The organism is Acetomicrobium sp. S15 = DSM 107314 (assembly GCF_016125955.1).
In the GTDB taxonomy this organism is placed as follows: Bacteria; Synergistota; Synergistia; order Synergistales; family Thermosynergistaceae; genus Thermosynergistes; species Thermosynergistes pyruvativorans.
In genome coordinates, this window is sequence record NZ_JADEVE010000388.1 from 1 (window position 1) to 57671 (window position 57671).

A 57671-nucleotide genomic window follows, 5' to 3' on the forward strand; every position below is an offset into this window, starting at 1 on the left:
AACCAATTGTGGGTGGCAGACCTAACCTATGTCGATGTACGCAGTGGGTTTGTATATGCTGCATTCGTCATAGACATATTGCTGAGATTCATCGTAGGTTGGCGAATTCTTGAGGTCTTTAAAGACGGACCTCGTACTCGATGCCTTAGAACAGGCTCTATATGCCCGGAGGGATACGAAAGGGTTGGTTCACCTCAAGCGACCATGGTCTTTAATACCTTTCCATACGCTATACGCAAAGGCTGCGCTAAGCAGGGATAGAGCCATCCGTGGGCAGTGCAAGCGATCCTTACGACAATGCCTTGGCTTAAATCCGTAATCGGTCTTAGTAAGACCTGAGGTCATCGCGAGAGCGCAGGCCGTGGCATAACCTTGAGTGACGTCGAGTTTGCCACATTGGAGTGGGTGAATTGGTTTAATAACAGCAGGCTTCTTGGAGCTATAGGAAATATTCCGCACCTCAAGCTTCGAGGAAAAGTATTACAATCTCCAGGAGATCCCAGCCGTTGTGGCTGGACTCAAATAAACGGGCCTTTCGGAAAAGCCGGGGCGGTTCAGATCGTTTATAATTTGAATCTAAAGGTAACAATGGTATCGAGGGGTGAAGAAACGGCTATGTTGAAGAACAATGGTGCAGAAGAAATGGGTGTTTTAGCCAAACTTCCTGCCCTTGCGAAAACCTCACCGACCCAGCAAAAGCGCGTTTGTGATTTCATTTTAAGCAATTTTACTCAGGCGGCTTTTATGACAGTAGCACAAATAGCAGAGGCCTCGAAAGCAAGCCCTGCAACGGTGGTGCGCACAGCGTATCGCTTAGGCTATAAGGGCTTTCGCTCTCTTCAGGAAGATCTAAAGAAGTTAGTTCTCTCTACAACTTCTCCATCTTGGCGACAATTAGAGGAATCATGGACTAGGGATGGAGGCAAAGATGTGTTGTTCGATGTCGTTGCGGAGAATCGCAAGAGCATACAAGAGATCCTAACGCCTCGTTTTCGAGAGAGTTACGCTAAAGTCATCGCGATTTTAGACGAAGCCAGCAGGATATTCATCGCGGGCTTCAGGACCACAAAGGGAATCTCCCTTTTGTTTTATTCCCTTTTGCATCAATTCCATTCTTCGGTAACGTTGGTTGGAGCATCGGGTCCAGAGAGCATGTTCGAAGATCTTTTGGACATGCAGTATGGGGACGTCTTGTTTTCGATTCTCTTAGGGCCTCGATATGCCACTCACACGGTGGATGCCACCAGGTTTGTCTGGGAAAAGGGGCTCCCCACGATAGTCCTTACTAATCAGTTATCATGTCCAGCTGTCTCCTTTGCTACAGAGGTGCTAATAGCGCCGCCCTGCGGCTCTCACTACTCAGTAGCATCAACCATAACTATTTTAGAAGCTATTGTAGTAGAGCTGGGGCGTAAGGATTACCAGAAAGCGGTGGGAAAACTAAACTATTTAAGAGATTTGCTTGCTAAGTATAAGATTACTACAATATAGCAACTTTCTCCGATCCGACTTTGATACTTCATATGTTTTGATCTCTCAGCATATGGTTAGTTTCTAACCCTTTTCCCCATCAAGATTGTGCTCATTCGTTCAGGTCTCATAGCGACTAGTAAAAATTTTATCTTTAGAGATGGCGGTCATTCGAAGTAAATGCCAAGTTGGTTATTTTTGATCTCAAGGCTTGACATTTCTGGGCATTTATGTAACCTTAGCATATGGGTGAAAATAACTGTTCGCAAATATCGTGATAATGATAGGTTATGTTTCACTCTATGTTTTAGAGGTACCAAGTTGTTTCATTATCATAACAAACAGGAGGGGTTGAAAGTGAGGAGGAGTTTACGAATTGTCGGTGTAATGGCGATTAGTCTTGTTTTCGCGTTTAGCTCATTGACGCAGGCGGTTGAGCGCCTTTCGTTGGCTACTGGAGGGACAGCTGGCACTTACTACCCTATAGGTGCCGGGATAGCTTCAATCATTTCTAAATACGTGGAGGGGGTAGAGGTTACGGCGGAGGCCACGGGAGCCTCGGTGGCCAATCTTAGGATGGCCAAAGATAATAAAGTGGAATTGTTGATGGCTGCCTCTAACACTGCTTGGGGTGCTTTTAGTGGTCATGAGCCTTTTGATAAAGAGCCGGTGAAAAACATACGCGGAATTACAGCTCTTTATCCAGAGGTTTTTCAGTTCGTAGTCCTGAAGGGCTCAGGGCTTACTAAGATAGGCGAGCTTAAGGGCAAGAAAGTAGTAGTAGGAGCCCCTGGCAGCGGCACGGAGAGAACCGCATCTATGATCCTTGAGGCTCATGGATTGACTTACAAAGATATCGAGCCGAGGTTCCTGTCGTTTGGAGACGGCATTACTGCCCTTAAAGACAGGTTGGTAGATTGTGCCGTGATCGGTGCCGGTATTCCCACATCGGCAGTCGTCGATGCCTCTGTGAGTTTGGATATTAATCTTCTTGAAGTTGACAAAGAGCCCATGGAGAAATTTATGGAAAAAGTCAGCTATTTCCGTCTCTTCACTATACCTGCTGGTACTTACAAAGGTGTAGATAGGGATGTTTTAACGGGCGCAAGTCCTGCTCTCCTTATAGCGAGGGAAGATTTGGATGAGGAAGTGGTATATAAAATCACAAAAGCCATCTTTGAGCACCTTGAAGACCTCCGAGGCATACACGCACAAGCTGACAACATCTCACTCGAGGGAGCCTTACAGGCCATGTCTATCCCTTTGCATCCGGGTGCGGAAAAATACTACAAAGAAGTTGGGTTATTGAAATAAACATTTTTCTTAAAGGAGGCGCTATAGAGCGCCTCCTTTAAGAAAAGTTGAGGGATTTAAGGATGTATAAATATTTGTTTAGGAGAATTATTTTAGCCATTTTTGTCCTGGTTGGCCTAGTTGTGTTTCTTTTACCTGTCAGCGTGCTTATAATAAAGGAGTATTCTACAGGCGCGGTACTTTTTAGAGCTTGTGTACCTCACGGGTACTCTTTTGCTACAAAGATAAGACATTCAGTTCATTTGACGCCAGTATATGAATATTTTCGTGTTGGAGCTCATGGACAACTTATAATTACAGGAACAGCCTTTAAGGACTTGGGATGGGGGGTTCCCTCGACATTTCGTCAAAATATAAAGTTTGAAAATGGATTTATGGTCGTAAATAACATAAATAAACCCATAGATTTTATTCCTTTCAGGGTAAATCTCATTGCTAAACCTCATTTGATTTTAGGTAAATTAAGAGATGTAGATTTGTTGCGATATGTAATTGATGGAGGTCGTATTGATATATCGATACAGAGAGTGCCATATATCATTTTGTTAATTAGAGGTGAAATAGATGAATTTAAGATCTGATAAAATAGGTATATCTATAGATTACAAAAATAACTCTATTGAGGATAAAATTGAAAATACTCGAGAGCTTAAAGGGTTTATAGCTAAAATTTTTACTTCTGTTGCAGTTATAATGTCTTTATACCACCTCTATTCATCAGGGATAGAAATGTTGCCACAAATACAACACAAGGCTATTCATCTAAGCTTAGCTTTATTCTTAACTTATTTCCTTTATCCAGCTGCAAAAAAACAAAGAAACAAAGTCACTAAGGTGGATCTTTTATGTGCAGGACTTAGCTTGTTAATAGGTGCTTATATAACTTTCGATTACATAAATATTGTTTATCGCGCGGGTAGTCCAAACTTTACAGATCTGATCTTGGGCGGCATTATGATTATTCTCGCATTGGAGGCAGCACGAAGGACCATGGGGTGGACGCTGGTGTTGGTGGCGCTGTTTTTTCTGGGGTATGCCCTCTTCGGTCACTTGATACCGGGTCAGCTGGGGCATAGACAATACTCAGTCTCGCGAGTTATAGAGCATATGTTCTTGACCTCAGAAGGTATTTATGGCGTTGCTATTTATGTTACCGCCACATTCGTTTTTATGTTCATGCTTTTAGGAGCCTTTCTTAGTGAGACCGGTGGAGCACAGTCGTTCATTGACCTTGCTTTTTCTCTCGCTGGCCGCTATCGAGGAGGACCTGCCAAGGCTGCAGTTGTGGCAAGCGGCTTCATGGGCACTATTTCGGGGAGTTCTTTTGCTAATGTAGCTGGGACTGGCGTGTTTACGATTCCCCTTATGAAGAGCGTAGGGTATAAGCCGCATTTTGCTGGCGGCGTAGAGGCAGCATCTTCATCAGGTGGGCAAATCATGCCGCCTATCATGGGAGCTGCAGCCTTTATTATGGCAGAAATGACAGGGATACCTTACGGACGTTTAATAATATATGCAACAGTGCCAGCTTTGCTTTATTACATTTCTGTTTTTCTAATGGTGGATTTAGAGGCGGCAAGGCTAGGCCTTAAGGGAATGCCTAAAGAAAATGTCCCCGATTTTTGGAAAACGCTTAAGAAAGGCGGATTTCTGCTTCTGGCACCTGTAATTATTGTTTATATGCTCATCGTTGGTTATTCGCCTATTAAGGCTTCTTTTGCTGCAGTGATATTTGTGATTGTAGCCAGTATGTTAAGCAGAGAAACACGTTTAACTCCAGCCAAGTTCATGTTGGCTTTGGAAAAAGGGGCCAGGACTTCACTTTCTCTCATCTCTGCGTGTGCTGTAGCTGGGTTAATTGTAGGAACAGTAACCCTTACTGGTCTTGGAACAAAATTTGCCGATCTTGTAGTGAATTTGGCGAGTGGTCAGCTTTACCTTGCTCTGTTATTAACTATGATTGCCTCTATCATTATGGGTATGGGCATGCCCACGGCAGCCCTTTATATTATTTTGGGATCCATGGTAGCGCCAGCCTTAGTTAAATTGGGAGTTCCTGTCATTGCCGCCCACATGTTCATATTTTACTTCGGATGTTATGCTGCGGTTACTCCACCTGTGGCTCTTAGCTCCTACTTAGCAGCATCAATCGCAAAGGCTGATCCTGTAAAAACGGCTTTTGCAGGATTAAGATTAGCTTCTGCTGGGCTTATAATGCCTTTTATGTTTGTGCTTTCACCTAAATTGCTATTATGGGAAGTTGGATCTGCAATAGAGGCATTTAGCGTTATTTTTACTAGTTTAATAGGGATTTTTGCCTTTGCTTCAGCCGTGGAAGGTTATTTTATGGGTAAATTAGTGCTTTACAAGCGTACATTTCTATTTGCTGCGTCATTGTTTCTTATATATCCAGGTTTGTTTACTGATACTGCATGAATCATTATAGTGGGTTTGATATTGTTATTACAATATATAGCTTCGCGTAAGGCTAACGCATGAGCAAGGAGGAAGGGTGTAGATGTCTCTCAAGGTAGCTGTTCTCGGGGCTGGCAACGGAGGATTAGCAATGGGAGCCCATTTGGCCCTAATGGGTTGTAATGTGAAGATTTATGACAAGTTTCCCGAGGCTGTTAAACCTTTACAGAAAGAAGGTGGAGTGCATCTTAAGAGTGCTTTTGTGAATGGTTTTGGGCCTTTAGAGAGTGCTACTTCTTCTATAGAAGAGGCGATTGCTGGTTGTGATTTAATTATGGTAGTAACGCCAGCCTTTGCTCATAGGGAGATTGCCCAATCCTGCGTCCCTCTGTTAAGAGATGGACAAAAGATAATACTCCATCCTGGCAGAACTGGTGGAGCCATGGAGTTTTATCATATTCTATCAAAAAAAGCCCCTGGCCTCGATGTAATTGTAACTGAGACTCAAACGCTCGTATACGCTTGCAGACGCACTGGACCATCTGAGGTTACCATATATGGCGTAAAGGAACGAGTACCCTTAGCTGCTATTCCGGCTTTTAAGACGAAGGAAGTAATTGCTTTACTTAAAGATTTCTACCCTCAGTTTACTGAAGCTCAAAATGTTCTTGAAACTAGCTTACTCAACATGGGAGCGATTTTTCATCCGACCCCTACGATATTTAACCTTGGGCGCATAGAAGAAGGCCAAGAATTTGAATATTATCATCAAGGCATAACTCCTTTAGTGGGGCGTGTTTTGGACAAGATAGACCAAGAAAGGGTGGCAATTGCCGAAAGCTTGGGGTTGTCCAACTTAACCGCGCTGGAGTGGCTTCGAAGTGTCTATGGGATTGAGATAAACAAGGGAGACGATATTTGTAGCGCCATACACAAAACAAAAGTATACGCAGGCATTATGGCACCCAAGGATCCTTATACCCGCTATCTTACCGAGGATGTCCCTATGAGTCTGGTCCCGCTTTCTGAGTTAGCTAAAATTGCGAACATCAAAACGCCGATAGTTGATTTAATAATTGAAATCGCGTCCACCATACATGAAAAAGATTACAGAAGCTCGGGGCGGACATTGGGGCGAATGGGCGTACAAGGGCTTTCAAAATATGCTCTTTTAGAATATGTAAATTCTGGAATACGATAGAGAGGTGAGAAGTGTATGAATAAAGTTGAGTTCTTATATCTAAGTCAAAAAGACGTTATTGAGTGTGGGGCTTTAGATATGGGAATGGTCATTAGCGAGTTGGAGGTAGTCTTTAAATTGCACTATCAAGGAAAGACCATCATGCCTGATAAAATGGTCCTTAGATGGGGAGATATGGACTCTGAAGCCATAAACGGACGAATCAATGCCATGGCTGGCTATATAAGTGACCCCATTAATGTTGCTGGTATTAAATGGATAGCAAGCAAGCCTCAAAATCCGATGAAATATGGGATGCCTAGAGCCTCTGCGCTCATCATTTTAAATGACCCAGAGAAAGGGTTTCCCATAGCTGTTATGGATGGCACTGTGATAAGTGCTATGAGGACGGGAGGTGTTACTGGAGTAGCAGCTAAGCGGCTTGCCCGAAAAGATTCTCGCGTATTATGTCTTATTGGGGCTGGAACTCAGAACAGAACGCAGCTTATGGCCGTAAAAACTGCTTTGCCTTCTATAGATACAGTAAAGGTTTATGATTTAAACTATGATCGCGCCAAGAGGTTTGCTCAAGAGGCATCAGAAAAATTCAATATCGACCTTTTTGCTGTAACCTCGCCCGAAGAGGCAGTGCGAGATTCGGATGTTATTGTAACCGCTACAACTGCTACATCACCCATTGTAAAACTTGCTTGGGTTAAAGAAGGGGCTTTCATATCCAACGTCGGTAACTACGAAGTTGAAAGTGAAGTTCTTAAGAAAGCCAGCAAGATAATAGTCGATGACTGGGAAAAGGTTAAACATAGAGGCGTGCAGACAAGTGCTATTCTGTTCAAAGAAGGCAAATTGAGCGATGAAGATATATACGCCAATTTAGGGGCAATAGTGGCAGGAAGCGTGGCTGGGAGAGAAAACCAAGAAGAAATCATATTTTTTAATCCAGTTGGCATGGCCATCGAAGATCTGATAGTAGCCAATAAGATTTACAAGACTGCAAGGATCCGCAACCTAGGCGTTTCTTTGCTGCTTTGGGAGCAACCGTATTGGGTGTGAGTAAAATTACTGCGGAATAAAGCATGAGTTGAACAGGTCATTGCATCCTTTGCAATCTAGCAGGGTTGTGTTTTTGAGCTACAGCTTCCTTGTTTGTTGTGTCTAGTGCGACTATGTTTAAGGTTAAAAACATAAATTTGGAGAAAAAGGTTCGTGTGCCAGGTGCAATATGCACGAACCTTTTTCTGTTTGTTCTATACTTGTGGCTTGGTGTCAAACTTGCTGAGTTGCGTAGCAGCGTGGCCAAACTGAAAAGACAGTATAATGTATAGAAGGGTGAGGGCTAAAGCTGCAGGTTGCCCAGGTTCTTTTGGGCTTTCACTATGGCCGATATGGTCTGTGCCATGGAGTCGAATTTTTTCACCGCATCCCTCATGATCTTCGTGGAATCGCCCATCTCTTCGGAAGCCACTGAAACCCCCTGACTTGCCGACTCCATGATGCCAGTCAGATTTTCTAAGAATCCTTTGTTCATGTCCAGAAAGCTGAGGAAGGAACCCATAGTGTTACGAAGCACATGAAACATCTCGCCTACGCTTTTTATATTATCCATGGTGTCCTCGACGGCTTTAGATATCTCTCCAACCCTTTGCGATATGCGCTCCGATGCATTTCGCGATTCCACGGCTAACTTCTGGACCTCCGACGCCACTACGGCGAAACCCCTGCCATGTTCTCCGGCTCTTGCAGCTTCGATGGAGGCGTTCAAGGCAAGTAGGTTCGTCTGCTTGGCGATCTTTTGGATCTCCTTGGAGATTTTTTCTATCTCCAAAAATGAGTTGAGGGTAGAGTAAGTAGAGGCCACGGTGCGATCTACATCTGCGCTCATGTTCTCCAGGTTTGTGCCGGAGCTTTCGAGCTCTTTGGCAAGGTTCATGTTCAGTTCTTTGATCTGCCCTGCGTTTTTTTGGGCCTCTTGCCTACTTTGGTCAAAGTCTTTCACGATGCGCTCGAACTCTCCTTTTAGCTCAGCGAAGCGCTGTGATATCTCGGAGAGTTCGCTCTGGACCTCGAGAACACGATGGACGAGTACTTCATCTAACTGTTCCATGAAAGAGGTCATGAGCGTGAAACCGAAGTGAGATCTGGAGAGCTTGTGAATAGCTTCTGGATGGCTCATCTCTTTCACCTTACTTTCTGACGGCCAGGGTAGCCTTTGTGCCATACCATTCCTCGATTAAGTCGACGCCGCTTTTAAGTTGGCTCAGCCATTGAAAGAACTTTCTCACGTTGTCTTTGCCTTTTATCACAGCACCATGCTGCGGGGCGACGGCTTCGACATCCCTGCTCGAAACAATATTGGCCCAAAAGTTGGATGCCTCCTGCGAGGCCATGTAGCGGCGGTGGAAGCCCTCCATGTAGCGAACGTGTTCGTCGAAGCGCTCCACAACGGGATATCGCTTCCCCGGAGGAAAGATGGCGGCGCCGATGTCGCCGCTGAACAGTATCTTCGAGACGGGATCGTAAAGCGTGTGCTGACCCGTGGAGTGGAGGAAATGTGCGGGTATGATCTCAAGCCTTTGGCCGTTCTTTAAAGTTATGACACCTCCCCTGTCTGGGATGGGGGATATGCGGCTTTGATCGAAAATGCCGAAGTGCGGCAGAAAGCGCGTCCAAAGCCCTGATATATGTACAATCGCTCGCTCGGCCATAGAAAGCCATAGCGTTATGCCGGAACTCACATCCGGATCCTGATGGGAATAGAAGATATGGGTGATACTGTCGATATTGACCATCTCGGTGACGTTAGCCAGCACGCGCGGAAACACGTGGGCCCCGCCTGGGTCGAGGAGTACGACCTCGTCGCCGCTTTGAATCAAATACTGGTTCGTTTGGACGACGCCATCTTCTTCCTGCTCCTCCCACCCTAACAGCATAAAGCGCCTGGATGCGTCCTCGTAAAGCGTCAAACTGCCCGTCTTTGCCATCGCAGATTATCCCCCTTTTAGTTCCACTCTCTCCTCAAATACGAGCGGCATCTCCGCAAAGTATATTGCTGTCTCCCTGAGCCCTTCGGCGAGCGGTGTGACTTCGCCTAATCCCAACTCTGCTTTCATGTTTTTTACATCCGCCGCGCTGTATCTGATGTCGCCAGGGCGCGGAGGCTCAAAGACCGGAGTCTGAGTTACGCCTATTATCGAAGAGATGAGCGCATATAACTCGTTGATGGATACAGCTACGCCAGATGCGACGTTAAAAACCCTTCCTCCGAGCTTGTGCGATCTTTCGGCTGCGGCTATGAAGGCTCGGGCTACATCCCTCACGAATATGAAGTCGCGCATCTGGCGGCCGTCGCCGTAGATCTTGACTTCCTTGCCCGTAGTTAAGGCCTCAATGAAGCGCGGAATGACAGCTGCATATTCTCCATTCGGATTTTGCCTCGGGCCGTAGACGTTAAAGAGCCTCAAGCCTACCGCGCGCACCTTCCAGGCGCGGTGCGCCATGGATGCGTATATCTCGTCTATGAGTTTCGTTGCCCCATAAGGAGATTGCGGGGCAGGCGGATCGTCTTCTTTAAGGGGCTTTGTGCCACCCTCGCCATAGACGGCAGACGAGCTGGCATATACTATAGGAAAACCTTTTCTTCTAGCGATGTCGAGGAGCCGAAGCAACGGGGTGACGTTTTGTTCGTGGCACGATAGAGGGTGCTCCATCGACATGGGGACAGACACCATGGCGGCCAGATGAAAGAGCGCGTCTATGCCCTCTGTTAGCTCTTCGAGGATAGCGCTATCCGTCACGTCTCCCTCTACGAACGAGAAGCGCCTTCCCTTGAGGTGCGAAACATTATCGCGACACCCCGTAGAGAGATTGTCGAAGCAAGTGACACGCCAACCTCTTTCGACGAGAGCCTCGCACAAGTGCGACCCTATAAACCCAGCTCCGCCAGTGACCAGAGCGTGAGGCATCGTCACAAATCACCCGCCTCCGTGGTATTATACAAAAATATAGCGAATAATTGCGCTAAAATTATAACCCACGCAGATGTGCAGTGGCAAGGGGGAGGGGCTTTGAGGGTTTTGCTTTTGGGTTTTGGCAATGTTGGCCGACAGTTCTGCGAAATGTTATCTGTCAAAGCCAACTTCCTAAAGGCGAATTATGGTTTGGAAGTGTGTGTCGTAGGCGTGGCTACGCGCCACAGGGGCAGCGTTTGTGCCGCAAACGGCCTTCCCGTCGAGGGACTTTTGAAAACGGAAGAAGAGACAGGGCGCGTGGACGTCTGGGAACAACCGTATAGCGTAGGGCAGAGCGTGGACGAGCTTTTGGAAAGCTGTGACTACGACGTTTTAGTGGAGTGTACCTCACCGAACATAGAGACCGGCGAACCAGCGGCGGATTATATCCGCAAAGCCCTAAGGGGTAAACATCACGTAGCAACATCGAACAAAGGCCCCTTGCTCTTTCATTTTCATGAATTGACGGAGATCGCCGCCGTGAATGGCGTGTATTTCCTTTACGAGGGCACCGTTATGGCCGGCACGCCCCTCTTTTCCTTGGCGAGATGTGGCCTTGCCGGTAGCAGGATACGCCGTTTTGAGGGGATTATAAACAGCACGACCAATTACATGCTCACCCTCATCGCCGCCGGATCTTCGTTCGACGAGGCCGTGCGCGATGCCCAAAGGCGTGGCTATGCTGAGGTTGATCCGACGCTGGATGTAGATGGATGGGATGCGGCAGCCAAGGTTATCATTGTGGCTCAGGCGATTTTAGGGATGCCAGTTGTCGGTTTTCGCTCCGTCGCAGTAGAGGGGATACGCGGTATAACGCCGTATATGATGGATGATGCCCGCCGCAGAGGTGTGTGCATAAAGCTCGTCGCGAGGGCTTCGCTCGACGAGGAACCGTCCATTTCTGTCAAGCCCGAGGCTGTACCCTTTTCTCACCCGCTCGCGAGCGTCGAAGGAATAAACAACGGGGCTCTGCTGCTCTCTGATACAATTGGAGAAATTAGCATAATCGGTCCAGGCGCCGGAGCCAGGGAGACGGCGAGCGCCCTCTTGAGGGATTTAATAGCCATAGAGATGGGGGGGAAAGTGCTTGAAAGGTAGAGTGGCGATCATTGCCGATACCCATGGTAGCATCACGGCTTGGGAAGGGGCCTGCGCTGTCTGGGGAGCTGTTGATGCTATATTCCATGTGGGGGATGTGCTCTATCATGGCCCGAGGAATCCCATGCCCGATGGGTACGATCCGAAGGTGTTGGCGGAGGAAATCAATGCTTCCACCACCCCCGTATTCTTGGTTAGGGGCAATTGTGATGCCCCAATTGACGAAGTGCTGCTAAAATGGCCGGTGAGTGCCCCTCTGCTCGTTTCCTGGTGGAACGGGAGACTTCTGCTCTTCTCTCACGGCGAGGATCCGGAGGCGTTCAGGGAGAAGGCTATCCTCTGCGGTGCCACAGTGGCCGTATCGGGACACACGCATTTGGCCTCTATTAAGAGAGAGAGGAACGTCATATTCTTAAACCCGGGTTCTGCGAGCCTTCCCAAAGGAGAGCTTCCTCCGTCGGTGGCTCTCCTGGACGATGAAGGCATAGCTATATTCTCTCTCAGTGATGGAAGTAGACTATTATATGAGCCTTGGAGGTGAAAATCCTTGCCAAAGGACGACGAATACGGTCAAGAAATCGTTATATTGGTTTTCGATCTGCTCGGCGAACAATACGCGCTGGAAGTCGAAGATGTGCGCGAGATTGTGCGGATTTCCGAGCGGATAACGAGGGTCCCCAATGCGCCTCCTTATGTGCGAGGCGTGATCAACCTGCGCGGCACCGTGATACCCATCATGGATGTCTCTCTGAAGCTGGGGGGGGAGGCTTTGGAGTTGGGGACGAGGTCGCGGATCGTCGTGGTTGAGCACAGAGACGTTGCCTTCGGTGTCATCGTAGATGGAGTAAGAGAGGTGAGGGTGATAGAAAAAGGACAAGTAGAGCCGGCCGATTCGGTAGATTCGAGCATATCAAGGGAATACTTGAAGGGCGTGGCCAAGATCGACGACGGACGGCTGATAGTCCTTTTAGACATCGCCGGCCTCTTCGAAATCGAGTCCTTCTTGGGAGAGCAGGAGGTAGCGGAAGGGGGGGCATCGCGCTGAGGCTTTTATGATGCGCGTCGATCTTCACCTCCACAGCAATTGCTCTGATGGTACCCTCTCTCCGGGGGATCTCGTTCAGCTGGCGAAGGATCGCGGTGTAGTTGTGATAAGTCTCACGGATCACGACACCACTGAAGGGCTCGATGAGTTTATGCGAAGCTGCGAACGCGCTTCTGTGCATGGCATAGTAGGCGTAGAGCTGTCCGCCGACGCTCCTTACACAGTTCATATCTTGGGCTATCGTTTCCGCCGCGATGATGCTTTCTTGGAAAAGTATTTATCATCCCTCCGGGAATACAGAGACAAGCGCAATGCGGCGATCTGCAAGAAGCTCAATCAACTCGGCATAGAGATCTCGTTGAAAGAGGTGGAAGCTGAGGCTGGAGGTGAAGTGGTGGCACGACCCCATTTCGCCCGTGTGCTGGTCAGGAAAGGATACGCGCCGGACTTGCACAGCGCTTTCAGGCGCTTCTTGGCCAAAGGTGGGCTTGCTTATGTGCCGAGGGTCCGCTTTTCTCCCATCGAGTGCATCGACCTCATTTCGAAGAGCGGGGGCGTATCCGTGTTGGCTCATCCTGGCGAAATCGATGCCGGAGATGAAGAGTTTTTTCGTATCCTTAGGGAACTTAAGGCCGCTGGGTTATGGGGACTCGAATGCTACTCGGCTCACCACAAGGGAGAGGATGTGTTCCGCTTTCTGAGGTTGGCAGATGAATTGGGACTGCGTCCCACTGCCGGGAGCGACTTTCACGGAGAAAACCGCCCAGGCGTCGATATCGGTATTGCGATACCAGATGAAATCATTCCATGGGACGAATTGGGTATAAATTTAAGAAGAATTTAAATTTTGGGAGGCAAGGCGATGTATATAGATCTTAGAAGCGATACGGTCACAAAACCCACGCAGAAGATGAGGGAGGCCATGGCAAATGCCGAAGTGGGCGACGATGTATACGGCGAAGATCCGACGGTTCGCGAGCTCGAGGAATATGCCGCCGATCTTACCGGGCATGAGGCGGCCCTCTACGTCACGTCTGGGACTATGGGTAACATTGTTTCGCTCTTGACGCATTGCAAGAGAGGAGACGGCGTCATAGTTGGGCGGAGGAGTCATATCTATACCCATGAGGGGGGAGGTATGGCGACCTTGGGAGGCATCGTTCCACTCGTGGTGGGCGACAACGATGGCATTCCTATGCAGGATGAGATAAAAGCTGCATGCAGGCCGGAGAACGTCCATTTTGCCCCCGCCGTCCTTTTGTGTCTCGAAAACACGCACAACAACTGCGGTGGCGTCGCGATAAGCGTAGAAAGTTTTGCCAAGTCGGTGAGTGCGGCCAGAGAGAAAGGTTTAGCTGTGCACCTGGACGGAGCCAGGCTCTTCAACGCTGCCGCCGCTTGGGATGTGGAAATAAAGGCCTATTCTTCCGTCGTGGATTCGGTGCAGCTCTGTCTCTCAAAGGGGCTCGGCGCGCCGATGGGGTCGCTTATATGCGCCTCGAAGTCGTTTATACATGAGGCGAGAAAGTGGCGGAAGCGAGTGGGAGGAGGTCTGAGACAAGCCGGAGTGGTGGCGGCCGCCGGCATGATCGCCCTTCAAGAGATGCGCCTGCGCATCGGGGAAGACCACGAGAAGGCCTCACTTTTGGCGAAAACGCTGGAAGATGGCGGCCTCTACGTTGAACCAGTGAGCAGGAGGACGAATATGGTATTTTTGGGCCTTCCCGAAGACGGCCTATCTGCTGATGAGCTGTCTTGGCGCTGCAGGGCGAGGGGCGTTCTCTTTAACGCCTCTTCCGAGAAAAGAGCCCGCCTGGTGACCCATTACGATGTCTCCTTTGAAGATGTGGGCAAAGCGGCCCGTATAATACTTGAGGAGGCTTTTCACTGATGCTGCATGCCTCGCGCCGGGATGTAGAAGCTTTGGTCGCCTGGACCATCGACGAGGCCAAAAAACGCGGCGCCTTCGGTGCAGACGCGATATACCTCCGCGGTGGGAGCTCGCATTTGGTCATGCGAGACGGCAATATAGAGGATGACGTCACCGGCGGCGCAAACGCTTTGAGCCTGCGGACGCTCGATTCCGCTGGTCACCAGGGAATAGCATACGGCAATGCCTTCGATCGGGCAGACCTGCTAAGCTTGATAGAATGGAGCCTATCTAATTGTCGCAATGCCAAGGACGACCCATATGTGGCTCTCTTCTCTGGTGCATCCTGCGGATGCGAATGCGATAACGATGCCCTGCGGTTGGAAGACCCTGTCATCTTGAGCGGACTCCCTCGTGATCGGCGTTTGCGCATTTGCAGAGAGATGACGGAACTGGCCTCCTCTTCGGATAAGAGGCTCCTTTCGGTTCGAAGCGCGGCCTGGAGCGACGGATGGGAAGAGGCATTTTACGCCAATAGCGTCGGGGTAGCCGCTTGGCGAAGGGAGACTTTCGCTTCCTGCGGCGTGGCTGTACTGCTCCAAGAGGGAGACAGCGTGGAGATGGGAGGCTATGACGACGAGAGCCACTTCTTCTCCGCGCTGGATCATGCTTTTGTGGCGGAGCGCGCTGTTAAAAAAACCGCTTTAGTCTTGGGGGGAAAACCGGTGCCGACCGGGCGCTACACTCTACTTTTGGATCCTGAGGCGACATCGTCGCTGCTCGCTATAGCGGGGGAGCTCTTTTGCGCCTCTCGGATTCATAAGAACAGGTCCCTTTTGAAGGGAAAGCTTGGCCGACAGATCGCCTCTCCGTGCCTTTCACTCGTCGATGACGGCAGGTTGCCAGGCGGTATGGGAACAGCTTTCTTCGACGACGAGGGAGTGCCTACGAGGCGCACTTGCCTCATGGAGAGCGGAAAGGTCAAGGGGTTTCTGTATAATATAAGGCACGCCAACGAAGATGGAGCGACATCCACGGGCAATGCCTCCAGGGGGATGGCTTCGCCCCCCGATGTGGATATTACGAACCTCTACCCTATGCCTGGCGAGCGCTCTCAGGCAGAGCTTGCAGGCGAGATTGGGCGCGGGCTGTACGTAACGGAGATGATGGGCTTGCATACCGTGGATTCGGCGAGCGGCGATTTCTCTTTAGGGGTGAAAGGCGCACTGATAGCGGACGGCGAGATCGCATCCCCTGTCGCGGAGACTACTATAGCGGGGAACATCCTCGAGTTGCTAAAGCATGTCGTCGTTTTGGGAAACGACCTGAAGTTCTTCGGAAGCGTAGGCGGATGCTCTATGGTGGTGGAAGGAATTGCGGTGGCGGGCAAGTAGAATAGCTCTTGTGAGCTTGATATTCTTTGCGACTGCGTTACCTCTCTGGGGAGCTCAGGGCTGGAGGCTCTGGGAGGGAAACCAAATCGTGGGAGACATAGAGGTGCGGGAGCGCGGGAAGGAGACCCTGGCTCCCGTAGATGTAATGGGTGAGCTTTTGGGGTGTTCTGTGACTTTGGATGAGGATTCGCTCGTGCTCGAAAGCGGCGGCTCGTGCCTTGAGTTTGTAAAGAACGCCTCGGCGGCCAGACTTAACTCTCAGATCGTGCCTCTCCCCTCCGTAGTGCTCGTCGAAGAGGGACATTGGTGGGCGGAGGCGAAGTCTGCGGTTAGGGTCTTTTCCCGCTTCCTTGGCCGAGAATACAGATGGGCCGGCGTCGTGGAGATATCTTCTGATGGTAAAAGCAAAAGTGCCGTTACACCAGTGCAGGTCCAACCCAAAGAAGGACCTCAAGCGCCGCTGCCCGGCGCTTCTCCGAAATTGACCCTCTACGGCTTGCGCTGGGGCAAGCCCGGAGAGCAGATAAGGGCCGTAATAGATCTGTCCTCGCCGTTGTGGCCACAGGTGAGGGAATCGGAGGGAAAGATCGAGCTCGTCTTCGGCGATGCAGACCTGCAAGGGTTCGACAATCCTGACAATCCCTATACCTCCTCGATAAAGGTTTCTTCTGTTAAGTCCGGGAACAGGGCAGTGCTCTCCTTTCTCTACGAGGATGGGGTTGTCAAACATTTCCCTCTTCTCGACCCGCCGCGATATGTGGTGGATTTTTATTTAAGCGAAGCGGATAAGGCCAAGCCATTGACGCCTGCTGCACCGAGACCGGTTCAATCTGCGCCCGTTCGGGTTGCCCCGCAAGGCAGGCCTGTCGTGGTGTTGGATGCTGGTCACGGAGGCAAGGATCCGGGCGCTACGGCCAACGGCCTCAGGGAGAAGGAGATAAACCTATCCGTAGCGAAGAAGGTCGCCTCCATATTGAAGGACAAGGGATTCGAAGTTCGTTTGACGAGGTCCGATGACAGGTACCTTAAGCTGAACGAGCGGACTGAGATGGCCAACAGATACAACGCAAGCGTTTTTGTGAGCCTTCATTGCAATGCCCTTCCCGCTGGCAGACAGGCTAAGGGGTTTGAGATTTATTTAATGGCCCTTCCCACCGATAAAGACGCCTTGCAGCTCGCAATATTGGAGAACCGAGAATTGGAAGACGGGAGCCTATCAGTAGAGGCCGCCGACAAAAAGACGCGGATGCTTCTTCAAATATTGGGCGATATGGAGCAGAATGCGAAGATCGTGGAGAGTACGTCTTTTGCGGAAGTATTGCACAGATGCACTTCAAATAAAGGCATATCGGTGCGCAGGGTGGCTCAGGCTCCCTTCTTCGTTTTGAGGGGCGCGGCCATGCCCGCTGTTCTGCTCGAAATGGGATATATTACCAACTCGAGCGAGGCTAAGTTGTTGTCGAGTCCGTCTTATCAGCAGAAGCTGGCAAGTGCCATAGCTGATGGTATAGAATCATATCTGCGCTGAGCGGTAGACGGAAAGGAAGGTGGAGATGGTAGAAGAGATTGATCGCCCCGATGGAAAAAGTGAGTTGCCCAGGCGTAGTGCTGCGGCGGCAGAAAGGGAGCGTCCAAAAAAAGCGCCTTGGCCGATGAGGATCGCAGCATGGGCTGCTGTTATTTTGTTGTGCTTTTCGCTCGGTTATTTCGTTACCGATCTGGCTGTGCGTTTCTTCTTGGGAAGGGCAATTTTTGAGACGCCTCAAGGGGCTCAAACTGACGTTGGCGAGGGCGATGGATCCTTGGTGCAAGTCGAAGTAGCTTTATACGTGCCTAAAGACGGGGAGCTTGTGGAAAGCAGCTACTCTTTCCTGCCCAGCATAGCAGAAGAGGATATAGCCAAGACGATAGATCGCTTGTTGACTCTCTTGGCTCAAGAGAAGCTCGTGGGCAGAGAGTCTCGCGTGTTGCACGTTTTCAGGAGAGGCGAGATGCTTTACCTCGATCTCAACGCGGCGTTTTATGATTCCATCAAAAGCCTACAGGCGGATAGCGCGCTGCTCGTCGTTACGAGCATTGTGCGCACTGTGGTAGACAACTTCAGACCGCTACAGCAGGTGCGCTTCTTGGTCAACGGGAGGGAGGTTACCGAGCAGTTGCCCGTGGACATGTCTGTGCCATGGCAGCTCGCATCGCCTGAACGATGACATCGAGAGTTGACGGCAGGGCTTTAGACCAACTCAGACCTGTGCGGATTGAGAGGGGTTTCAACCGTTACGCTGAGGGTTCTGCCCTGGTGTCTTTTGGGGATACGAAGGTCATATGCACTGCGTCGATTGAGGAGAAGACCCCTCAGTTTCTCCGCGGCAGCGGCAAAGGATGGGTAACCGCGGAATATGCGATGTTGCCGCGCGCTACGGCTTCGCGCACTCCCCGAGACGTGATAAAAGGGCAGGTAACCGGGCGTAGCCAGGAGATCCAAAGGCTCATCGGGCGCAGCTTGCGGGCTGCGGTGGTTTTGCCCAAGTTGGGCGAGCGCACCATATGGATAGATTGCGATGTGATTCAAGCAGATGGAGGAACGCGAACGGCCGCCATAACCGGAGGGTTTGTGGCCCTCGTGGATGCCTTGCGCTGGCTTTGGCACGAAGGGAAGCTCATGTGCATACCCGTTGCTCACTTCGTCGCAGCAGTCAGCAGCGGTGTAGTAGATGGAAGATTGATGCTCGACCTCTGCTTCGAGGAAGATAGCAAAGCATCCGTCGATTTCAACGTCGTCATGAATGAGGTGCTTCAGTTCATTGAGATGCAGGGAACGGCAGAGGAGGGCGCCTTTGCGAGCGATGATTTGTATTCCATGCTGGATTTGGCTCGGCGCGGAATAGAGGAATTGATAAAAATTCAAGAAAAGTCGCTTCAGCTCTCGTCGGAGGAGTGGAAAGCCGTTGAAATTGCAGGTAGTCTTCGCCAGCAGCAATGAGCATAAATACGAAGAGATGAAAAGGTTGTTTGAATGGACGAACATCGAGCTGCTCTTCGGGTTGGAGGTCCTTCCGAAGGGTCTTGATGTCGAGGAGAGCGGGAAGAGTTACGCCGAAAACGCCTTGATTAAGGCGAGGGCCTGGAGCGAAGGCACAGGCATGCCTGCCATGTCCGATGACAGTGGGTTAGAGGTTGAAGCGCTCGACTGGAGGCCTGGCATCTTCTCTTCGAGGGTGGCCGAAAATGACGAAAGCCGCATTCGTCGACTGCTTGATGAGCTGGGTCGCAGGGAGAACAGAAGGGCCCGCTTTGTGGCAGCCCTGAGCTTGGTTTTGCCCCAAAGAGCTCAGGTGTGGATAACAGAAGGTTTTTGTTGGGGTAAAATAGCCTTCGAACTTTCCGGCAGTTTTGGTTTCGGCTATGACCCGGTCTTTGTGCCTATAGGCTACGAGGCGAGCTTTGCTGAGCTCGGTCCAAAGGCGAAGAGCCTCATCTCTCACAGGGCTGTGGCGGCCCGTGCTCTTTCTCAATTGCTTTCATCAGGCGGATTTTAGTTTGTTTTATCCGATAAAGGCATTATCGAAGGGAGGTTTTAACGATGAGGATTTTTCTTATGGTCATTCATGTGATATCCTGTACTGTTTTAATTGCTGTTATATTATTACAGCATAGAAAAGCAGGGGGATTTTCGGGCATCTTCGGCGGCGGCACCCAGGCTGATATGTCAGGGGGACAATGGCAGAGGTTATCGATGCTGAGCAAGGCGACCGTCATCTTGACGGGCGTGTTCATGGCGACATCTCTCTTGTTAGTGATCGTCGGATCCAGGTGAGGCCCATGGTCAAAAGGCTTGAAATACTGGAGGAAGTGCACGCCTTGCAAGTTTCTCCCGAGCGCCCCTTTGCGAGCGCCACTCATGAGGAGATCATGGCAGGCCACACGACCGATGTCTATTTTGTAAAGACGATCGATATATTGCGAGCCTGCGGCAAGCTCGAGGTGCCAGTGGTGGCGGAGATTTTCCCTCGGTACGACGGCATATTCGCAGGGCTCGACGAGGCACTAAACCTGTTAAAGGGGTCGAAAGTGGAAGTCTATGCCTTGCCTGAAGGGACGCCTTTCAAAGCGAAGGATGTGGTTTTTCGCATCCATGGGCCTTACAACGCCTTCGGCATATATGAAACGGCCATTTTGGGTATATTGGCCAGCTCGAGCAGCTGGGCAACAGCTGCTCGAGAGTGTGTAGAGGCAGCCGACGGCAGACCGGTCCTCTGTTTTGGTGCGCGGCATGTCCATCCAGCCGTGGCACCTGTAATGGAACGCGTCGCAGTGGCCATAGGCGGGTGTTCGTCCGCCAGCTGTATACTTGGAGCCAAACTGGCGGGGATAGAACCGCAAGGCACTATTCCTCATGCTGCTATTTTGATAGTGGGCGATACCGTCGAGCTGGCCCTCTTGTACGACAAATGCATCCCTGAAGAAGAAGCGCGCACCATATTGGTGGACACGTTTAAAGACGAAGCTGAAGAGTCACTTCGGGTTGCAAGGGCCTTGGGCGGCAAACTTGCCGGCGTAAGGCTCGATACGCCTGGGGAACGGGGAGGTGTAACACCGGAACTGGTGCGCGAAGTGCGATGGCGGCTCGACAAAGCTGGCTTTATCGATGTCAAGATTGTAGTCTCGGGTGGGCTTTCTCCCAATCGCATCAGAGAGCTGGCCCAGGCTGGAGCCGACTTCTTTGGGGTCGGAAGCTATATAGCCCATGCCAAGGCGATCGACATGACGATGGATATAAAGATGGTCGATGGAATGCCGAGAGCTAAAAGAGGGCGACTTCCCGGCATCGTCGAAAATCCGCTTTTGCACCGTGTTCTCTGATCTCAGGCGCCGTGCTGGTACAACCTTTAATGTGGAGTTGACAGAACGGGGCGCCCTTTATAGAATAGTCAAGCCTCGCTTTGTGCGAGTTTTTGCTTTTGATAGGAGTGAAGAATCGTGATAGGCAGCCGTACTTACGTAGCCAAAAGGGAAAACGTGGAGCGCAAGTGGTATGTGGTGGATGCTAAGGATGTCCCCCTGGGCCGCTTAGCCGTGTTTGTGGCTCATATACTTGCCGGGAAGCACAAACCGACTTATACTCCCCATGTGGATTGTGGCGATTTCGTGATCGTTGTCAATGCCGACAAAGTCAAGTTGACCGGCAAAAAGGCAGAGAGGTCCGTCATCTACAGCCACAGCGGTTATAAGGGCAGTCTAAAAGCCACATCTTTGGGGACGATGCTCTCAAAGCGGCCGGAACGCTTGGTGGAGCGCGCCGTCAGAGGAATGCTCCCGCGCAATCGTCTTAGGTACGATCGGAAGTTAAAAGTCTACCGTGGGCCAGAGCATCCTCATGCCGCTCAAAAGCCCGAGCAGCTTCGGCTCGAAGCTTAGAGAAAGGAGGTAGAGTGCGTGCCGCTATCTACGCCCTATTATTGGGGTACTGGCAGGAGAAAGACTGCCATAGCTCGTGTGCGATTGCGTCCTGGAGAGGGGCAGGTTCTGATAAATGGTAGGCCTGTGAAGGAGTATTTTCCCCGTGTCGCTTGGCAGCTTCAAGTATTAGCCCCTTTGAAGACGGCCGGAGTTGAGAACAGGGTGGATGTCTTGGCGCAGGCCAAAGGCGGAGGCCTTACCGGTCAAGCCGGGGCAGTACGTTTAGGAATAGCCAGAGCCCTCATCAAGCTCAACCCAGATTTGCGCCCGGCGCTCAAGAAATCTGGCATGCTCACGCGCGACCCGCGCATGGTTGAGCGCAAAAAATTCGGCCTTCGCAAGGCTCGTGCAATGTACCAGTACTCGAAGCGTTAATGAAGAGCGTTTAAAAAGAGGCGGGGGTGGTTGTATCCCGCCTCTTTTTCCTTGGCTTTGTGTGAATCTGCACCAGATTCCAACCTGCATTTGCGAGGAGATGGAAATGGTAAGCAGCGATGGTCCGAGTAGTTTAAGCGTGCTTTCTAACAGCGTAAGAAAAAGCTCGGACACCGGAACGGCCTAATCCCCCTTCCTCTATTGCCCGCCTCCGGTGTCACGCCTTGGGGTGCGGGCCCATTTTTTTAATCAACTGTAGGCCCACCCTTATGTCGATTTTGCTTAGATCAATCTTGTACTCCAAGTGGGGTGATGTTATGGAGGAGCGCTGGCAGGAACTTGTGCCTAAACTTCAAGAGCTCTTGGCCAGAGGGGATTATATGGCCATCAAGCGCCTGTTGTCGAGCATGGAACCTCCAGACCTCGCCGAAATGTTAGATACGACTCCCCCGAGGACGCGTGTCCTCCTCTTCAGGTTGCTGCCTAAGGATTTGGCTATAGAGGTATTCGAGCACTTAGAGGGTTCGGTTCGCGAGGAGCTCTTAGATCATTTTACTGACAACGAAATCGCAGAGATCATCGAGGAAATGTCCGATGACGATCGTACTGCGCTCTTTGACGAACTGCCGGCTAAGACGGTGAAGAAACTCCTCCTCAAGCTGTCACCTGCAGAAAGGGACATTGCCAACGAGCTCTTAAATTACCCCGAGAGCTCCGCAGGGCGGATAATGACACCCGAATTTGTGGACCTTAAGGAATATATGACGGCTGAGGAAGCTGTAAGGCGCATACGCCAGCAGGCGCGAAAGAAGGAGACAATATACACGTGCTTTGTGATAGATAGAGAGAGGCGGCTTTTAGGGGTCGTGAACTTGGAAGATCTCATCATGGCCGAGCCCCAAACTCCAGTGCGCGCCATAATGAATCCCGATCCAGTTTGTGTTCGCACCGATACGGACCAGGAGGAAGTAGCTCGAATCATGGCCAAATATGACCTTCATACTATACCGGTTGTGGACAAAGAAAACAGACTGGTCGGCATCATCACGTTTGATGATATAATGGACGTCCTTGAGGAGGAGACCACTGAAGATTTTGAGAGGATGGCCGGCATCCAGCCTATAGAAGAGGGATACTTGGATACGGGTATTTTTACGCTGACTCGTAAACGCCTCCCGTGGCTTGTGATATGTGCGTTAATGGAGACTGTAAACTCCTTCGTTTTGCAGAGGTATTCTATTGAGATCCAAAGTGTTGTAGCTTTGGCTTATTTTATACCATTGCTTATAGATACAGGCGGCAACGTCGGAGCTCAATCGGCTACGCTTATGATAAGAGGTATGGCGGTAGGCGAGATCGATTTGCGCGACCTCTGGAGAGTGTTTGTCCGTGAGGTGTTTATCGCTTTGCTCTTGGGCGGCGTTTTAGTTGTGTTAGTCATTGCCAGAGCTTTTATGCTCAGTACAGGTCCAGATATAGCCCTGGTTGTGGCTTTAGCGTTAGTCTTTGTGGTGTTGTTGGGTAATTTGGCCGGGATAGTGTTACCCATAATCGCCAAGTTTTTTCGAGTCGATCCGGCCGTTATGTCAGGCCCATTTATAACTACCATCGTAGATGTGTGTGGGCTTATCATATACTTTAGGATCGCAAGATTTGTGTTGGGTCCATCTTTATAAGGTCTAAAAGAGTTGCCAATTGTTTCCACCTATGATAATCTTTTGCTGTCCCACAAGGGAGGCTAACGGGGTGAAGAAGTTGATGGCCTTTATTCGTGAGGCTAGAGCCGAACTTAAAAAAGTCACATGGCCGAGCAGGCAACAGGTGTGGTATTCTACGCTCATAGTGATAGGCGTTACCCTCCTGGTGGCCGCTTATTTGGGCGTAATAGATGTTGTCTTGACCGCCTTCTTCTCAAAAGTTATGAAATTGGGATGATGACTGATAAAATGAGGCGCAATATGGAACTCGCCGAACAGGAGGTGAGGGAGTCAGAAGAGGCTCCCTTGTCGGCGATGAAAGAGAAGCCCGAGCGTCGATGGTATATAGTGCAAACCTACTCAGGTTATGAAAATAGGGTTAAGGCCAACCTCGAGCAGCGCATAGCTTCTATGGGAATGGGAGATAAAATTTTCAACGTCCTTGTGCCCGTAGAAGAGCGCATATATGTTAAAGGCGGCAAGGCAAAGCATCAGAGGAGAAAGGTCTTCCCAGGCTATGTTTTGGTCGAGATGATCCTCGATGATCAGTCGTGGTATGTCGTGAGACATACGCCCGGCGTTATGGGTTTTGTGGGCACGGGAACCAATGCCGTGCCGCTTTCTGAGAGGGAAGTCAAGGATATCTTGGGGAGATTAGACAAAGAGCAGATCAAACCGAGAGTTGAGATAGATCTGAAGCCGGGCGATGTCGTCCGAGTCAAGAGCGGTCCTTTTGAGGGTCAAGCGGGGCCTGTCGTGGAAGTTCTTCACGATAAAGGGAAGGTTAAATTTTCCGTATCGGTCTTCGGAAGGGAGACAGCGGTAGAGGCGGATTACAGCGAACTCGAGAAGGTATAGCTGAAGGACGATCTTTGGTTTAAGCGGTTATGGAGGGAAGTAAAAGATGGCTAAAAAAGTGGTAGCGCAAATTAAGCTCCAGTTGCCTGCTGGCAAGGCTACTCCGGCTCCTCCGGTTGGGCCGGCCCTCGGGCAGCACGGCCTCAACATCATGGAGTTCTGTAAGCAGTTCAACGCTAAGACGGCTGATCAGCCGGGCATGATTATACCTGTAGTGATCACCGTGTACGGCGACCGAACTTTCACGTTTGAGCTCAAAACCCCCCCGGCCAGCGTGCTCTTGAAGAAAGCATTGGGCATAGAAAAGGGATCGAGCGAGCCCAATAGGGTCAAGGTGGGCAAGGTGACGAGGGAGCAGATCAAGGAAATAGCCCAGACCAAAAAGGGAGATCTTAACGCGACCGACATTGAAGCCGCTATGAGGATGATCGAAGGGACAGCGCGCTCGATGGGAATTGAGATATCAGAGTAAGCAATTGTGGCAGGGTAAAAAACCCGTTACGACCACTGGGAGGTTGAAAATATGGCAAGGGTGAGTAAGCGTTATGCTTCTCTCTTGGAGAAGGTGGACAGAAACAAGTATTATAGCCTCAAGGAGGCTGCGCATCTCGTCAAAGAAACCGCTACGGCCAAGTTCGACGAGAGCGTGGAGATGCACATCCGTTTGGGCGTGGACCCTCGCCACGCCGAACAGCAAGTGCGAGGGAGCATAATTCTCCCCCACGGCACGGGCGCTACCAAGCGAGTTCTCGTCATAGCTTCTGGAGAAAAGATGAAGGAAGCTCAAGAGGCTGGAGCCGACTATGTGGGTGGCGAAGATGTGGTGCAGAAGATCGAAGGAGGATGGTTAGACTTCGATGCTGTCATCGCAACGCCCGACATGATGCGCGTCATGGGAAGGGTCGGACGCATCTTGGGCCCCAGAGGCCTCATGCCCAGCAGCAAGGCTGGCACTGTAACGCTCGACGTCGCCGATGCTGTGAGGGAGATTAAGGCTGGGAGAGTCGAGTTCAGAGTGGATAAATTTGGGATAATTCATAATGCCATCGGGAAAGCGAGCTTTTCCGAGGAGGCGCTCTTCGACAACGCAAAGGCATTGCTGCGGGCCGTTTTGAGAGCGCGCCCGTCGGCTGTAAAGGGACAATATGTGCGAAGCATTGCCTTGAGCACGACCATGGGTATTGGCATTCGCGTCGATCCTTTCACCGCTCAAAAGGAGTTAACAGAACAGTAAATTAAATATAGTTTTGGACTACAGACAGTGGGTGCCCGAAACGGGGCTTAAATATTTGCCCACCGAGGTCCGCAAGCTCTAACGGCACACCAATGTTTTTGGGATTTTGGTGTCTTTGGGCTCTTGGGCCTCATACAGGTTCAGGAGCTTTTTTAATTTTGCCGCCTTTGTACAATGGGGCTTTTGGTCTTTTGTGCGGCTTGGGACGCAATCTATGAGTAGGAGGTGAAAACATGCCATCGCAAACTAACGTGGAGCAGGTAGCGCGCCTGAAAGAGTTGCTCTCGGACGTCTCGGCGGTCTTTGTGAGCGAATATAGGAGTTTAACGGTCTCACAGATGACAGAAGTTCGTGCCAAGCTCCGTGAGGCTGGGGGTGAGATGAAGGTGGCCAAGAACACCCTCATGCGCATCGCCATGAAAGAAGCGGGTCTCCCCGTCGTCGAAGATATGACCGCAGGTCCTAACGTTTATACTGTGGCCCATGGAGATCCCGTAACGGTTGCAAAAGCTCTCCTGGAGTTTTCTAAACAAAAGGGGAATGAGGCCCTTTCTATCAAAGGAGGAGTCTTGGGGAAGAAAGTCTTGAGCGCAGCGGAGGTGGAAGCTCTCAGCGCTCTTCCGCCGCGAGAGGTGCTTTTGGGGCAACTCCTCGGAGCCATCGGCTCTCCGCTTTACGGGCTAGTCAACGTGCTTTCTGGCTCAGCGAGAATGTTGGTAACGTGTTTGAACCAAATTAAGGTGCAAAAAGAAAAGGCTGCTACGGCCTAAAAATTTCCAGTCAGGAGGGTAATTTGCGATGAACAAAGAAGAGATCATTAAGGCTATCGAAGAAATGACGGTTTTGGAGCTTTCGGAGCTCGTAAAGGAGCTTGAGGAGCGCTTTGGCGTGTCTGCTGCTGCTCCGGTAGCCGCCATGCCAATGGTCGGCACCCCGGGTGTGGCTGCTGGCACGGGAGCGCCAGCTGAGGAAGAAAAAACCGAGTTTGACGTGATCCTCAAAGCGGCAGGCTCTAACAAGATAGCGACCATAAAGGTCGTAAGGGAACTCACAAGCCTTGGGTTGAAAGAGGCCAAAGAGTTGGTAGACAACGCGCCCAAGCCTGTCAAAGAAGGCGTCTCGAAGGAAGAGGCCGAAGAGGCCAAGAAGAAGCTCGAAGAGGCTGGTGCTGAAGTAGAGATTAAGTAGGCTGATTTATCAGATCGCCCAAGGTTTGTTGGGCGATCTGATATTTAGACTTATGCGCGATATGAGACGTAAGAAGCGCAAAACAGTTCACTCTTACGTGTTTGTACTTATGTCTCGCGGTACTTCTCGGCACTCGCGTACCAGGGCAGGCGCGCAGTTTCGGAATCTTACCTGGAAGCCTCTGGCTTCATTCAGGGGGGTTCACGAGATGGTTTCTTACGAAGAAGCCGTTACATTGCAAAAAGAGCTGGCCAAAAAGATCCGCGTAGCGCAAAATCCAACTATAGGCTACGCAAGTCTGTTCGGCGGAGCGGACGTGGCCTATGTCCCCAGAAAAGGGAAGGCTGTAGCCGCCGTTGTAGTGTGGGACCTAAAGGAGCGCCAAATTGTAACTGCAGCTTCGGCCGTTTTGGATATTTCCTTCCCCTATATACCAGGCCTGCTCTCTTTTCGCGAGCTTCCGGTCCTGCTTGAAGCGTGGGGGAAGCTAAAAGATAGACCCGAGGTGTGGTTGGTAGACGGAGCGGGAATAGCTCACCCTCGGCGACTTGGCCTTGCCTCTCACTTTGCCCTTGCTACAAAAGAGAAGTGCGTCGTGGGCGTTGCCAAAAGTCGCCTCGTGGGTGCCCATCTTCCAGTGCCGCACACCAAGGGTTCCTGGGTGCCGTTAGTCTTCGAAGGCGAGGTGGTAGGAACGGTGCTCAGGACTTCAAATGGCGTCCGCCCGCTATATGTGAGCCCCGGCAACGAGCTTTCCATAATCCAGGCGGCTTCGGTCGTCCTCCGTGCCTGTACTCGCTACCGCTTGCCCGAACCGACGCGCCTGGCCCATGCGCTCGTCACGAAGTTGAGAGGAAACCTCTGACATACCTCATCAATATCCCTCAATATTCATCTTTATCGGAAAGCCATGAAAGCTCCTCGTCGCGATGGGCCTTGCTGGCCGTGGCGCGCGTGTCGAGGGCGTATTTCCCTTCGTAGGGAGGGGCAGGTTCGTTCAGGCGGTGAAATACCAGTTGAGCTACGCGCGTTCCGGGATAGAGTACGAGTGGGACTTCTCCCTCGTTTACGAGCTCCAGAGTGATGGAGCCTCGGAAGTTAGGGTCGACAAACGTGGCTGTCGCTATGACGAGACCAAGCCTTCCCCATGAAGAACGCCCTATGACGTAAGCCATCACGTCGGAGGGGAGCTTAAAGAATTCCAGCGTCGAACTCAAGGCGAACTGGCCGGGATGGAGTACGAATACGTCACCGTATTCGAGCCGCGCGCGATCGTAGTAATCGGCTATGGGGTGGCGCGATCTTCCGGCGTCGAGCGAAGGGACGTATCCGCGTCGAAACAGGACGAACTCGAGCCCCAATCTCACGTCGAGCGAAGCCCTCCCTAACTGTCTTTTGATATCCAAAAGCGGCGTAACTACGAGGTCGCCGCTCTCGAGCATTTCGACGATTTCTCTGGCACTACAAACGCCTTTCATGTTCGCTTTTCCTCCTGTTATATGTGGCTACGAATATGCTGGCATCGCAAGCGAAGGCTACGAGTTTTTCAATCTCTTCAAATCCTCCGGCGTGACCGCTGCTTGAAAGGTATGCGCAGACCATAAGCCCAGCAGCCAAGACGGAGGCTATTTCTACGGGACCTTCCCCTCTTTGGCATGGAGGGAGGCCCGATAAGAGCTGTGATGAGGCCCAGCAAATTTGCTCCCACGGCCATAGAGCGATGTCTTCATCTTCGAGCCAGACAGTAGTGGATGGCTTTACGAGATTCGACTCGATCCAGTTTTTAATCCCTTCATTCCACGGGAGCGCCGAAGACGAAGCCCAAGAGTAACTGATCCTCGGCCAATTCCCCTCTTCTATAGCCAAGGCTGGAGCGAGGAGAAGGCTCCCCCTCCTTGCTCGGTCTTCACCTTCGAGAGACCAGGCGATATCCAAGAGACGGGCCAGTGACGTGACGTCGAGCGGCGAATCGTGCACCGTAGGTTCTATCGGGATGAGTAGATGTTTGCTTCCCTTCGGCCACCACGGCCAAATGGAGGTCATGTGCTCGTGAAAGGAAAACGGTGCGTCTATGTACGGCAGAGCCAGACAGTTAGCTGACGGACCGTATAAGCGAAGGAGCCGTGATGGCCAATACATAATGGGCTCCTCAAGGGCTTTAAGTACCCGATCCAAGATGGTCAGGCTATCTGAGGTTGGAGGAAAGCTCTCTAAGCACCCCTCCGTCACCTCAATTCCTTCCTCTATCTCTTGAAGAAACCCCCTATAGCTTTTGGGAATGTTCCTTTCTTCTAAGAGATTTTTGAGCCTCGCCTTAACGTGAAACCATAGGAGATCTTTTTGGAATTTCTGTTCTCTTTTCAACAGCGCACCCCCTTTTAGGACATTTTATGCTATTGTATTTTTTCATGGAACACGAATACGGAGGTGAACCACCAATTGTCGCATCTGAATTTGCGAACCTGGATCGCCGAGCACGGGTGCCCTGTCGTATTGGATGGAGCTATGGGCACGCTCCTTCAAGAGCGGGGGTGGAACCCGCCGGCCCTGCCCGAGGAGATGAATTTGACTTCTCCAAAAATCGTAAGGGACATACACGCAAGTTACGCCGTGGCTGGAGCGAATATCGTAGAGACGAACAGTTTTGGGGCAAATCCGATAAAACTTGCCTCTCGAAACTTAGACGGAAAGGCGAGAGAGATAAACGCCATCGCAGCGTCGCTTGCCAAAGAGGCCGCAGGTGATCGTCTTTTGGTGGCCGGCTCTGTCGGGCCGTTGGGGTCGCTGGTCGAACCCTTGGGGGAACTTTCTTTTGAGGACGCCGTGTCTGCCTTTAAAGAACAGATCGCCGGGCTTGCCGAGGGTGGTGCGGACTTCATCCTTATAGAGACGATGATCGATTTGCGCGAGGCCAAGGCGGCGGTGCTTGCGGCTAAAGAAGTTGCTCCTTGCCTCCCTTTCGTCGTGAGTTTCACTTTCGAAAATAACGGGCGCACGCTCACCGGCACGCCTCCTGAAGTAGCGGCTCACTGGGCGAGGGCCATCGGTGCTTCGGCGGTCGGCGTAAATTGCGGGAGTGGTCCGGAGGAGTACATAGCCGTTGTAGATTGCTTGGCCCATCACGCGGGCATTCCGATATTCGTCTATCCGAACGCCGGGCTTCCTGGATCGCAGGAGTATTGGGATCCGGAGAGATTTTCGCGTGCCGGCAGACATCTAGTCGAAGCCGGGGCTTCCGTTGTCGGTGGGTGTTGCGGCACCACGCCCCAGCACATAGAAAGCCTTGCCAGGGCCATTCGCACCCTTTCTCTGCCCCATATAAAAGAGATTCAGGGCTCGCCGCTTTGCAGCATCTCCCGGCTGGGCCTGGCAGGTGCGGAGTACCCCTTGCTTGTGATAGGCGAGAGGATAAACGTCTCCAGGCCTTCTGCTTTGAGAGAAGAGGTTTCGCGATACGAGTGGAACGTTTTGAAGAAGGAGGCGCGCGAACAGGAGGAAGCCGGGGCCCACGCGATAGACATTAACGTAAGCCTTCCGCAGATCGACGGCTCTCGTGCCATGAGAGAGGCAGTGTTGGCCGCCGAAAGCGCAACTATGCTGCCGCTATCGCTCGATAGCGATAATATGGACGCGATCGAGGCGGGGCTTCGCATCGCTTCTGGCATACCGCTGATCAATTCCGTCACCGCCAAAGGAGAAAGCCTTGAGCGGGGCATAGCCTTGGCGGCAAAATACGGAGCCTGCCTTGTGGTTCTCCTTCTGGATGAACGGGGTATCTTAGAAGATGCGGATAAAAGGATCTCTGTGGCCAGAAGGGTGTGCGAATGCGCCGACGCCCTCGGCTTTCCCAGGAAGCGACTCTTCCTTGACGCCTTGACCCTCTCTGTCGGTTCTGATGACAATGCTGCGCGAGTTACGCTCGAGACCGTAAGGCGCATCAGGTCTTTGGGGGCTTGCTCTATTTTAGGGATAAGCAACGTCTCTTACGGCTTGCCGCAAAGACCCTTAATCAACAGGACGTTTTTGGCTATGGCGATGGCTGCTGGGCTGGATGCCGTGATAGCCGACCCTTTGGATTCGAACCTGATGGAGACGATCGCTGCGGGAAATTTGTTGGTCAAGCGAGACAGAGGTGCATCGGCGTTCATCGCCTTCGCCTCGCGCGGGAAAGGCAAAAAGGAAGAGGATACGACAGGAAAAGAAGCGATCCCGCAGGATCAGATGCTCCGCGCGGCGATCATACGAGGTGAAGAGGATATGGCTTCCTCCCTTGCGTCCGCACTCATAGGATCGGGCATGCCTTCGATGAAGTTGATCGACGAGGTGCTCGTACCGGCGTTGAACGTAGTGGGAGAACTGTACGAGTGCGGTGATTACTTCTTGCCCCAGCTCATGAGTTCGGCCAAAGCGGCTCAAGCCGCCTTAGCTGCGCTCGAAGAGGGTTTTTCTGCTGGCGAGAAATCCTTGCAAAAGGGGACGATCGTAATGGCTACCGTAGAGGGAGATCTGCACGACATAGGTAAGAACCTCGTCGCTCTGGTCTTGAGGAGTCACGGCTATAACGTGATCGACCTGGGCAAAGATGTGCCTCTGGACGCGATTTTAAAATGTGCTACGGATGAGAGAGCCGATGTAATCGGCTTATCTTCGTTGATGACCACCACGACCAAGGAGATGGCGCGGGCCGTCTCTGCCGTGAGGGAGAAGAAACTTCCTTTTCGCGTCATAGTAGGAGGTGCCGCCGTGACAGAGGAGTTTGCCAAGCATATCGGGGCGGATGGTTATGCGCCCGATGCCGTCGGGGCTGTTAAACTTGTGGAGGCCCTCTTGAGCAATGTCGGAAGGGGGGAAGGAAAGTGAAAATAAAAGACCTTTTTTCCGAGAGAAGGCCTGTCATTTCCTTTGAGATATTTCCACCGAAGCGAGATCTTCCCATAGATGGCATATATGCCACCATAGAAGAGCTGAAGTCGCTGCAGCCTGACTTCATAAGTGTTACCTATGGGGCCGGAGGTTCGACGAAAGAGAGGACTGTCGAAATCGCGTCATCCATCCGAAACGTCTATGGCATAAGGGCGCTGGCCCATCTTACCTGTGTGGGTACGTCGAAGGAGGAGGCCGATTTGATCTTAAAAGAGCTCCTTTCGTGCGGCGTAACCGATGTCTTGGCGCTCAGGGGCGATCCGCCGGCCGGCATGGATATAAATTCCGTTCCGAGGCATTTCCGATATGCTGCTGATCTCGTGGCGCACATAAGACACGTCTACGGCGATGCCTTTTCGATAGGGGGGGCAGCCTATCCGGAAGGGCATGTCGAGTGCGATGATATAGAAATAGGTCTCCTTCATTTGAAAGCCAAGGTAGAGATGGGCGTCGATTTCCTGATCACACAACTGTTCTTTGAAAATGAGGACTTTTACAGGTTCTTGGAGAAGGCGAAGAGCATCGGGATAAAGGTTCCCATATCGGCCGGCATTATGCCGGTGGTCAACAAGAAACAGATAGAACGCATTGTAACGTTGTGCGGCGCCTCTATACCGCCCAAGCTGGCGCGCATCCTTTCCAGATATGCCGATGCTCCTGAAGCCTTGGAGGACGCGGGTGTGGCCTATGCTGTAGACCAGATAGTGGATCTGCTTTCGAGCGGTGCGGATGGAGTTCACATATACACGATGAACCGCCCGTGGGTGGCGCGCAGGATAATGGAAAATATAGCCAGACTCTTGAGAGAGTTGAGAAAACCGAAGGAGAGGGTCAAAGTGTCGTGAGGGGTGCGATAGATTGTCACGTTCACGTTTATCCGCCTGAGGTCATAAGGGATTGGGAGCGTATAGCTCAGAGGGAACCCTACTTTAAAACGCTTGCCTCTGGAAAAATTCACCGCTGGGCGACGGCGGAAGATGTACTGCTTCAGATGGAAGCAGACGGCATAAGCGAGAGCTGGATCTTCGGCTTCGCCTTTTCGGACCTGGGGCTGTGCAAACTTTGTAACGATTACGTCATCGAATCGATAAGGACCTCTTCAGGTAAATTGAGGGGGCTTGCCGTGGTGCCTCCCTTGGCCCCGGGGAGCGCGCGAGAGATCGAGCGATGTCGCGAAGAGGGACTTGTGGGCGTCGGCGAGCTGTTTCCCTTGGGTCAGGGCTTTGACATTTCAGACAAACGCCAGACATGGCGCTTGGCCGGGATGTGTCACGAAATGGGACTCTTTCTCCTTGTCCATGTGGCTGAGCCCGTGGGCCACGATTATCCGGGCAAGGGAAACGTGGGGCCTAAGGAGTCCTTTGGCTTTTGCTTCAACCATCCCGAGACAACAGTCCTCTTTGCCCACTGGGGTGGAGGGCTTTGGCTTTATGAGCTGATGCCGGAGGTAAAGTTGGCCTTGAGCAATGCCTATTACGATACCGCGGCGACGCCCTTTTTATACGGGGCCAAAGCCTTTGACGCTGCAGCGGGCGCAGGCGTCCTCGATAAAATCCTTTACGGCAGCGATTATCCCATTCTGAGCACTGAACGCTACATAAGGTTGCTTGAGGGAAGTTCTCTTACCGAGAAAAACAAAGAGGCCGTTCTCAAGCGCAATGCCGAGAGGTTGCTCCAAGGCATTAGAGCAAGCGATAGACGGAAATAAATAGCGATAGCGGGAGGAAACGAAAGCGGTTGGATCATACGGGAGGCGTTTTGGAAAAATTGGGCGCCGTTGAAATTCCGGAACTCGTCCTCGAATCCGGAAAGAAGCTGGTCGGTGTCAGACAAATCTACGCGCAGTACGGCGAACCATCCCCAGCGTGCGACAACGTGGTATTGGTTTGCCATGCCCTCACAGGCAGCCACCATGTAGCCGGGAACGATGTCGAAGGGCTTCCGCCTGCGTGGTGGCCAAATCTCGTAGGACCTGGCAAAGCCATAGATACGTCTTCTCTTTGCGTCGTCTGCTTCAACTTCTTAGGGAGTCCATACGGCAGCACGTCGCCCGCGAGCATAAATCCCTCCACCAGGCGCCCCTATGGCATGAGCTTCCCGGTGTTTTCGGTGCGCGATATGGTGCGCGCTCAAGCTGCTGCTCTTCGCGAGCTCGGCGTCAGGCGCCTCGCTGCCGTCGTCGGTGGATCTCTTGGCGGCATGCAGGCGCTCGAGTGGGCCGTGATGTATCCGGAGATCGCAGAACGTGCCGTTGTCATAGCAGCCCCTCTTTGTCTTTATCCCCAGGCGATAGCCTTCAACGAGGTTCAAAGGCAGGCCATAATGGCCGATCCGGAGTGGAAGGGCGGAGATTATTACCCTGGGCCCGGTCCGGAGAGGGGTTTGGCCGTGGCAAGGATGCTCGCCATGATCACGTATCGCAGCGAAGCCGTCTTCGTGAGGCGCTGGATGCGCCAGCTCGCTTCGGGCCAGCCGTGGGAGTGGAACGGTCGCTTTAAGGTCGAAAATTACCTTCATTACCATGGTGAGGAATTGGTCCGCCGATTCGATGCCAACTGCTACATCTACCTCACGCGAGCCATGGATCTCCACGATGTGGGCGAAGGGCGCGGAGGAGCGGAGTCTGCTCTGTCCAACTTCTCTGGCAAGCATCTTTTGGCTATAGGCATCACCAGCGATTGCCTTTTCCCAACGTGGCAAGTTGAGGAAATTTCGACAATTGGCAAGAGCGCCGGTGTAAAGACATCATACGATGAGATCGAGAGCGAGAACGGCCACGACGCCTTTCTCATAGATGTCGATCAATTGGACGACATACTGCGCGAATTCTGGGAAAGGACCGACCTATAGACGAAAGCATGCGTTATTATATTTTTAAACTGCTGAGAGATTGAAATCCACTTAGGAGGTACGGCGATGTCCTTTGAAAAGAGACTTTCTTCCGCGTTGGACGAAGGCGAGATCGTTGGCCTCGTGAGCGATCTTGTCAGGATTCCCAGCCACAAAGCTTGTAAAGATAGAGAACGGAAGGTGGCGGAATTCATTTTCCGGTTTTTTGGGGAGAACGGCATCGACGCTGAGTTAATTCCCATCATCGATGAACGGCCAAATGTAATCGCTCGTATTCGAGGTACAGGTGGAGGTCTAACGCTTATGCTGAACGGTCATACCGACACAGTGCCACCTTATGGCATGGATGATCCTTACAGCGGTGCTGTCAGAGAGGGCCGAGTTTATGGCCGCGGCAGTTGCGACATGAAAGCTGGTCTTGCTGCTATGATGTGTGCCTTGGTGGCGCTCAAGCGCGCAGACATCTCCCTCTCTGGTGACGTGGTTTTTACGGGTGTCATCGACGAGGAATTTAAAAGCGAAGGAACAGAAGCAGTCATTCAAAGTAACTTATCGGCCGACTATGCCATAGTCGGCGAGCCTACGGAACTGTCGGTGGCGCTGGGTCACCGTGGGCTGGAATGGATCGACATAGTCTTCGAAGGCCGGGCTGCCCATAGCGGAAATCCAGAAAAAGGCATTAACGCCATATCTAAGGCTGCAGCCTTTATTCGGGCGGTGGAAGAGCAACTCCTGCCGCGCTTGGAGAACCGGACTCATCCTGTGGTTGGCAAATCAACCCTGAACTTTGGTACCATTCACGGCGGAGATCAACCGAGTAGCGTGGCTGGCCACTGTGTTTTGCAGCTCGACCGACGGTATACGCCGAACGAAAGCCTGGCACAAGTGTTTAAAGACTTTGAGGACATCATCCAAGATTGCCATGCCTTAGATCCATCCTTCAAAGCCTCCGTGGTTCGGAATATGGATAACATGGCGACGATGGACCACCTTCCGGTTTTTCTCGAGGAAGACCATCCCCTCGTAGCGGCATTAGTCGAGGCTCATGAACGCGTCCATGGAAAACCGGCGGCACTTTCGATCAAGTCAGGATGGACAGATGCTTCTCTTCTTCAAAATTATGGAAGAATTCCAACCCTCAACTATGGCCCAGGATCACTGGCACGAGCCCACACGGAGTTGGAGTATGTCGAGATCGATCACCTAAAGCCCGCTGCTCTGGTCTACGCCCTTACGGCGGTTAAACTTTGTGGGCCTGCCGCAGAACGTGATAAAAAGGGGAGGTGATTTCCACGGGTGTGACCTTTTGACGCAGAAAAGGCAATTCGAAATTTGATCGTTTTTGAGGAAATTTGAGGAAAGGAGAGAGATTAATGACAGCGGAACATAAGTCGAAGGTACCGCATACATTTGTTTTGCTTTTTGCCTTGATCGTCCTTGCTGCAATTGGCACCCATGTCCTTCCTGCCGGTCAGTTTGATCGTGTGAAAGATCCGAACACGGGGCGGACTGTGGTCGTTGCAGGTACGTACAAACATGTCGATCAATCTCCTGTGGGTTTTTTCGACACCTTCGTCGCAGTACAGGAGGGAATGGTCGATGCTGCAGAAGTGGTCTTCTTCATTTTTCTGGTGTATGCATCGTTCTATGTCGTCCTTCAGACGGGAGCATTGCATTCGCTCATCGGTTTTCTCTTACGGGTGCTCAAAGGCAAAGAGGCGATTATGATCCCGATTTTCATGTACCTCTTTGCCTTGGGCGGCTCTGTCTTTGGAATGTTTGAAGAGACCTTTGGGTTCATTCCGCTCTTCGTCGGTCTTGCCATAGCGATGGGATATGATGCGATTGTTGGCATGAGCATGGTCTCCCTCGGAGTGGCCATGGGTTTTGCGGCAGCTTTTATGAACCCCTTCACGGTTGGTTTGGCTCAGAAGTTCGCTGAGTTGCCGCTCTTTTCTGGAATGGGCTTTCGGATAGCCAGTTGGTTTGTGTTTGTTACCATGGCTGTGCTCTGGACAATGCGATATGCTGCAAAGATCAAAAGAGATCCCACAAAAAGTGTGATGTATGGCCTTGATGTTGGAGTTCTGGCTCTCGACCGCAGCGAGCTCATCGTCAGACGTTTTCAAAAGCGGGATGTAGCGATCCTAAGCCTCGTGTTGGCTTTGATCGTGCTCCTGATTTGGGGTGTTATCGTTAAAGGCTGGTATTTTAATGAACTGGTAGGGTTGTTTATCATTATGGGTGTCTCGGCTGGCGCTATTGCCGGTTGGGGGCCCAGTAAGATTGCCGTGACATTTCTGGAAGGTGCCAGAGACATCACTTTTGGAGCCCTCGTAGCCGGCCTTGCAAGGGGAATTCTTGTAGTTATGCAGCATGGAAACATCATCGACACAGTTATTTACGGGATGGCTCAACCACTGTCGGCCTTCCCAAATTGGGTGGCGGCTGAGGGGATGCTTATCGTGCAGACATTGATAAACTTTTTCATACCCTCCGGTTCTGGCCAAGCTGCGGCGACGATGCCAATCATGGCGCCCCTCTCGGATCTTTTGGGTATAAAGCGCCAGGTGGCTGTACTTGCTTACCAATATGGAGACGGTTTTTCAAATATTCTCTGGCCGACAACGCTTTTGCCGGTTATCTGTAGCATTGCTAAGGTCCCCATCGAGCGATGGTGGCGGTACTTTGTGCCCTTTTTCTTAATTCTGATTCCAGTGCAGATGATTTTCATTGCCATAGCTCTGGCGATCGGCTATCAGTAGAGCAGAAATTATTGCTCAAAGAGAAGGGTCTAAGACCCTTCTCTTTTTCTGTCGAGAACGTAGGCGAATCGCCTTGCCATGATGAGCAAAACAAGAAAGGAGCATATAACAGTGAGAGAAGCGCAATGGGATATCCTGATACAAGATGGTCTGGTCGTGTTTCCAGACGAAAAGGCGATGCGAAACTGTTCGGTCGGCATCTCGAGAGGTAAAATCATTTCAGTGGGCGACCTCAAACGGTCGGCACAACGAGTGATCGATGCCACAGGATGCATCGTTTCGCCAGGATTTATCGACATTCACATGCACAACGAAGAGCGGGAAGATCCCTTTACTGTACAACAATCTCTCCTTCTGCAAGGCGTGACGACTGCCCTTGCCGGCAACTGCGGCAGCGGCCTTTTTATTGACGAATATATGGCCATGATAGATGTGCCGTACATGAATCTGGCACTTTTGACCGGACACAACCGCCTTCGAGAAGCCGTGGGTATCACCGATGTTTACAAGGAAGCCGATAGACGAGAAATAGCCGGTATGTGTCGGCTTCTCGATGGAGAACTCCGGAAGGGCTCCTTTGGGCTCTCCTTTGGGCTCGAATATGCTCCCAATACGTCGAAGCGGGAAATTCGGCAGCTGGCGGAGGTCCTCACCGACTTCGATCGCAGGCTCATTTCGGTCCATATCCGCTGCGACGGCTCAGCGTGCGTCGGCGCTGTGCAAGAGATGATCGATCTGGCGAAGGAAACGGGTCTTCGAGTCCAATTATCGCATCTTGGGAGCATGACCGCTTTTGGCGCCTCGCAAAAGGTTCTCGATATGATTGATCGGGCTCGTCTGGATGGCGTCGATATTCGCTTTGATACCTATCCATATGCTGCATTTTGCACCTTCATCGGATCCCCCGTCTTCGATCCAGGGTTTGAGAAGCGCTGGAATAAGGGGCTGGAAGCCCTTGAAGTTGCTTCTGGTCTATACAAGGGGCGACGCCTTGACGAACAGCTTTATGCACGACTCAGAATAGAGGAGCCAAGGACACTTATCGTTGCCCATGTGATGGATGAGGATGAGATGCGTATCTGTTTGCGACATCCGCTGGCAGCTCTCGCTTCCGATGCTGTCTTACACGAAAAGAGTGGACATCCTCGTGTGGCGGGAGCCTTTCCGAGAGGGATTCGTTGGCTAAAAGACGATGGTCTGTCTTGGCCTGAAACGCTTGCGCACGCAACGACCATTCCTGCCGAGGACATGTGGATAGAGTCTGGGCGTATTGCTGAAGGGGCGCCAGCGGATTTTGTTATTTTTGACCCAAGTCGCTTAGTTGATCGAGCGACCTTTGAAGATCCTCTTCTTCCTCCTGATGGAATTGAATACGTCATTGTGGGTGGTCAGGTTGTCGTAGAAAGAGGAATTATCAAGGAACCCAGGCGTGGGGCGTTCCTTTTGCGACCCATGTCTCTGTCATCTATAGAAGAGGTGTGAACGAGATAATGCAAGATTGCGAATACGAGAAAAGTCTCTTTAGGGCGATAGAGATCCTGTCGCCTAAGGCGATAACCCTTAGTGATGACCTTGCCGCGAATCCAGAGCTTGGAAACAGGGAGTTTAAATCGAGCAAGAGACACGTGGAGCTCCTCCAGGAGGCTGGCTTTGAGATCGAATATCCCTTTGACGGTATCGAGACGGCCTTCAGGGCGCGCAAGGGCAAAGGCAACACAAAAGTGGCCCTCTTGGTTGAGTACGATGCCCTTCCAGATATTGGTCATGCCTGCGGTCACAACGTTTCCGGTGCCATGTCTACGCTTGCAGGGTTGTCTTTGGCGACGGTTATCGACGAATTCAATGGGGAAATTCAAGTGATCGGCACTCCGGCGGAGGAGACTGCTGGAGCTAAGGTTGCGATGTCGAAGGACGGTATTTTCGATGACCTCGACTTGGCGCTCATGGTTCATTCCAATGGTGGTGCCTCCTTTGTCTGTTATGAAAGCCTTGCTATGGATGCCTTGGAGTTTAACTTCACAGGGAAGGCCTCTCATGCTGCTTCTTCACCTTGGGCTGGGAGAAATGCCTTGAACGGCGTGCAGCTTCTCTTTCACGCTATTGACATGCTCAGGCAGCATGTATTACCCGAAGTTAGAATGCATGGCGTCATTTCCGGTGGAGGTGAGGTGCCGAATATCGTACCCGAACGGGCCGTGGCGAGGTTTTATTTTAGGGCAACGAAGCGATCCATCCTCAATGAAGTTGTTAGGAAAGCTCAAAACTGCGCCAGAGGCGCAGCCCTTGCTACGGAAACAGAAGTCCGATGGGAAAATTTTGAGCCCAGTTTCGATGAGATGATCCCTAACAGCCCCGCTGAAGAAGCAATGGAGGAAATTATGCGTAAATTGGGGGTGGAACTGTCGATAAGCTCAGGCCCACGAGGCTCTTCGGACATCGGCAATGTCAGTCATCGTTGTCCGGCCCTTCAGCCCATGCTCGCCATCACATCGGAACCGCTCGCGCTTCACACCAGAGAATTTGCAAAGGCGACGACGAGCGAGGAGGCTCACAAAGCCATCGTTACTGGTGCTAAAGCCCTTGCTGTTGTAGCTCTCAGGATGTTTATTGACGAGGATCTACGGAAGGCGGTACGGAAAGCCTTTGAGACAACAAAATCGGAAGCAACTGAACGAGCGTGAAGGGATCGATCCGCTTTGGCTCTTTTGCCTGTTTTGATGTATTGCATGATGCGATTTCACTAATGACGGTTACCCCCTCTTTTGATTTTTAGGTTAGGAAAACCGTGTGCTTGACGGTGTGTTGTGGGCACTTTATAATAATTTTTGCTATGCCGGGCTGGCGGAAGTGGCAGACGCACGGGACTTAAAATCCTGTGGACTTAGGTCCGTGCGGGTTCGATTCCCGCGCCCGGCACCAATGCAGACTCTGCCTGTATTTGTCGTTCAGGCTTGCTAAAATATAAGACCTTGCGACCATAAACAGAAAACAGATGTCCTTTCGTCGCCGGCAAAAGTGGTTAAGAGAGAAGATGACGTAGTTTTTGTTCCATTCTGTGAGATGGCCCCTGAAAAATACTACAAAAATTAGCGCAGTCTCAGGAAAATTTGCGTGTTGACTATACCCTTGTGGCCGTGCTAATATATACGCGCCATGTAGTGCCGACGCAGTTGTGGAAATCGCGGGGTGGAGCAGTCAGGTAGCTCGTCGGGCTCATAACCCGAAGGTCGCAGGTTCAAATCCTGCCCCCGCAACCAATGGCGGTGTAGCTCAGGTGGCTAGAGCATGCGGTTCATACCCGCAGTGTCAGTGGTTCAAGTCCACTCACCGCCACCATCTTTGTTGCAACTTATATTTTGGATTGGGCGGGAGTTACGGTTCCTGCCCATTTGTTGTATTAAGATGGCCCATTCTATAACTCCCTTGCGAAAAGTAGGTTAAAATTAGGATGTGAAGGAGAGAAATATAGGCAATAAATTGCTATATCGTTGCCGCCAGCGGCTCATGGAAAGCGGCGAGCGTCAGGAGTGGTGGAAAGACGAAGGCCCGATGCTTGTGGCTGTGTCGGGAGGGGGTGACTCTGTTGCGCTCCTCTGGTTGCTCAAAGAATTTTGGGGTGGGCAGATCGCGGCAGCGCACTTAGAACATGGCATCCGCGGCGACGATTCCAAAGACGATGCAAGGTTCGTTGCCGAGCTTTGTTCTCAATGGGGTGTGCCGCTTATTATGGAGTCTGTCTCCGTGCCTGAGCTGCAGCGTCCTGGCGAGGGACTCGAAGCGGCGGCCAGAAGGATCCGCTACAGTTTCTTGAGAAGAGCGATTAAAGAGACGGGCGCTAGATGGATAGCTCTGGGGCATACCAAAGATGATGTGGTGGAGACCGTTTTGTTTAACCTCTTTAGAGGCAGCGGCATTTACGGATTGGCTGGCATTCCCGAGAGGAGGGGTGAGTTGGTGAGGCCCCTCATAGAGATGCGGAGGGGTGAATTGCGAGAGCTTCTCAAGGAGCACTCCATTCCATGGCGCGAAGACTCCACGAATCTCGACGTTCGTTACTCGCGAAACCTCATCCGCAACGAACTCGTCCCGTGGCTCGAAGAAAGGCTTAATCCCAACGCCTGTGAACACGTAGCTGCCCTCGCTGCAGAAGCCTTCGCCTGGCGTAAGGTGCACGATGGCCGTTGTGACGCAATTCTTGAGACGGTTCGAGCGGAGCTTCCTTTGTCGTTCGTAGCCTGGAGGAGGGCTGCCGCCTTGGCTTTGGTGAATGAAGACGTTACGCTGTCTTCTCTTGTGCGACGCGAGGGAATGTGCTTAGGTCTTAAAGCACTGAGCCGCGGCAGGACAGTGGAGCTGGCCTCGCTCATCGAAAAGGGAGGGATATGGCGATTCCAATGGGAAAAAGACATAGAGGTGTGCGGTTCTTCATCGCACATCGCTTGGGTTCGGCGGGATGTGTTAAAAGGCGGCCCTGCGCCTCTTTATGTGTCTATCGGCGAGGCTCTGTCGATGAGGATGCTCCAGTGGGGGCCGTGGCGGTTCATTTTTGAGGAAGCGCCACTGGAGGCCGCACCGCACGTTGGAACCCATCAAGCTAGGATCTGCTGTAGATCAAAAGATGAAACCGTGATGGTGGCGCCCGTGCGTCGTTTCTGCGATATAAAACATCTCAACACCTTCGTCCCATGGTGGCTGGAGGCATGGTGGCCAATCTTATCTATAAGTAGTACAATAACTTATTGGATGCCGCTTTATGGCGGTTGCCATGAACCTCAAAATGCATCAGGGCCGAGAATGAGCATTTGTGTGGCTTGCACTGTCGAAGAGGAAAGGCAATCCGTCAGGGGGGAATGATCAGGTTGTCCTTTGAGCTGGACAGGATGTTAATCTCAGAAGAGGCGCTTCAGTCTCGCGTGAAGGAATTGGCTTCTCAAATATCAGCCGATTTCACTAACAAAAAGCTCGTGGCAGTGGCTATACTTAAAGGTGCAGTAGTCTTTTTGGTTGACCTGATGCGATGCCTTGATCCTTCTGTAGAACTTCACATTGACTTCATGGCCGTTTCGTCGTATGGGGCTTCGACTCAGTCAAGTGGGATTCTCAAGATTACGAAGGATTTGGACGTTGACGTCAAAGGTGAAAACGTCCTCTTGGTCGAGGATATAGTGGATACAGGGTTAACCCTGTCTTACCTTGTGAGGCTGTTGCAGGAAAGAGAACCGTCGAGTCTTAAGGTGTGTGTACTCTTGGATAAGCCTGATCGCAGGGAAGCAGAGGTGCAGGTGGATTATTGCGGGTTTTCTATACCGAATGAGTTTGTTGTGGGATATGGGTTGGATTGCGCCGGAATGTGGCGCAACCTCTCTTCTATATATGTAGTGAAGGAGAGAGGCGAGCTTGCATGAAATGGTCACCTATGTGAGGTGTTGAAAATTGAGACGAATGGCTAAGAATTTGGGACTTTACCTCGTGTTGATCGTGCTGGTCGTCAGCCTGGTCAACATGTTTATTGCCCCAGTCCAGGGGCCAGAGCAAGTGCGCACGATCAGTTACAGTGAGTTCCTGTCCGCCGTAGATGCGGGGAAAGTGCGCTCTGTTCAAATTCAAGGCGACGTTGTTCACGGTCGCTACAGCGATGGCACCGAATTCAAGAGTTATACCATAGGAGTTGGGGATATCGCCAAGGATATAGCTGCTAAGGGCGTAAATGTGGAAGTGATGCCCCCAGAGCGCTCACCGTGGTGGGCTGCGATGATGTCCTCGCTCTTCCCGACGCTTTTGCTCATAGGCGCCTGGATATTCATCCTCTATCACATGCAAGGTGGGGGCAGCAAGGTGATGAGCTTTGCCAAAAGCAAGGCAAAGCTTTTCATCGACAATCGTCCTAAGGTCACCTTTGCGGATGTCGCTGGTTGTGATGAGGCGAAAGAGGAACTCGAGGAGGTCGTCGAATTCCTTAAGAATCCCAAAAAGTTTACAACCCTAGGAGCTCGCATCCCGAAGGGCATTCTGCTGCTCGGAGCGCCGGGAGTCGGCAAGACCCTCCTGGCGAGGGCTGTGGCCGGAGAGGCGGATGTGCCATTCTTGAGCGTGAGTGGCTCCGACTTCGTAGAGATGTTCGTAGGTGTGGGTGCTGCTAGGGTGCGCGATCTCTTCGAGCAAGCAAGAAAGTACCAACCTTGCATAGTGTTCGTCGATGAGATAGATGCCGTAGGGCGCCACAGAGGGGCAGGCCTCGGAGGAGGCCATGACGAGAGAGAGCAGACCTTGAATCAGCTGCTCGTGGAAATGGATGGCTTTGACGCATCGACGGGGATTATAGTGATGGCTGCCACGAACAGGCCTGACATCCTCGATCCGGCGCTGCTTCGTCCTGGGCGCTTCGATCGTCACGTTATCGTGGATAAACCAGACTTCAAAGGGAGGCTTGCGATACTTCAGGTCCATATGAGGGGTAAAGTTCTCGATAAAGACGTCGACCTGGAGGTCATAGCGAAGCGTACTCCCGGTTTTGTGGGAGCTGACCTCGAGAACCTGGTCAACGAGGCTGCTCTCCTTGCGGCTCGGCGGGGCAAGAAGGCGATCTCTATGGCTGAATTGGAAGAGGCCATAGACCGTGTAATAGCTGGTCCGGAGCGAAAAAGCCGCATAATCAGTCCGAGGGAGAAAGAGATAATAGCTTTCCATGAAGCGGGTCATGCGATGGTGGCTAAGATGCTCCCCGGGTGCGATCCTGTGCACAAAATTTCTATAATACCTCGTGGTCATAATGCGCTGGGCTATACCCTGCAGTTGCCCGAAGAAGACCGTTTTCTCATCTCCAAAGGAGAACTCAAAAACCGGATATGCGTCCTTCTCGGAGGCAGGGTGGCTGAGGAGCTGTATTGTGACGACATAACGACCGGGGCTCAGAACGACCTTGAGAGAGCCACTCAAATAGCCAGAGAGATGGTGACGGAGTTCGGCATGAGCGATCGCCTCGGCCCGGTTCGTCTCGGCCGCAAGCAGCACGAGGTCTTCCTTGGGCGCGACATCATGGAAGATCGCAATTACAGCGAGGAAATAGCCTATGCCATCGATCAGGAACTGCGGAGCATCATTGACGATTGCTACAAGATCGTGCGCACCATCTTGACTGAGCAGGGCGAAGCGCTCAAAGAGGTGACCAAAGAGCTCTTGGCCCGTGAAGTTCTGGAAGGTGAGGAATTGGATAAGCTATTGGAAGGCATCGAAACCAAAAAGGGCGAAGGGATGGTCGCCTCTGAGGGCAAGATGAGATCCAACCTGAAAACCGATACCCCTAAGCGGGATGGATGGAGACCATCTGTTGAGCCGGCTTGAGCCTTCGAGGTTTTTGCGTTTCTTTAGTGTTTAGTTAAAGAGGATCGTTTGTTTATGGATGAGGATCGTTTTGTAATACAAGCCCCATGGCCTCCTGCAGGCGATCAGCCGAAAGCGATTGAGGCCTTGATCGAGGGACTCGACAGGGAAGAGCGATTTCAGACTTTAATGGGGGTAACTGGAAGCGGCAAAACTTTCACAATAGCAAATGTCATAGCTGCCATTCAGCGTCCCACCTTAGTAATAGCTCATAATAAGACGCTGGCTGCGCAGCTATACAGCGAATTCAGGGAATTTTTCCCCCATAACGCTGTCCATTATTTTGTCAGCTACTACGACTATTATCAACCTGAGGCATATGTCCCAGAGCATGACCTTTATATAGAAAAAGATGCCTCCATAAATGAGCGCATAGAGAAATTGCGCCTTGCCACGACGAAGTCCTTGCTGGAACGGCGAGATGTCATTGTCGTGGCAAGTGTGTCGTGTATATATGGGTTGGGCAAGCGCAAGGCTTACGAGGAAGTTGTGATGCGCTTTTCCGCCGGAGAGCGGTGGGGGCGCAGGCGTTTCATGGAAAAACTTTTGGAGAACTACTATGTGAGAAATGACCTCGTCCTCGAACCCGGAAATTTCAGGGTGCGAGGGGACGTGGTAGAGGTTTATCCGGCTTATAGCGACAGCGCGCTCAGGATAGCCTTCTTCGACGACGAGATAGAGACGATAGAGGAGTTCGATCCTTTGACCGGAAAGAGGGTCGAAAAGAAGGAAAGGGCGGCCGTATATCCAGCTCAGCACTACGTAACCTCGAGCGCTGCCATAGCCGATGCTTTGCTTTTGATAGAAGAAGAACTGAAGCTTCGTGTTGCGCAATTGCAGTCCGAAGGCAAGCTCGTCGAGGCCCAACGTTTGGAGGCGCGTACCCGATATGACATGGAGATGATGGCCGAGGTTGGCTATTGCTCCGGAATAGAGAACTACTCGCGCTATCTCGACGGAAGAGCTCCGGGCGAACCGCCTGGGACGCTGCTCGATTTCTTCCCTCACGACTTTCTCATGGTGATAGACGAGTCTCACATCACGGTGCCGCAGATCCAGGGCATGTACAACGGCGACAGAGCTCGAAAAGAGACGTTAGTCGCCCACGGATTTCGCCTCCCCTCCTGTCTCGATAACCGGCCCTTGCGATGGGAGGAGTTTATGCAGTATATGAGGCAGGTTATCTTCGTCTCCGCCACCCCGGGGGATTGGGAGTTGGAAGTTTCATCGCAAGTGGTTGAACAGATAGTGCGCCCAACAGGCGTCCTCGACCCCGTTGTGGAGGTCGTGCCGGCCAAGAACCAGGTTGACGACCTCATCGACAGGCTGCGTTCTGTGACCGAAAAGGGAGAGAGAGCGCTGGTTACGACGCTCACGAAGCGCTCGGCCGAAGATATGGCCGAGTATCTGGCGGACCTCGGCTTCAAAGTGCGATATATCCATTCGGAGCTCGATACGTTTGAAAGGGCTGAAGCCATAAGAGACCTGCGCATGGGCGAGATAAGCGTATTAGTCGGCGTCAACCTGCTGAGAGAGGGCTTGGACCTGCCTGAGGTAACCTTAGTGGCCATACTCGATGCCGACAGGGAAGGCTTCTTGCGCTCGGGCCGCTCTCTCATCCAAATGATAGGTCGAGCGGCGCGGAATACGGCGAGCACCGTTGTCCTCTACGCCGATGAGGAAACGGGTGGTATCCGTCGTGCCGTGGAGGAGACCAGGCGCAGGAGAAAGATCCAAGAGCGATATAACGAAGAACACGGCATAGTGCCGGAGACGATAAAAAAGGCGGTAGTATCGTTTCTTCCTGCCGAACTGAACCCTTCAAGCTTTATCGGTAAAAAAGCACCCCCGAGAGAAAGTTTGGAAGAGATGTCTGTAGCCGAATTGGAGCGCATTATGTGGGAAGCCGTGGAACGGCTCAATTTCGAGGAAGCGGCCAAAGTGCGCGATCTTATAGCTCAAAAGAGGGGAGGTGACTGGCGGCGTGTCGCAGTGGATCGAAGTGATAGGCGCAAGGCAACACAACCTAAAAGACATCGACGTGCGCATTCCTCGAGATAGGCTTGTGGTAATAACCGGTCCTTCCGGGTCGGGCAAATCGTCCCTCGCTTTCGACACCATCTATGCCGAAGGACAACGCCGCTATGTAGAGTCCCTTTCTGCCTACGCTCGCCAATTTCTGGGCGTACAGGATAAACCTGATGTGGACGATATTTCCGGCCTCTCGCCCGCGATATCGATAGAACAGAAGGGCGTCTCTCACAATCCTCGTTCCACCGTAGGGACTGTGACCGAGATATACGACTATCTGCGCCTTCTCTTCGGACGGGCAGGTGTGCCGTATTGTCCGAAATGTGGCAGACCGGTACGCCGTCACACTCTGGACCAAATAGTGGACCTCATTCTGGATCAATACGAGGGGCATCGCCTTGAGATACTATCTCCCTTGGTCCGCGGGAAAAAGGGAGAATTTAAAAATCTATTCTTGCAGCTTCGCCAAAAGGGGTTCCTTCGAATTCGCGTCGATGGGGTCGTCTACTGGCTTGAAGATGAAATTCCCTTGGATAAAAACCAGAGGCATTCTATCGAGGTGGTAATTGACAGGCTGCAGGTGCAGAAGGAGAAGAGAGATCGGTTAAGCGAAGGCGTGGAATCCGCCTTGAGAGAGAGTGAAGGTTTTATCCTTTTATTGATAGATGGTGAAAGAGAGGAACTTCTGACGGAGAATTACGTCTGCCCGAGCTGTTCCATATCGCTGCCGGAGGTGGAGCCTCGCCTGTTTTCCTTCAATAGTCCCTATGGAGCTTGTCCGTCTTGCTCCGGTCTCGGCAGTTATCAGTACTTTTCAGCCGACTTAGCTGTCGATCCCGAGCGTTCGGTCCTCGAAGGGGCACTCCTTCCGTGGAAGACGAGCCACTATATGCTGCGCAGGTTGGAAGCGCTCGCAAGATATAAGGGCTGGAATTTGAACCCTCCTTTTCGCGAACTTCCCAAAGAAGTGCAGGACGCGATCCTGAACGGCACCCCGGACCGCTTGCCGATGACGTACAGGGAAAGAGGAGAGGAGTATTCGTATATAGGGCGGTACGAAGGGTTACTGCCATGGCTTGAGCGCCGCTTTAACGAGACGGAATCGGACGCGATACGCGACGAACTGGCCACCTATCGTGCCGAAGACGTGTGCGAGACATGCAAGGGATTGCGCCTGCGCCAAGAGGCGCTCTCTGTGCGGATAGGCGATTACACCATCGGAGATTGGGTCTCTATGCCGGTTCAGGCGCTCTTGGGCCATCTTGAGAGGGTGAAATTTCCCTCGTCGGATTGGTTGATCGCGGAGCAAGTGGTAAAAGAGGTCAAAAAGCGCCTTTCCTTTATGGTCGATGTGGGAGTAGGCTACCTCACTCTTTCGCGAAGGGCCGATACGCTTAGCGGCGGCGAAAGTCAGCGCATCAGATTGGCTACGCAAATAGGCTCTAAGCTCTCTGGTGTGTTGTATGTGCTCGATGAGCCGACCATAGGCCTCCACCCTCGAGATACGGGCCGGCTCCTCAATACGCTGCGTTCCATCCGCGACCTGGGCAATACTGTCATCGTCGTCGAGCACGACAGAGACGTCATGACGGCTGCCGACTTCCTCGTGGAGATGGGCCCTGGAGCTGGCGAAATGGGGGGCAGGATCACGGCAGTCGGCACGCCTGAGGAGGTAATGGAAAGTGTCCGTTCTTTGAGCGGGCCATACCTGACGGGCGAGAGCTCCGGAGTGGTGAAACCCCCTCATGGTGTACGAAAGCCTTCGGGATGGCTAAAGGTTTTAGACGCATCGGAGCACAACCTAAAGCATGTAGATCTGTCTATACCATTAGGCGTCTTTGCCTGCATAAGCGGCGTTTCTGGATCGGGAAAGAGCACGCTCATGTACGATGTGCTTTACAGGGGGCTCAGACGTAAGCTCGACAGGAACTTCAGAGAAAGGGCGGGGGCGCATCGCGATATCGTGGGTTTCGAAGGCATCAAGAAGGTAGTCCTCGTCGATCAAAGTCCCATCGGCAGAACTCCTCGGTCCAATCCGGCCACCTACACCGGAGTCTTTACCCCCATAAGGGAGTTTTTTGCCCAGCTCCCCGAAGCCAAGCTTCGGGGGTACGGTCCGGGGCGCTTCAGCTTCAACGTCAAAGGAGGGCGATGCGAGGCCTGTCGCGGAGAGGGGAAGATGCGCGTTTCCATGCTCTTCATGCCCGACGTGTATGTGACCTGCGAGGTCTGCGGCGGCAAGCGCTATAACAAAGAGACGCTCGAGGTGCGTTATAAGGGTTTGAGCATTGCGGATGTGCTTGAGCTCACAGTAGATGAGGCCCTTGAGTTATTCAAAGACATACCGAGCATCGCATCCAAGATGAAAGTGATTCAAGAAGCCGGTTTAGGATATATTCGCCTCGGTCAGCCAGCTACTACGTTGAGCGGCGGCGAGGCACAGAGGGTAAAGCTTTCATACGAACTCAGCAAGCGCTTCACCGGTTCAATTTTATATCTTTTGGATGAACCGACGACGGGACTGCATTACCTGGATGTCAAAAAACTCCTCATCCTTCTCCATAAGCTCGTAGATCAGGGCAACTCGCTGCTCGTCATAGAACACAATTTGGATGTCCTGGCCTCGTCGGATTACGTCATAGACCTGGGACCAGAAGGTGGAGACGAAGGAGGATATGTAGTTGCAGAGGGAACCCCAGAGGAAGTCGCTTCCGGCGGAGTGGGGTATACGGCAGAGCACCTGGCGCGCTTCTTTGGACAGTTGAAGGTGGCTGTCTCTTGAGAAAACCCTTCGAAGTCGGAGATCTCTGTTTCGGTCGTCATCCCGTTTTGGATCTATTGAGGGCCGACCCCAAGCGTTGCCTTAAGTTATATCTGTCTCGCTCGGCAGAGGAGCCCTTCCGCCGGCGCGTCATCGCTATGGCCAAAGGCGGGGGAATACCCGTGCAGTATGTAGAGATGTCCTTTCTTGACCGCTTAGCGCCCCTGTCAGTCCATCAAGGCGTGGTCGCACGGGTGGCGCCGGTCACACTTCTTGACTTCTGGGAATTCGTGGAGGACATTCCGCCTTCGCCCGAACCATTGCTCGTCGTCTTGTTGGATCACGTGAAAGACCCACAAAATTTGGGGGCCATCGTAAGGACGGCGGAAGCTTGTGGCGCTGCCGGCCTCCTGCTTCCTAAGCGCAGGGCCGCTCTTCCCACGGGGAGTGTAGTCAAGGCGAGCGCGGGTGCCGTCTTTCGCGTGCCTATCGTGTCCATTGTTAACGTCGCCAGAGCGATAGGCGATTTGCAGGAGCTTGGGTTCTTTAGCGTCGGGCTCGACGCTGCGGGGGAAAGATCTCTCTTTGCCGGGTCTCTGCCCGAGAGGTTGCTTTTGGTTATCGGGGAAGAATCGGGCCTTAGTAGGCTTGCGAAAGAGCACTGTGATGAAATTAGGAAGATTCCTATGCGCGGGAAGGGCGAATCTCTCAATGTCTCCGTCGCGGCTTCCATAGGTATGTATGAATGGTTTCGAGCCAGAGAAAGCACCTCCTGATTATATCATGATATAATATTAACATCTAAGACAAGAGGAGGGACGGTGCACTCCTTGAAGAGATGGATCGTCGCGTTGATATGGCTATCTTGCCTGGCATATTTTGCAGATATGGCATTTTTCTTCCCGCATCGATGGCAGGAAAGTCTTGTCTACGGCAGCGGGCCTGAGATAGACGTGTTCTTGAGGCCTCAAATGACGGCGGCGGACTTCGCAAGAGAGGCCAAGAGATGTGGAATAGTAGACGACGCCGGCTCTCTTGCCCGTTGGCTCGCGCGCCTCGATGTAGACAGACGCCTGACGCCGGGGCTTTATCGTTTGCGGCGCGGTACTCCTTGGGAAGTAGCTCACGAGATAGCCGAAGCTGAGCCTGAACTTTTAAATATAGTCATAGTGCCGGGAGAAGACCCCGAGAGGTTTTTGCAGAGATTAAAAAAGATCTGCCCTTTTTCAGATCCAGAAGGGAAAATGCGAGAGGCGTTGCTTCGGAATGAAAACTTCCCGCCTCCTCTTCAGCCGTTTCTGCGTCAAGATTGGCGTAACAGGATGGCCTTTCTTGCCCCGGAGACGTACAAAGTGACCCCGTCACCTGAGGGTCTCGAAGAGTTGGTAAAAGAGGCATCTTCTGCCTGGTGGGAGAGCGTATCTGAGCGCGTTCGTGATAAACTGGATCAGCTTTCTGACATTGCCGTATTGGCCTCCATCGTAGAGAGGGAAAGCGCTCGCTCCGAAGAGAGAAGGAGAATAGCGGGAGTTTTTATGAATCGCCTCAAAGCCGGCATGCCGCTGCAATCGTGCGCTACAGTGATATTTGCGTGGCGTCTCAATGGCGAGTCGAAGACTACGCTCACCCATGACGACCTGCGGTTCAGCTCTCCCTATAACACATACCTTCATCAAGGTCTTCCTCCCGGCATCATCGCCGTTCCCTCGATAGATTCGTGGAGCGCGGCGTTGGAGCCGGAGGAGCATTCGTATTATTATTTTGTGCTAAAAAGCGATGGGGGACACCATTTCTCTCGGACTTATCAGGAACATTTGAAGGCTCAAAAAGAGGAAAGAAGAACTCAATCTAATAAATGAGTGGCATTATTGATGGGGTGGTCGATTTGAACCGAGAAGAAAAGATAATATCGTCACTGGTTGATCTGTGCGGAAGGGAAGAAGTCAATTATTCCGATATATTCCTTCAAGCCTCTTGCGGTCACTCGGCCAGCTTTGAAAACGGCTCGTTGGAAGAGCTCAGCTCGGGCATAACATGGGGATGCGGAGCGAGATGCGTTTCTGGCGATCACGTTATCCTGTCGCATTATCCTTCAGTGGCGGGCAATGATGTCCATAGGTGCCTTGCAGACGCGGCGTCGAGATGGCATCTCTCTCTACCTCAGCTCGATTTGGGCGACGCTCCGCTCTTGGAGCTATCAGATACAGAAAGAGGCCTTTCCTTGGGCAGTCTTGACTTCCTTTACGACGTAGATCGCCGCGTGCGGGGGGCTAGCGCACTCATAAGACAGGTCACCTTGAGATATCGTGCTTCTTTTGCGAGGGTTGCCATCTTTAGAGGTGACGGAATTATGAGGCTTGACAAGCGTTGGCGCACCCTTTTTGCTGCAGATGTGGTGACAGAGAAGGAAGGCATTCTTCAGAGAGGATATGAGGTGAAAGCTTCGAGTGAGCCGATTGACCAGTTTTGGTCACATTTGGACCCCCTTGCTGTAGCGATGACGGCGGCGCAGCGGGCTCTGCTCATGTTAGAGGCCTCCCCTTGCCCTGCAGGTCGCATGCCAGTGATTTTGGCCGGAGAAGCCGGCGGGACCATGGTGCATGAGGCATGCGGTCACGGATTGGAGGCCGATTCTGTGCAGAAAGATTATTCGATTTATCGCGATCGTCTCGGCGCGGCGGTAGCCAGTCCGCTCGTGACGCTGGTCGATGACGCCACTTTGAAGGGGGCCTTCGGCTCCTACGGAGTGGACGACGAAGGCACGCCGGCCGAAAGGAGCGTCCTTGTGGAGAACGGCGTGCTTAAGTGTTATCTTACGGATATCTTATCAGCCAAGAAAGGCGATTTACCTTTGACGGGAAACGGCCGCAGGGAGTCTTACAGCCATGTGCCTATTCCGAGGATGAGCAACACCTTTATTCTTCCGGGCAAATGTAGTTTTAGCGAAATCGTCGATCAGGTGAGGCATGGCCTTCTCGTTAAGAGGATGGGGGGAGGAGAGGTCAATCCTACGTCTGGAGACTTCGTCTTCCACGTAGCCGAGGGCTACCTGATCGAAGATGGCTCGCTCTCTCCGGTTCGCGGCGCCATTTTGGCAGGCAATGGGCCACAAGCCTTGAAAGACGTCTTGGCCGTCGGAGATGATCTTCATTTCGAGCCGGGCATCTGTGGCAAGTTGGGCCAGGGCGTGCCGGTGACGGACGGTCAACCTACTTTATTGATAAAAGAGCTTACGGTGGGAGGAAGCGATACGGATTATGGCTTCTAAGAGGAGGAGCCGCTCTGCCGCTCCTGAAGCAGCTAAAGATAGCTCTTCTAAGGAGAGGAAACTCTTTCGCTTGATAGATTGTGCGTTTTTTTTCGTCTTGCTCGTTGACGTCTACGCGCTGGCTTCGATCTTCACCGGTTGGACCGGCGCATGGGGGCGGTATGTTTCAAACTGGCTGTTGAGCAGCTTCGGGGGAGCCTCGCTGCTGCTTTTGCTATATGTGGCATATCTTTCAACTGCTTACCTGTTAGATAGGCGCGTGCGCAACCTTCGACGGCAAACGTTAGGAACGCTGGTATTCTACCTGACGGCATCTTTGATGTTGGGAATGTTAGAGGCAAATTCTTTTAGCGTTTCGCGATTGCTGAGCCCAGGCGAGGTAGGCCTGTCCTTAACCTCATTCCTTTACAAAAACATAGGGCCTTTGGGATTGACTCTGACAGGCTTGTGCGGAGCCACGTTTGCCCTCGTTTTGTATGGCCGCGCCTCTATTGGGTCATATTTTGAGCGGGTCGTGGGCGCAGTTCGTAACCTAATGCCGAAGAGGAAAAGAGAGGAGAAAAAAGAGGACCTGACCATTGAAAAAAGAGAGAGGGAGGTAAGCCTCGCAGAAGAGCCGCAGCTATCTCGTGTGAGTTCTAAAGAGAGCAAGGTCACGTCATCATACGTTGCGGCAATGGTGGAAGAAGAGCCCTTCGAGGAAGAAGAGCCCTTCGAGGAAGAAGACGGCTTTGTGCTCCCTCCAGAAGTGGAGCCTGGGCGTTTCCCTCCTCCTGTGGATATCTTGGGGGTGGCTCCCGAGTACGATAGCAGCGGCGATGAGGAGATAGTTGCGAAGCAGGGGGAACGCATAGTCGAGACGTTGAAGGAATTTGACATCGATGCTGAGCTTGCCGAAACCGTCTTCGGCCCTACCGTAGTGCAGTTCAGGCTTCAACTTGCGCCGGGGATAAAAGTGAGCAGGGTGGCAGCCTTGAGCAATGATTTGGCCGTGGCGCTCGCCGTTCCCAGCCTGCGCGTAGAGGCGCCTATCCCCGGCAAACCCTATATAGGCGTGGAGGTTCCGAACCCGCACCGTCGCTATGTCCACCTGAGCCAGGTTATAGGGAGCGAATCCTTTCAGGGAACACCCGTCGAATTGCCTCTTCCCATGGGGGTGAGCGTCGAAGGGTTGCCCCTTGTGATAGGGCTGGAAGGGTTGCCCCACCTGTTGGTGGCGGGCACGACCGGGTCGGGTAAAAGCGTTTTCATATCATCGTGTATAATCGGATTGTGCTTCAAGTGTAGGCCCGATGAACTTAAGCTGCTCTTGGTGGATCCCAAGAGGGTCGAGATGAATTTATACGAACGCCTACCGCATACACTCACGCCCCCCATATGCGATGTGAAGACGGCGGTGCATGCGCTGGCTTGGGCCATCAGAGAGATGGAGCGACGCTATGAGTTATTTGCACGGGCGAGGGTCAGAAATGTGATAGGCTATAACGAACACGTCCTGCCCAAAGACCGCTTGCCTTACATTGTGATAATCATAGACGAGCTGGCCGATCTCATGATGACGTCACCCAAGGAAGTGGAGGATTATATCTGTAGGCTTGCTCAAATGGCCAGAGCAACCGGTATCCATCTCATCCTCGCAACGCAAAGGCCATCGGTGAACGTGATAACTGGCTTGATCAAGGCCAACATCCCTGCTCGAGCGGCCTTTACGCTCCCTTCGCAGGTCGATTCGAGGACTATTATAGATGTGGCTGGTGCCGAAAAACTCCTCGGCAAAGGAGACATGCTCTTCGTTACGACTCGGTTTCCCAAGCCGGTGCGCGTTCAGGCTCCGTGGATCGACGAGGATGCGATAGGTCGATTCATTCAATATATGGTGAGCATCTTTGGCGAACCGGAGCACATAGATCTCGAAGAGCAAGGTGCAAGCAGGGAGGTCAGATCTTCATGTCTTGACGATCCGCTCCTCGAGAAGGCTGTGCGAATAACCTTGGAGACCGGCATAGCTTCGGCTAGCAGGCTTCAACGTCAACTCAGGGTAGGCTTTACGAGGGCGGCCAGGTTGGTAGACGCGATGGAAGAGCTCGGCATAGTGGGGGCACAAGATGGATCCAAACCGAGGGAAATCCTCGTAGACGAGGAGAGAGCTGCGGCTATCCTGGAAGATGCTTTGAGGGGAGATAAGGGTGAAGAGGTTTTCTATTCCCGGGATTGATGCGCATTATAAAGACGAATTGCCCGAGATATGCGTGCTTTTGGTCGCGGGCGGACGCAAGCCGCACAAATCTTGGTTGCAAGAGGCAGCGAAGGGGCGCCGCGTTTGGGCTGTGGACAGGGGAGTGGAATCGTGCATGCGAGCTGAGGTTTTGCCCGAACTGGTGATAGGCGACAGCGATAGCGGGAGTCCACAGGCGTGGGAGTGGGCTCGCTCTGTGGGAGCCGAAGTTCATAAATTCCCACGGGATAAAGACTTTACAGATTTACAGTTAGCCCTTCGTCAGCTTGTCTCTTTGGGCCTTCCGGTGACGGCATTGCTGTGCGGCGGTTGGGGCATGCGCTTCGATCATGCCTGGGGAAACCTCTTTTCCCTCATTTGGGCGAGCAAACACGGCATCGAGCCCGGTTGTATCTGTGACGAGAAAGAAGTCCTGTTTTTTTTGCGGGATGGGGACCATGCGGAGTTGGAATTCGATGTCTTACCTAAAGCGATCTCGCTCCTTTCCTTGTCCACTGTGGCAGAAGGTGTTACTGCCGATGGTGTAAAATGGCCTCTAAAGGACAAAACGCTATTTTTGGATGAGCCTTATGCCGTTAGCAATGTCCCTCTGGGCAAAAAAGTTGCCTTTGGCGTGAAATCCGGTTGGCTCGGGGTATATTGCACCTGGGAAATATAAACACAAAAAGGCGGGCCCCTCTAAGGGGTAACCCGCCTTACGAGGCCAGAGCGCAAACAGCGCGTGCAGACCCGCTTTGTTACTACGCTACCGTCACCTGCGATCGTTTTGACATTCTGTAAGTTCACCTGCCAGCGGCGGCGGGTGCGTTTGTTAGAGTGACTCACATTGTTGCCAGTGACTGGACCACGACCACATACCTCACAGCGGCGCGACATACTTCCATACCTCCCTATCTTATAGAACGAGCGGATGTATTGTATCATGTGTCTGTGCCCATGGCAAACAGATATGGAAGGAGTTTTCATATGTCGTTTACTCAAGATATGGAAGAGTTACAGAAAATCGTTCGTCGTCTGGAGAGCGAAGCGATGCCGCTGGAAGATGCCTTGAGTCTTTTCGAAGAGGGCATAGCCCGCCTGCGAGCTTGTCAAGCCTTCCTAAAGGATGCTCGCCAACGGGTAACGCGACTGAGCAGCGAGACCCTTCAGGAAGAGGAGTGGAATCCGATAAGAGATGAGCAGAGATAGTAAAAATATAGCTGAAATTGTCATATATATTGAAGACCAGATGGCTCGGCATAAGGCGCTCTTCGATAGACACTTAGAAGCGGTCTTGACCGAAGAAGATCTTACGCCTCACCGCCTGAGAGAGGCCATGAGCTATTCTCTGATGGCGGGTGGGAAGCGATTGCGGCCTGCATTGTGTATGGCGGCGGCTGAGATCTTTGGCGCGAGCGCCGAGATGGTTTTGCCGATGGCCGTCTCCTTCGAAATGGTCCACACTGCCTCTCTGATCCACGACGACCTTCCTTGTATGGATAACGACGCAATGCGGCGGGGTCAGCCGACGAACCATGTGGTTTTCGGAGAGGCTATGGCCCTGCTCGCCGGAGATGCGTTGCTCGCCTGGGCATTCTCTCACTCCTTGAAAAAGCTCCCTGCTCTCGGCCATACCGCAGATGTCATATTGAAGGCCTTGAAGGAGTTCGCTGAGGCCGTGGGGCCGAGCGGCATATGCGGGGGACAAGTCTTGGACATGGGCATGGAAGAATATACGAAGAAAGAAGAGCTTGTGTGGAAGACAGCCCTCATGAAGACGGCTACCTTGATCCGCGCTTCGCTGACCACCGGCAGTATATTGGGCGGAGCCTCACCGGAGGCAGTGCAATGTTTATACAATTATGGGACACATCTTGGAATGGCCTTTCAAATCACAGACGATATATTGGATGTAACCGGAGACCTTAGGGAGCTCGGCAAGACTCCTGGCAAGGATGCAGAGCAGGGCAAGGCAACTTTTGTTTCTACATACGGTGTGGATGGTGCCGTGAGGCTGGCATCGGAGGAGTCGCAAAAAGCGAAGGAGGCAATACTGTCCTTGGGCGAACGCGCCCGGTTCCTCAAAGACCTACCCGATTATATTGTTAGGAGGACGCGATGACCTCGGCGATGGCCCTTAAGGAGCGCGCCGACAAGCTTATGGTTGATAAGGGATTAGCAGAGACCCGTAGCAAGGCCCAAGCCTTGATAATGGAAGGCCATGTCTTCGTCGATGGGAAGCCTATAGATAAGGCCGGGATGCTTATTCCGGTTACGGCTGCCGTCGAGGTCGTGAAGAGAGAACCATGGGTGAGCAGGGGGGCACACAAGCTGCTCCATGCCCTGAAGGTCTTTTCGGCATCGCCTCGAGGGAAGGTATGCGCCGATATAGGTGCCTCTACCGGCGGTTTTACACAGGTGCTCTTAGCTATGGGAGCGCAAAGGGTTTACGCTGTAGACGTCGGGTACGGACAATTGGCTTGGTCTTTGAGGAAAGATCCTCGCGTGATCGCTATGGAACGGACGAACGCTCGATATCTCAAGAGGGATGACTTCGCCGAGGCTGTCACGTTTATTACCGTTGACGCTTCGTTCATATCTCTTCGCCTGCTCATCTCGCCTTTGGCAGATATTTTGCCCGATGACGGCGAGATGGTCGCCCTGGTCAAGCCGCAGTTTGAGGCGGGGCGCGAGAGGGTGGGCAAGGGTGGCGTCGTGAGGGATGCCGAGACGCACGCCCAAGTGCTTCGCGAGCTCGGCGATTTTATCAACACGAAGACGCAACTCGCCTTGATCGATGCGACCTTCTCCCCCATCAAGGGGCCTAAAGGGAATGTCGAATTCTTTTTCTTCCTAAA

The 57671-nt window shown here is 52.1% G+C and carries 55 protein-coding genes, 3 tRNA genes, 1 pseudogene and 1 other annotated feature (1 of these 60 running past the window's edge); of the genes and pseudogenes, 53 read left to right on the top strand and 6 right to left on the bottom strand.

Annotation, left to right across the window (positions count from 1 at the left end; genetic code table 11):
• From EZM41_RS14010 to EZM41_RS11230, 7 genes and pseudogenes are all read left to right on the top strand, one after another.
• Positions 1 to 456, top strand: a pseudogene (locus EZM41_RS14010) (DDE-type integrase/transposase/recombinase); the annotation flags it as partial.
• 186 nt (positions 457 to 642) lie between these two features.
• A complete protein-coding gene (locus EZM41_RS11205) occupies positions 643 to 1491 on the top strand; it encodes a MurR/RpiR family transcriptional regulator (protein ID WP_232619343.1) in 849 nt (282 codons plus the stop codon).
• A 336-nt stretch (positions 1492 to 1827) separates the two neighbouring features.
• Positions 1828 to 2784, top strand: coding sequence for a TAXI family TRAP transporter solute-binding subunit (locus EZM41_RS11210; protein ID WP_342449309.1), 957 nt, complete (start codon positions 1828 to 1830; stop codon positions 2782 to 2784).
• 62 nt (positions 2785 to 2846) lie between these two features.
• Entirely contained in the window at positions 2847 to 3365 is a 519-nt protein-coding gene (locus EZM41_RS11215; protein WP_198471157.1) for a DUF1850 domain-containing protein, read from the top strand.
• On the top strand, positions 3349 to 5220 hold the full coding sequence (locus EZM41_RS11220; RefSeq protein WP_198471158.1) for a TRAP transporter permease: 1872 nt from the start codon (positions 3349 to 3351) through the stop codon (positions 5218 to 5220). The genes EZM41_RS11215 and EZM41_RS11220 overlap by 17 nt, the downstream gene beginning before the upstream one ends.
• An 82-nt stretch (positions 5221 to 5302) precedes the next feature.
• On the top strand, positions 5303 to 6400 hold the full coding sequence (locus EZM41_RS11225; RefSeq protein WP_198471159.1) for an NAD/NADP-dependent octopine/nopaline dehydrogenase family protein: 1098 nt from the start codon (positions 5303 to 5305) through the stop codon (positions 6398 to 6400).
• Between the two features lie 15 nt (positions 6401 to 6415).
• Complete coding sequence (locus EZM41_RS11230; protein WP_198471160.1) at positions 6416 to 7450, top strand: ornithine cyclodeaminase; 1035 nt, start codon at positions 6416 to 6418, stop codon at positions 7448 to 7450.
• A 283-nt stretch (positions 7451 to 7733) separates the two neighbouring features.
• Here the strand turns inward: EZM41_RS11230 and EZM41_RS11235 are convergent, their stop codons facing one another.
• The 3 genes from EZM41_RS11235 to EZM41_RS11245 are packed head-to-tail and all read right to left on the bottom strand — an operon-like array spanning position 7734 to position 10359.
• Positions 7734 to 8570: a methyl-accepting chemotaxis protein gene (locus EZM41_RS11235; RefSeq protein ID WP_198471161.1), complete on the bottom strand. Its 837-nt coding sequence runs from the start codon at positions 8568 to 8570 to the stop codon at positions 7734 to 7736.
• A 10-nt stretch (positions 8571 to 8580) separates the two neighbouring features.
• Positions 8581 to 9378, bottom strand: a complete 798-nt coding sequence (locus EZM41_RS11240) for an MBL fold metallo-hydrolase (RefSeq protein WP_198471162.1) — start codon at positions 9376 to 9378, stop codon at positions 8581 to 8583.
• Positions 9379 to 9384: 6 nt separating this feature from the next.
• Positions 9385 to 10359: an SDR family NAD(P)-dependent oxidoreductase gene (locus EZM41_RS11245; RefSeq protein WP_232619345.1), complete on the bottom strand. Its 975-nt coding sequence runs from the start codon at positions 10357 to 10359 to the stop codon at positions 9385 to 9387.
• Positions 10360 to 10461: 102 nt separating this feature from the next.
• Here EZM41_RS11245 and EZM41_RS11250 point away from each other — a divergent pair, with 102 nt between their 5' ends.
• The 22 genes from EZM41_RS11250 (at position 10462) to EZM41_RS11355 (ending at position 27485) form a co-directional block, all read left to right on the top strand.
• Entirely contained in the window at positions 10462 to 11502 is a 1041-nt protein-coding gene (locus EZM41_RS11250; RefSeq protein ID WP_198471164.1) for a homoserine dehydrogenase, read from the top strand.
• A complete protein-coding gene (gene yfcE / locus EZM41_RS11255) occupies positions 11492 to 12043 on the top strand; it encodes a phosphodiesterase (protein WP_198471165.1) in 552 nt (183 codons plus the stop codon). Before EZM41_RS11250 ends, yfcE begins: the two co-directional genes overlap by 11 nt.
• Positions 12044 to 12049: 6 nt before the next feature.
• The gene (locus EZM41_RS11260; protein ID WP_198471166.1) at positions 12050 to 12547 is read left to right on the top strand and encodes a chemotaxis protein CheW; all 498 of its coding nucleotides are present in this window, start codon (positions 12050 to 12052) and stop codon (positions 12545 to 12547) included.
• A gap of 10 nt (positions 12548 to 12557) precedes the next feature.
• Positions 12558 to 13391, top strand: coding sequence for a PHP domain-containing protein (locus EZM41_RS11265; protein ID WP_342449310.1), 834 nt, complete (start codon positions 12558 to 12560; stop codon positions 13389 to 13391).
• Positions 13392 to 13409: 18 nt separating this feature from the next.
• Positions 13410 to 14438 (top strand): low-specificity L-threonine aldolase, encoded by a 1029-nt coding sequence (gene ltaE, locus EZM41_RS11270; RefSeq protein WP_198471168.1) that lies wholly within the window; start codon positions 13410 to 13412, stop codon positions 14436 to 14438.
• Positions 14438 to 15811, top strand: a complete 1374-nt coding sequence (locus EZM41_RS11275) for a TldD/PmbA family protein (protein WP_198471169.1) — start codon at positions 14438 to 14440, stop codon at positions 15809 to 15811. Before ltaE ends, EZM41_RS11275 begins: the two co-directional genes overlap by 1 nt.
• Positions 15812 to 15899: 88 nt before the next feature.
• Complete coding sequence (locus EZM41_RS11280; protein ID WP_198471170.1) at positions 15900 to 17339, top strand: N-acetylmuramoyl-L-alanine amidase; 1440 nt, start codon at positions 15900 to 15902, stop codon at positions 17337 to 17339.
• A gap of 25 nt (positions 17340 to 17364) precedes the next feature.
• Positions 17365 to 18018, top strand: a complete 654-nt coding sequence (locus EZM41_RS11285; protein WP_198471171.1) for a GerMN domain-containing protein — start codon at positions 17365 to 17367, stop codon at positions 18016 to 18018.
• A complete protein-coding gene (gene rph / locus EZM41_RS11290; RefSeq protein ID WP_198471172.1) occupies positions 18015 to 18791 on the top strand; it encodes a ribonuclease PH in 777 nt (258 codons plus the stop codon). The genes EZM41_RS11285 and rph overlap by 4 nt, the downstream gene beginning before the upstream one ends.
• Entirely contained in the window at positions 18757 to 19347 is a 591-nt protein-coding gene (rdgB, locus tag EZM41_RS11295) for an RdgB/HAM1 family non-canonical purine NTP pyrophosphatase (protein ID WP_232619338.1), read from the top strand. The genes rph and rdgB overlap by 35 nt, the downstream gene beginning before the upstream one ends.
• Positions 19348 to 19391: 44 nt before the next feature.
• Positions 19392 to 19625 carry a preprotein translocase subunit SecG gene (secG, locus tag EZM41_RS11300; RefSeq protein ID WP_198471173.1) on the top strand — a complete coding sequence of 78 codons (234 nt, stop codon included), beginning with the start codon at positions 19392 to 19394 and terminating at the stop codon, positions 19623 to 19625.
• A gap of 5 nt (positions 19626 to 19630) precedes the next feature.
• Entirely contained in the window at positions 19631 to 20671 is a 1041-nt protein-coding gene (locus tag EZM41_RS11305; RefSeq protein ID WP_198471174.1) for a nicotinate phosphoribosyltransferase, read from the top strand.
• A gap of 117 nt (positions 20672 to 20788) precedes the next feature.
• Positions 20789 to 21226 carry a 50S ribosomal protein L13 gene (gene rplM / locus EZM41_RS11310; protein WP_342449311.1) on the top strand — a complete coding sequence of 146 codons (438 nt, stop codon included), beginning with the start codon at positions 20789 to 20791 and terminating at the stop codon, positions 21224 to 21226.
• Positions 21227 to 21244: 18 nt separating this feature from the next.
• Positions 21245 to 21643: a 30S ribosomal protein S9 gene (gene rpsI / locus EZM41_RS11315; protein WP_198471175.1), complete on the top strand. Its 399-nt coding sequence runs from the start codon at positions 21245 to 21247 to the stop codon at positions 21641 to 21643.
• Positions 21644 to 21960: 317 nt separating this feature from the next.
• Positions 21961 to 23319: a magnesium transporter gene (gene mgtE, locus EZM41_RS11320; RefSeq protein ID WP_198471176.1), complete on the top strand. Its 1359-nt coding sequence runs from the start codon at positions 21961 to 21963 to the stop codon at positions 23317 to 23319.
• A 70-nt stretch (positions 23320 to 23389) separates the two neighbouring features.
• A complete protein-coding gene (gene secE, locus EZM41_RS11325; protein ID WP_198471177.1) occupies positions 23390 to 23578 on the top strand; it encodes a preprotein translocase subunit SecE in 189 nt (62 codons plus the stop codon).
• Positions 23579 to 23655: 77 nt separating this feature from the next.
• Positions 23656 to 24198 carry a transcription termination/antitermination protein NusG gene (nusG, locus tag EZM41_RS11330; RefSeq protein WP_198471272.1) on the top strand — a complete coding sequence of 181 codons (543 nt, stop codon included), beginning with the start codon at positions 23656 to 23658 and terminating at the stop codon, positions 24196 to 24198.
• A 46-nt stretch (positions 24199 to 24244) separates the two neighbouring features.
• On the top strand, positions 24245 to 24670 hold the full coding sequence (gene rplK, locus EZM41_RS11335) for a 50S ribosomal protein L11 (RefSeq protein WP_198471178.1): 426 nt from the start codon (positions 24245 to 24247) through the stop codon (positions 24668 to 24670).
• Positions 24671 to 24721: 51 nt separating this feature from the next.
• On the top strand, positions 24722 to 25432 hold the full coding sequence (gene rplA, locus EZM41_RS11340; protein ID WP_198471179.1) for a 50S ribosomal protein L1: 711 nt from the start codon (positions 24722 to 24724) through the stop codon (positions 25430 to 25432).
• Positions 25433 to 25595: a sequence feature (ribosomal protein L10 leader region), on the top strand.
• 70 nt (positions 25596 to 25665) lie between these two features.
• Entirely contained in the window at positions 25666 to 26202 is a 537-nt protein-coding gene (gene rplJ, locus EZM41_RS11345; protein ID WP_198471180.1) for a 50S ribosomal protein L10, read from the top strand.
• Between the two features lie 28 nt (positions 26203 to 26230).
• Positions 26231 to 26620: a 50S ribosomal protein L7/L12 gene (rplL, locus tag EZM41_RS11350; RefSeq protein ID WP_198471181.1), complete on the top strand. Its 390-nt coding sequence runs from the start codon at positions 26231 to 26233 to the stop codon at positions 26618 to 26620.
• 208 nt (positions 26621 to 26828) lie between these two features.
• Positions 26829 to 27485, top strand: a complete 657-nt coding sequence (locus EZM41_RS11355) for an endonuclease V (RefSeq protein ID WP_198471182.1) — start codon at positions 26829 to 26831, stop codon at positions 27483 to 27485.
• Positions 27486 to 27504: 19 nt separating this feature from the next.
• Here the strand turns inward: EZM41_RS11355 and dcd are convergent, their stop codons facing one another.
• Entirely contained in the window at positions 27505 to 28098 is a 594-nt protein-coding gene (dcd, locus tag EZM41_RS11360) for a dCTP deaminase (RefSeq protein WP_198471183.1), read from the bottom strand.
• Positions 28082 to 28984 (bottom strand): hypothetical protein, encoded by a 903-nt coding sequence (locus EZM41_RS11365; RefSeq protein WP_198471184.1) that lies wholly within the window; start codon positions 28982 to 28984, stop codon positions 28082 to 28084. Before EZM41_RS11365 ends, dcd begins: the two co-directional genes overlap by 17 nt.
• Positions 28985 to 29059: 75 nt before the next feature.
• Here EZM41_RS11365 and EZM41_RS11370 point away from each other — a divergent pair, with 75 nt between their 5' ends.
• The 21 genes from EZM41_RS11370 (at position 29060) to EZM41_RS11470 (ending at position 55492) form a co-directional block, all read left to right on the top strand.
• Positions 29060 to 31480 carry a homocysteine S-methyltransferase family protein gene (locus tag EZM41_RS11370; RefSeq protein WP_232619339.1) on the top strand — a complete coding sequence of 807 codons (2421 nt, stop codon included), beginning with the start codon at positions 29060 to 29062 and terminating at the stop codon, positions 31478 to 31480.
• Positions 31477 to 32388: a methylenetetrahydrofolate reductase [NAD(P)H] gene (gene metF, locus EZM41_RS11375; RefSeq protein WP_198471185.1), complete on the top strand. Its 912-nt coding sequence runs from the start codon at positions 31477 to 31479 to the stop codon at positions 32386 to 32388. Before EZM41_RS11370 ends, metF begins: the two co-directional genes overlap by 4 nt.
• Complete coding sequence (locus tag EZM41_RS11380) at positions 32385 to 33251, top strand: amidohydrolase family protein (RefSeq protein ID WP_198471186.1); 867 nt, start codon at positions 32385 to 32387, stop codon at positions 33249 to 33251. Before metF ends, EZM41_RS11380 begins: the two co-directional genes overlap by 4 nt.
• A 29-nt stretch (positions 33252 to 33280) precedes the next feature.
• On the top strand, positions 33281 to 34393 hold the full coding sequence (metX, locus tag EZM41_RS11385) for a homoserine O-acetyltransferase MetX (protein ID WP_198471187.1): 1113 nt from the start codon (positions 33281 to 33283) through the stop codon (positions 34391 to 34393).
• Between the two features lie 66 nt (positions 34394 to 34459).
• Positions 34460 to 35680 carry a M20 family metallopeptidase gene (locus EZM41_RS11390; RefSeq protein WP_198471188.1) on the top strand — a complete coding sequence of 407 codons (1221 nt, stop codon included), beginning with the start codon at positions 34460 to 34462 and terminating at the stop codon, positions 35678 to 35680.
• A gap of 86 nt (positions 35681 to 35766) precedes the next feature.
• Entirely contained in the window at positions 35767 to 37158 is a 1392-nt protein-coding gene (locus EZM41_RS11395) for a YfcC family protein (protein WP_198471189.1), read from the top strand.
• A 111-nt stretch (positions 37159 to 37269) separates the two neighbouring features.
• Positions 37270 to 38640, top strand: coding sequence for an amidohydrolase family protein (locus EZM41_RS11400; RefSeq protein ID WP_342449312.1), 1371 nt, complete (start codon positions 37270 to 37272; stop codon positions 38638 to 38640).
• An 8-nt stretch (positions 38641 to 38648) separates the two neighbouring features.
• The gene (locus tag EZM41_RS11405; RefSeq protein WP_198471190.1) at positions 38649 to 39839 is read left to right on the top strand and encodes a M20 family metallopeptidase; all 1191 of its coding nucleotides are present in this window, start codon (positions 38649 to 38651) and stop codon (positions 39837 to 39839) included.
• 151 nt (positions 39840 to 39990) lie between these two features.
• Positions 39991 to 40077: transfer RNA gene (locus tag EZM41_RS11410), tRNA-Leu, on the top strand.
• Positions 40078 to 40338: 261 nt separating this feature from the next.
• Positions 40339 to 40415, top strand: a tRNA-Met gene (locus EZM41_RS11415).
• A 2-nt stretch (positions 40416 to 40417) separates the two neighbouring features.
• Positions 40418 to 40494 (top strand) — tRNA-Met (locus tag EZM41_RS11420).
• Positions 40495 to 40608: 114 nt separating this feature from the next.
• A complete protein-coding gene (tilS, locus tag EZM41_RS11425; RefSeq protein WP_198471191.1) occupies positions 40609 to 42012 on the top strand; it encodes a tRNA lysidine(34) synthetase TilS in 1404 nt (467 codons plus the stop codon).
• Positions 42009 to 42563: a hypoxanthine phosphoribosyltransferase gene (hpt, locus tag EZM41_RS11430; RefSeq protein WP_342449313.1), complete on the top strand. Its 555-nt coding sequence runs from the start codon at positions 42009 to 42011 to the stop codon at positions 42561 to 42563. Before tilS ends, hpt begins: the two co-directional genes overlap by 4 nt.
• Positions 42564 to 42591: 28 nt before the next feature.
• Complete coding sequence (gene ftsH / locus EZM41_RS11435; protein ID WP_269778904.1) at positions 42592 to 44499, top strand: ATP-dependent zinc metalloprotease FtsH; 1908 nt, start codon at positions 42592 to 42594, stop codon at positions 44497 to 44499.
• Between the two features lie 54 nt (positions 44500 to 44553).
• A complete protein-coding gene (gene uvrB, locus EZM41_RS11440; protein ID WP_198471192.1) occupies positions 44554 to 46599 on the top strand; it encodes an excinuclease ABC subunit UvrB in 2046 nt (681 codons plus the stop codon).
• A complete protein-coding gene (gene uvrA, locus EZM41_RS11445) occupies positions 46523 to 49351 on the top strand; it encodes an excinuclease ABC subunit UvrA (RefSeq protein WP_198471193.1) in 2829 nt (942 codons plus the stop codon). The genes uvrB and uvrA overlap by 77 nt, the downstream gene beginning before the upstream one ends.
• The gene (gene rlmB, locus EZM41_RS11450) at positions 49348 to 50106 is read left to right on the top strand and encodes a 23S rRNA (guanosine(2251)-2'-O)-methyltransferase RlmB (RefSeq protein ID WP_198471194.1); all 759 of its coding nucleotides are present in this window, start codon (positions 49348 to 49350) and stop codon (positions 50104 to 50106) included. Before uvrA ends, rlmB begins: the two co-directional genes overlap by 4 nt.
• 54 nt (positions 50107 to 50160) lie before the next feature.
• On the top strand, positions 50161 to 51189 hold the full coding sequence (gene mltG / locus EZM41_RS11455; RefSeq protein ID WP_198471195.1) for an endolytic transglycosylase MltG: 1029 nt from the start codon (positions 50161 to 50163) through the stop codon (positions 51187 to 51189).
• The gene (locus EZM41_RS11460) at positions 51186 to 52598 is read left to right on the top strand and encodes a TldD/PmbA family protein (protein WP_198471196.1); all 1413 of its coding nucleotides are present in this window, start codon (positions 51186 to 51188) and stop codon (positions 52596 to 52598) included. Before mltG ends, EZM41_RS11460 begins: the two co-directional genes overlap by 4 nt.
• Positions 52588 to 54813, top strand: a complete 2226-nt coding sequence (locus EZM41_RS11465) for a DNA translocase FtsK (protein WP_198471197.1) — start codon at positions 52588 to 52590, stop codon at positions 54811 to 54813. Before EZM41_RS11460 ends, EZM41_RS11465 begins: the two co-directional genes overlap by 11 nt.
• Entirely contained in the window at positions 54785 to 55492 is a 708-nt protein-coding gene (locus EZM41_RS11470) for a thiamine diphosphokinase (protein WP_198471198.1), read from the top strand. The genes EZM41_RS11465 and EZM41_RS11470 overlap by 29 nt, the downstream gene beginning before the upstream one ends.
• Positions 55493 to 55512: 20 nt before the next feature.
• Here EZM41_RS11470 and rpmB read toward each other — a convergent pair whose 3' ends face one another.
• A complete protein-coding gene (gene rpmB / locus EZM41_RS11475; protein WP_342449314.1) occupies positions 55513 to 55800 on the bottom strand; it encodes a 50S ribosomal protein L28 in 288 nt (95 codons plus the stop codon).
• On the opposite strand from rpmB, the gene xseB reads away from it, so the two are divergent.
• The 3 genes in view from xseB to EZM41_RS11490 are tightly spaced (each overlapping or abutting the next) and all read left to right on the top strand, a layout consistent with a single transcriptional unit that may run on beyond the window.
• Positions 55801 to 56022, top strand: coding sequence for an exodeoxyribonuclease VII small subunit (gene xseB / locus EZM41_RS11480; protein ID WP_198471200.1), 222 nt, complete (start codon positions 55801 to 55803; stop codon positions 56020 to 56022).
• Entirely contained in the window at positions 56009 to 56935 is a 927-nt protein-coding gene (locus tag EZM41_RS11485) for a polyprenyl synthetase family protein (RefSeq protein ID WP_198471201.1), read from the top strand. Before xseB ends, EZM41_RS11485 begins: the two co-directional genes overlap by 14 nt.
• A protein-coding gene (locus EZM41_RS11490) for a TlyA family RNA methyltransferase (RefSeq protein ID WP_232619340.1) crosses the window boundary here: on the top strand, positions 56932 to 57671 show its 5' portion. It continues 79 nt past the right edge of the window; 740 of the gene's 819 nt are visible here — the first part of the coding sequence; it begins with the start codon at positions 56932 to 56934; its stop codon lies off the right edge, out of view. Before EZM41_RS11485 ends, EZM41_RS11490 begins: the two co-directional genes overlap by 4 nt.

What these genes read in the sequence shown, in the direction of transcription:
- EZM41_RS11205 (WP_232619343.1), top strand. Translation starts at nt 643, where the DNA reads ATGGGTGTTTTAGCCAAACTTCCTGCCCTTGCGAAAACCTCACCGACC.
- EZM41_RS11215 (WP_198471157.1), top strand. Translation starts at nt 2,847, where the DNA reads ATGTATAAATATTTGTTTAGGAGAATTATTTTAGCCATTTTTGTCCTG.
- EZM41_RS11220 (WP_198471158.1), top strand. Translation starts at nt 3,349, where the DNA reads ATGAATTTAAGATCTGATAAAATAGGTATATCTATAGATTACAAAAAT.
- EZM41_RS11225 (WP_198471159.1), top strand. Translation starts at nt 5,303, where the DNA reads ATGTCTCTCAAGGTAGCTGTTCTCGGGGCTGGCAACGGAGGATTAGCA.
- EZM41_RS11230 (WP_198471160.1), top strand. Translation starts at nt 6,416, where the DNA reads ATGAATAAAGTTGAGTTCTTATATCTAAGTCAAAAAGACGTTATTGAG.
- EZM41_RS11235 (WP_198471161.1), bottom strand. Translation starts at nt 8,570, where the DNA reads ATGAGCCATCCAGAAGCTATTCACAAGCTCTCCAGATCTCACTTCGGT.
- EZM41_RS11240 (WP_198471162.1), bottom strand. Translation starts at nt 9,378, where the DNA reads ATGGCAAAGACGGGCAGTTTGACGCTTTACGAGGACGCATCCAGGCGC.
- EZM41_RS11245 (WP_232619345.1), bottom strand. Translation starts at nt 10,359, where the DNA reads ATGCCTCACGCTCTGGTCACTGGCGGAGCTGGGTTTATAGGGTCGCAC.
- EZM41_RS11265 (WP_342449310.1), top strand. Translation starts at nt 12,558, where the DNA reads ATGCGCGTCGATCTTCACCTCCACAGCAATTGCTCTGATGGTACCCTC.
- ltaE (WP_198471168.1), top strand. Translation starts at nt 13,410, where the DNA reads ATGTATATAGATCTTAGAAGCGATACGGTCACAAAACCCACGCAGAAG.
- EZM41_RS11275 (WP_198471169.1), top strand. Translation starts at nt 14,438, where the DNA reads ATGCTGCATGCCTCGCGCCGGGATGTAGAAGCTTTGGTCGCCTGGACC.
- EZM41_RS11285 (WP_198471171.1), top strand. Translation starts at nt 17,365, where the DNA reads ATGGTAGAAGAGATTGATCGCCCCGATGGAAAAAGTGAGTTGCCCAGG.
- rph (WP_198471172.1), top strand. Translation starts at nt 18,015, where the DNA reads ATGACATCGAGAGTTGACGGCAGGGCTTTAGACCAACTCAGACCTGTG.
- secG (WP_198471173.1), top strand. Translation starts at nt 19,392, where the DNA reads ATGAGGATTTTTCTTATGGTCATTCATGTGATATCCTGTACTGTTTTA.
- EZM41_RS11305 (WP_198471174.1), top strand. Translation starts at nt 19,631, where the DNA reads ATGGTCAAAAGGCTTGAAATACTGGAGGAAGTGCACGCCTTGCAAGTT.
- mgtE (WP_198471176.1), top strand. Translation starts at nt 21,961, where the DNA reads ATGGAGGAGCGCTGGCAGGAACTTGTGCCTAAACTTCAAGAGCTCTTG.
- nusG (WP_198471272.1), top strand. Translation starts at nt 23,656, where the DNA reads ATGAAAGAGAAGCCCGAGCGTCGATGGTATATAGTGCAAACCTACTCA.
- rplK (WP_198471178.1), top strand. Translation starts at nt 24,245, where the DNA reads ATGGCTAAAAAAGTGGTAGCGCAAATTAAGCTCCAGTTGCCTGCTGGC.
- rplA (WP_198471179.1), top strand. Translation starts at nt 24,722, where the DNA reads ATGGCAAGGGTGAGTAAGCGTTATGCTTCTCTCTTGGAGAAGGTGGAC.
- rplJ (WP_198471180.1), top strand. Translation starts at nt 25,666, where the DNA reads ATGCCATCGCAAACTAACGTGGAGCAGGTAGCGCGCCTGAAAGAGTTG.
- rplL (WP_198471181.1), top strand. Translation starts at nt 26,231, where the DNA reads ATGAACAAAGAAGAGATCATTAAGGCTATCGAAGAAATGACGGTTTTG.
- EZM41_RS11355 (WP_198471182.1), top strand. Translation starts at nt 26,829, where the DNA reads ATGGTTTCTTACGAAGAAGCCGTTACATTGCAAAAAGAGCTGGCCAAA.
- dcd (WP_198471183.1), bottom strand. Translation starts at nt 28,098, where the DNA reads ATGAAAGGCGTTTGTAGTGCCAGAGAAATCGTCGAAATGCTCGAGAGC.
- EZM41_RS11390 (WP_198471188.1), top strand. Translation starts at nt 34,460, where the DNA reads ATGTCCTTTGAAAAGAGACTTTCTTCCGCGTTGGACGAAGGCGAGATC.
- EZM41_RS11395 (WP_198471189.1), top strand. Translation starts at nt 35,767, where the DNA reads ATGACAGCGGAACATAAGTCGAAGGTACCGCATACATTTGTTTTGCTT.
- EZM41_RS11405 (WP_198471190.1), top strand. Translation starts at nt 38,649, where the DNA reads ATGCAAGATTGCGAATACGAGAAAAGTCTCTTTAGGGCGATAGAGATC.
- hpt (WP_342449313.1), top strand. Translation starts at nt 42,009, where the DNA reads ATGATCAGGTTGTCCTTTGAGCTGGACAGGATGTTAATCTCAGAAGAG.
- uvrB (WP_198471192.1), top strand. Translation starts at nt 44,554, where the DNA reads ATGGATGAGGATCGTTTTGTAATACAAGCCCCATGGCCTCCTGCAGGC.
- EZM41_RS11460 (WP_198471196.1), top strand. Translation starts at nt 51,186, where the DNA reads ATGAGTGGCATTATTGATGGGGTGGTCGATTTGAACCGAGAAGAAAAG.
- EZM41_RS11465 (WP_198471197.1), top strand. Translation starts at nt 52,588, where the DNA reads ATGGCTTCTAAGAGGAGGAGCCGCTCTGCCGCTCCTGAAGCAGCTAAA.
- rpmB (WP_342449314.1), bottom strand. Translation starts at nt 55,800, where the DNA reads ATGAAAACTCCTTCCATATCTGTTTGCCATGGGCACAGACACATGATA.
- xseB (WP_198471200.1), top strand. Translation starts at nt 55,801, where the DNA reads ATGTCGTTTACTCAAGATATGGAAGAGTTACAGAAAATCGTTCGTCGT.
- EZM41_RS11485 (WP_198471201.1), top strand. Translation starts at nt 56,009, where the DNA reads ATGAGCAGAGATAGTAAAAATATAGCTGAAATTGTCATATATATTGAA.